Below are 52276 nucleotides of genomic sequence, written 5' to 3' on the forward strand. Positions count from 1 at the left end.
TATCCAATCCTCCCGGGTTGATTATGAAGCATACTTACCACATTTTTTACGACATTACAAGGTTGACGTGACACTAGCCTCTTCCTCTTAAAGCATATTTTCATTTTCCCGGAACCATAGAACCCTCGACCCCTTGGCCCCTTTTTCTTCCTACACATTATACACCCGCAGGATCGCTTCCAGCAAAGACCCGCCAATGGCTCTGGCTTTATCTGAAATTGTATAGCAATAGCTCTTGTCCTTCCGGGGATCGATATCACCAATTTTTAACCCCTTGCTGACCCGGCTTCCGGATCGAAGCAGCCCCCGGAGTACGCCGTCAATTCCGGCGTAAACCTTTTCGCTTTCCACCGTTCCGATAACATCGCCCGACTTTACCATATTGGTAATGGAATGCCTCGTTTTGAATATCCCCTCCAACGGCGCCCGCAAAACACGCTGATCCGTATGACCACCGATATTTCCGGGAATTCCTGTGTTCAATGCAGCGCTTCCGTCAGTGATGATACTTCCCAGATAATGCCCCCTGTTTGTTTCTATCACCATATGAACGTCTGAGGGTGCGGTGAATCCGGGGCCCAGCCCAATGACCAATGGGGCCTCGGTTTTTGCCGTTCCCATATTGGTTTTGGCCAGAATGGCATCGATAACGACCTGGGGGCGCATCGTTTTAAGGGCTGTCCAGTGTGGATCGACCAAAACGGCAATCGCTTTTTTATGCCAGGCCGCCCGGATTCCATCCGCATCCCCGGCTTTTCTGGCTTCAACCCCTTCGACTGTTGCGGCGCCCTTATAAACCGCTTCAGAAAAAGATACCGACCGCCTGACCGCTAACGGGTGGGGCATCTCCAGCATGAAGATGGTCTTAATGTTAGCCATATAAAGGCGCCAGGCAACCGCACTTGCCATTTCCCCCGCCCCCTTGATTCCGACAACGAGCCGGTTCAATTCGGTTTTCATTTTTTTCCCTCAAGTTCACCATGATGTTGCATAAGCCTTTAATCGTTCAAGACAAGGCTGTTCTTTCCATTGGGGAATCAAGTCAAATTCCTTAAAGGGAAGTTTTTCTTTATAACTTTTATTCATTCACTTGATCCCTTGAATCCCTGAATCCTTGAACCCTTTGATGTGAATCTACCAATTTGAAGCTAATCCTTTTTTTACTTTACATTGTCATATTTTATAGTCAACTCCAGAACTCATTTTCCGAACGGACACACCGGATAGCGGCATTCCTTGCAATTCATGCAAAGACCGCCATGGCCCAGTGCGGCAATATCATTTTTGGTGATGCTGTCCCCGGCCAGAACCCGCGGCAGCATCAAGTCAAATACGGTGGTGGCATGATAATACACGCATGCCGGCAAACCCATGATCGGGACTGTGTCAAGATAGGCATACAGAAACATGGCGCCCGGCAGAATCGGCGATCCGTAGAACATTATCTTTGCACCGGCCTGCTGGATGCCGATGCGCGTGACATCGTCCGGATCAACGGATAGTCCCCCCGTCGTTACAATCATGTCACATCCCAGGGCAATTAATTTCCGGATGGCATCGGCAATTTGTCCGGGATCATCCGGCACCAGAATTTTCTTAAGAATGGTTGAACCGAGACCGCTGATTTTAGAACCGACATATTTGTCGAATTCATCTTTTATCAATCCATCATAAAGTTCACTGCCGGTAACGACCGCCCCGACTTTTTTCTTCCCATAGGGTAATACTTCTATCAGCGATTTAAATCGTTCAGCAATCGTTTCCAGACGCTCAATCTTTTTTTTCCGGATAATCAACTGGATGATCCGGGTCGCAGCCACGGTTTGTTCGGCTTTACAGGGAAAGTTGTTTTTCAGGGTTGAAATGACAATACTGCCGATGCTGTTTATTTTCAGCAACCCGCCGGTGTGGATTTTAAGAACGCCATCGGTTTTGGCAATAAGATTTGTCTTGCCCTCGCACGGATCGGTCCACTTGAGCGCTTTGCCGGCAACAGCCCGGGCAATTCTCAATGCAGCCGTATCTTCGTGAACATAAGTATTCGACAGGTTCAGCACATAGAGGTGCTGCTTTCCCAGTTTCAATAACTCCGGAATATCTTTTTTCTGGACGATGTGTCCTTTTTTAAAACCCACGCCTTTAAATTTACCGGGTATGATCCAGGTAATATCATGGGGCAGGACCATCCCGACCGCATCTTCAACTTTGATTTTTTTCATTCTATCCATTCTGTTCCTTAATCAATCTCTTATTTGCGCCATAAACGGACGGGCTTTTTGCGACAGCCATTTCATCCGCAGCTCTACCGTTGCCAGTTTAAATCCATAAACCAGCCGGGTATACGGATCGGTCTCGGCAGCGTGATTTTGCTTTATTGTTAACCGAACGTTTTTAAGCAGTTCAATCTGGGCGTCGATCAGTTTTTTCCCTCCCAGGAGGGAGAGCTGGTAAAAAAAGAAAAGCTTTGCCATAAATTCGATCCGAAAATCCCTGACATGCCGGGTGGGTTCATGCAGCCATTTCAGAAAAGCGTCTTTTCCCTCCGGACTTATCGTAAAGATACGCTTGGCGGGACGTGCGTCCTGATGTTCCAGAGTGGATTGAACCAGTCCCTGCTGCTGGAGTCTTTTTAACAGCGCGTAAAGCTGGCTGGTGCCTACAAACCAGGTCGCTCCAAGGGCTTTTTCGGTGAACTGCATGATTTCATAGCCGTGCCTGGGGCCGGACATCAAGGCCCCCAGCAAGACATATTCGCTGGAAGGTTTGGTCTTCACTGCGTCAATCCCCTTTATATTCCATTTTAGAATATTTTAAAGTAAAATATAAAGTCAATAAAAATGTACGAACGGCGCCGTTGTTTTTTCTTGCATTCAGCGACTTTGAAATGTACGTTATTTGATCGAAATGCTCAATGTCCGTTGAAAATTGTCTGTTGTCCGTAATCAACAAGATTAAATGTATAAAAGAATGTCATTCCTGCGAAAGCAGGAATCCAGAAAGCAATGCCGGGTTAAGCCCGTAATGACAAAACCCATAATAGTTATGTCGCTCTGAGTAATTTATTTAGACATCTGACAATCCCAACAAAAGAAGACGGCAATCGCATCGTTTGAAGGAAACCTACTAATGAAATCGACCATTCAGACCTATGACCCCCAGTGCAAATCCCGTTGCGGCGTGATCTGTCATATTGAAGACGGAAAACTTGTGAAAGTCCGCAAGGATCCCGACCATCCCAACTTTACCAATCTATGCCCCAAGGGGCTTGCCAGCCCGGAGCTGGTCTATCATCCGGAGCGGTTGAAGTATCCCCTGAAGCGAACCCGACCCAAAACAGACCCGGACCCCGGCTGGAAGCGCATCACCTGGGAAGAAGCGCTGGGTACCATCGCGCAAAAACTCCTCCGAATCCGGAAAGAGTACGGCGCAGAAGCCGTTGTTTTCGGCAAAGGCTCTTCCGGCGGAGGACCTGCCAATGATTTCAAGGGGTGGATCTCCCGCCTGGGCCTGGCATTCGGCAGCCCCAATTATGACCACGGCACCATCCATATCTGCAGCTGGCATAAATCACAGGGCTCCCGATACACCTACGGCGTAAGCATGCCCAAGCCCGATTTTGAAAACACCAACTGCCTCCTCCTCTGGGGGCATAATCCGGCCGTATCCTGGAAAAAACATCTGGAGGATGTCAACGCGGCCCGCAAGCGCGGCGCAACTGTCATCATTATCGATCCCCGCCGCAATGAAACCTGGAAAAAAGGCGACCTGTGGCTGCCGGTCCGTCCGGGAACCGATACGGCCCTGGCACTGGCCATGCTGAATGTGGTCATCCATGAGAAGCTCTATGACCGCGAGTTTGTCCGCAGCTGGACCAATTCGCCGTTTCTAGTACGAACGGATAACGGCCGGTTTATCCGGCAAAACGAAATCGGACCTGCTTCACAAAACAACCCTTACCTGGTATGGGACGAGTCCGCGGACGATCTGCTGGGCTATGACCCCCAGAAAAGGAATTACCTGAAAGAAGGGAGACCGGCCCTGTCGGGCGAACACCGCCTGAAGCTTACGGATGGTAAAACCGTCACCTGCCGTCCGGCCTTTGCGTACCTGATTGAACGGGTCAATCAGTTTCCCCCGGAAAAATCAGCCGAAATAACATGGGTGGATGTGGACAGCATAAGAGAAGCCGCCCGTGCTTTTTATACCCAAAAACCGTCCTGCTATTACGCCTACAACGGCGTTGAGCAGCACACCGGCGCCATGCAGAACAACCGGGCCATCTGCACTTTCTTTGCAATCAGCGGCAACTTCGACAGACCCGGCGGCAATGTCATTTTCCCGAAACCCCAAACAAATCACATCGACGGCAAAAAAGAATTCAAGCTCGATAAACTGCCCCTGGGCAAGGAAAACCGTCCCCTCGGTCCCACGAATGTTCAGGCCAGAGACCTATACCGGGCCATCCTGGAGGAAAAACCTTACCCTGTCAAAGCACTGGTTTCTTTTAGCGGCAATTCCCTTACTGCCAACGGCGACAGCAAAAGGGGCAAGGCCGCTTTTGAAAAACTTGAGTTCTTTGTTTTGGCCGAACTCTTTGAAACCCCGGCCGCCAAAATGGCGGATATTCTGCTGCCGGCTACCACTGCTTGGGAATCATTCTTTGTGAAACCAACCTTTGAAGGAACCGCAAAGCCCTGCTGCCATCTTCAACTGATGCCCCAGGTTATAAAACCCCTGTATGAATCAAAGCCGGATATCACTATCATTTTCGAGTTGGCCAAAAAACTGGGGCTCTCGGACAAGTTCTGGAATGGAGACATTGAAGCGGCTTTTAATCATCAGCTTGCGCCAAGCGGCCTTACGGTGGAGGACTTGAGAAAAAATCCGGTCGGCATCTCTCTGCCGCAGCCGGTCAGGTATGAAAAATACAAAGAAATCGATGGGGTCGGCGTCAAAGGTTTTTCAACTCCTACCGGCAGAATCGAGGTGTATTCTGAAATATTCCTTGAAAATGGTTTTGATCCCCTGCCCGTATATGAAGAACCGCTCATGAGCCCTTTCAGCCGTCCGGAACTGACAGAGAAGTTTCCCTTTATCCTCACCAACGCCAAACTGCTGTCCTATTGCCACGGCCAGCATCGCGGGGTCCCTGCCCTGCGAAAAATGGCGCCCCATCCCTATGTGGAAATCCATTCCGACACTGCCGAGAAGCTGGGCATTAAAGCAGGCGACTGGGTCAAAATGTCAACCCCCCACGGGTCCATCCGCGTAAAGGCAAAATTACAGGAAGGCATCCACCCCCAGGTGGTCTCCACCCAGCACGGCTGGTGGCAGAGCTGTAAGCAACTGAACCTGCCCGGCTATGATCCCTTCAGCGATGCAGGCGCAAACGTGAACCTGATCGTAACCAACGATTTGGCCGACCCCATCACCGGGGCGGTCCCCCATAAATCCTATATCTGTAACATTGAGAAACTTCAGGAGCCTGCGTGAATACTGTTTTCCTCTTTCGCCCCTGACTGCGCAGGAAACAACTCTGGTAGGTGGCAATAATTTTCGTATGACGTTCTTAACTGTTTTTACTTCAATAAAAGAAACATGAGGAGGGATAATGGCGGTGATCAGTGCTTTTGATAATAAGAAATATATTGCCGAGCAAACAGATGAGATTCTTAAACGCGTTAATAAATTTAACGATAAGCTCTATCTCGAATTCGGGGGGAAACTTCTTTATGATTATCATGCTTCAAGGGTTCTGCCGGGATATGATCCGAATGTCAAGATGGCGCTTCTGCAGAAATTGAAAGACAATGCCGATGTTCTGCTTTGCATTTATGCCGGGGATATTGAAAGAAAAAAAATCAGGGCGGATTTTGGCATAACCTATGACGCCGATGCCCTTAAATTAATAGATGACCTGGTAGAATGGGAAATAAACGTCCTGGGAGTAGTCATTACCCGTTTTGATAACCAACCCAGCGCTAAATTATTTAAGAACAAATTAGAAAGAAGAAACATAAAAGTCTATACCCATCAATACACAAAAGGTTATCCTACGGATGTGGATTTAATCGTAAGCGACCAGGGCTATGGGGTTAATGAATATATTACGACGGAAAAACCGCTGGTTATTGTTACCGGGCCCGGGCCGGGTAGTGGAAAGCTGGCGACATGCCTTTCCCAGGTTTATCATGATTACAAAAAGGGGTTAAAATCCGGGTATGCAAAATTTGAAACCTTTCCTATCTGGAATCTGCCCCTCAAACACCCGGTCAATGTAGCTTACGAGGCGGCAACCGCTGATATTAAAGATTTCAACCTAATTGATCCATTCCATCTGGAAGCCTACAACAAAAAAGCCGTTAACTATAATCGCGATGTGGAGGTATTTCCTATCCTAAAAAGAATCTTAAAAAAAATAAGCGGCGGTGAGTCATTTTATCAATCGCCAACAGATATGGGTGTAAATCGAGTCGGATTTGCGATAACCGATGATGCACTGACAAGGGAGGCTGCCAAGCAGGAAGTGATTAGGCGATACTTTCGCTATCAATGTGAATATGCAATGGGATTAACGGATAAAGAAACAGCCCAGCGGGTAGAGCTTTTCATAAAAGATTTTAATCTTTCCCCCGAGTACAGAAGGGTTGTTGAACCTTCCCGAATGGCCGCTTTTGAAGCACAGAAAATACATAAGGGAAATGAGGGTGTTTATTGCGGTGCGGCCATAGAGCTGAAAGACGGAACGATAATAACGGGCAGCAATTCCCCGCATCTTCATGCAACATCCAGCCTTATTCTGCATGCCATTAAGCATCTCTCTGAAATTCCTAATAAAATTAAACTATTGCCGCCAAATATCATCGAATCGGTTAAAAATCTCAAAACAAAAGTTCTAGATGAAAAAACCCTGAGTCTGGATTTGTTAGAAGCACTTATTGCTCTCAGTATCAGCGCCACGACAAACCATACGGTTCAGCTGGCAATGGAAAAACTAACTGATTTAAAGGGGTGTGAAGTTCATATGACGCATATCCCCACGCCCGGTGACGAAGCAGGTTTGCGACGTCTGGGAGTAAATTTGACAAGTGATCCTAATTTTTCGACAAAAAACCTTTTTATTGCATCCACATCTTATGATCGCCTGTAATTCGTAATAAGGATCGCCTACAAATCATGGGTTGTTTTTTTATGAATGATGCTAAAATATTGGTTCCACCGCGTCCGGATGAGGAACCCATTGCAGCGGTGGCCGGGATTGAATCATTATCGCAAAAACGTCTGACGCCCTGTGGTTCGGGGAACATGATATGGCATGTGTGGGGCGAGGGAAAGCCGCTGGTGTTGCTGCACGGGGGATTCGGTTCCTGGCTGCATTGGATCCGCAATATTCCGGTATGGGCGAATCGGTTTACCGTTTTCGCAGCTACCCTGCCCGGATTCGGCGATTCAGATGATCTGCCGGAACCTCAAACCGTGGAAAATATCGCAGCGAGCGTATCTGCCGGAATTGATCAGATTCTGCCGCCCGGTGAACCGTTTCACATGCTCGGGTTTTCGTTCGGCGGCATCGTGGGCGGGCTTGTGGCAGCCTTGCAGGGCGACCGGCTGTTGTCGCACACGTTTTCAGGTTCGGGCGGGATGGGTCTTACGCGCAATCCCATGGAACCCCTCAAAAACTGGCGCAGGGCTAAAACGGAAGAGGAACGCCTGCAAGCCCACAGGCGGAATCTTGAAATATTAATGATTGCTGATCCTCAAAAGGTGGATGACCTGGCCGTTTACATTCAAAACTGGAACACGCCGCGCTGCCGTGTGCGAACCTACAAATACTGGCATCAGGATATTTTGCGAGAATCGCTCCACATGGCGAAGGGGCGGTTGATGGGACTTTACGGCAGCCGCGATGCGATTGTCAGCGGCCATATGCATGAGCGGATCAATTATCTCAGGGCTATTCAACCGGATCTGGTCTTTCGAGAGATTGAAGGCGCCGGGCACTGGGCCTGTTATGAGGCCCCAGAAACCTTTAACAAAACCTATTTTGAAATGCTGCACGCAATCAATATCAAGAAATGACCTTCAACCCATGGCGATAAAACCTTTCATCAATTTCAGGTTGATTTTTTTTGTCTTGGCAATAGCCTTGGGGCTTGGGTTGCTGCTATTCTCTCCGGCATCACTTTCAACTGAAGAATCAAAAACTGCAGCCCTTGTGATCATTATCATAAGTTCCTGGGCAACCGGAATTTTCCATGAACATTTGACCTCGCTGTTTTTCTTCTTTTTTGCCATGCTGTTCTCAATAGCGCCGGCGCAAGTAATTTTTTCAGGATTTGGAACAACTGTTTTTTGGTTGGTTTTCGGCGGCCTTGTAATAGGAATCGGGATTACGGACACAGGTTTAGGCAATAGAATCGCCGGCAAAGTTGTTGCCTATCTGGATGGGAGTTATTTCAGGTTGATAAGCGGCTTGGTTGTCATGGGCATCTTGTTTGCCTTTTTGATGCCGTCGCCCATAGGAAGGGTGCTGCTTTTAATACCCATTGCACTTAAAATATCAAGCTACTTCGGCTTTAAAAAAGGATCAAATGGTCAAACCGGCGTTATTCTATCGGTCATAGTGGGCACCGTTGTTCCGGCATTTGCCATTTTGCCGTCGAATGGGGTAAACATGATCCTTGCCGGTCTGTCTGAAACACAATTTCACATATCGATTTTATATGGAGATTACCTTTTTCTGAATTTTCCGATTTTCGGTATATTGAAAGCATTGGTTATTGTCTTTCTGATTCTGATGCTTTATCCGGACAAACCGAAAAAAAACAGAACAGAAGAGCTGATAGCCGCCGGACCCATATCGTCGAAAGAAACCGTATTGTTCGTCATCATCATATTACTTTTAGCACTGTGGATGACGGATTTTATTCATAAGGTCTCACCGGCGTGGATTTCACTGGGAGGCGCCATACTGCTGCTGATTCCCGGAATCCAAATCGTCGGCACGCATGAATTCAATAAAAAAATAAATTTTGGATCACTGTTTTACCTGGCAGGTGTTTTGGGCGTCGGCGGATTGGTCAGCCATTCGGGTTTAGGCAACGTGCTGGCCAATAAGCTGATTGCGTCATTGCCCTTTGGCGTGGACAAACCGTTTTTAAATTATGTTTTGCTCAGCCTTGTGTCTTCGTTCACGGGGATGATCGCCACGCTCCCCGGCGTTCCGGCAGTGATGACGCCCATTGCGGACAGTTTATCACAGGTTACGGGACTGCCTTTAAAAACTGTTTTAATGACGCAGGTACTGGGATTTTCAACCATATTTTTCCCGTATCAAATACCGTCAGTTGTAGTCGGGCTTCAAATAGCAGGTGAAAAATTGTCGGTGTCGGCAAAGCTCTTTTTGGCCCTGGCGGTAATAACTTACGTTTTCCTCTTGCCCATCAATTATTTTTGGTGGAAACTCGTTGGCGGGATATAATGGGGACCGGTTATATATTTCAAAAATACTTTTGCGGAACACACACATATCCTTCCATCAGACGCCGGGCGGTACGCCCCACGACAGCCTCGACATATTCGTATGCATTCCCGTTTCTATTAACCTTGACGCCGATCTCCATGACCCCGCCGGGATGGCCGATCCGGATGGTTTCGGCTTGATCGTCGCCGCCGAACATCTCATTGACGATCGTGCCTTTGATTTTTGCCGCCCCGGCCGTGCAGATAGCACCGGTGCCGGCATAGGCTTTGTGAAGCTCCCCCATGGATATGATCCGCCCCACCAGATCGATCTCATTTTTCCGGACCATTTTGCCGGTAATGGTTTGATAATCCCAAGGCTTGCTTACAAACGCAATTTTGGGGACTGCCTGCACTTTTTCCGTAGCTTCCTGGGGAGACGACGCCATGCCGATCATCACTGCTGTCATACTGCGAATGGACTCCAGTGTTTTCCGGATGTCGGCCGAAGCATCGATCTCATGAATCTCTATCCCTTTCAGCCCCAGATCGGCAGCCCGCACAAACACGATGGGATTGGCGGCATCCACGATGGAAACCACCATCTTTCCGAGCCCGGACACATCAACCGTATCGACCACATTTCCGGTGGGCAGCAGCCGGCCGGTTACTGACCCGCCCGGGTCCACAAAGTGAAGCGCAATTTTTGCACCGGTTCCGGGAACACCGTCGATGGTGTAATCGCCGCTTTCATCGAACCGGCCGTCTCTGACCGGAACCTCCGCCACGATACGTTTCTTGGTATTGACCTGATAGATGCGGACTTGGGTTAACGGCTCCTGGGCTTTTACCAGGTCCTCGTCAACGGCGAACGGACCCACCGCTGCTGAAATATTGCCGCAATTCCCCCGGAAATCAATCAGGGGGCTGTCAATGCCGACCTGCCCGAAATTGTAATTAACATCATAATCCGGATCATCAGCAGGACTGATGATGGCCACTTTGCTGGTGCTGGAAACCGCACCACCCATCCCGTCGATCTGGCGCCGGTTGAGGTCAGGGCTGCCATAAGCCGCAAGGATGACGCGATCCCGGACTGCCGGATCTTTTGGCAGATGGTTTTCATGAAAAAACACCGCCTTGCTGGTGCCGCCCCGCATGAAAACAGCCGGTATTCGTTTTTGCATCGAGGGTCTCCCTATCGCCGAACTTGAATACATGTTTTTCATAATTACGGTGACGTTCTAAAATCCCTCCCGACCTCCCTTTTAATAAAGGGGGCAAGGGGGATTTTCAAATTTGATATACCCTGGATTTAAAGGCTCCCTTTTTCCAGATAAGAACGGATGACCGCCATTTCCTTCTCGGACAGATAACCCTTTTTTAACCCCACGTCGAAACACTGATCCATTGTCACCACGGCATAGAGCTTGACATTTTCTTCCGCCAGTTTTTTTTCTCCGCCTTCCAGCCGGTCCAGCACCACCAGACAATGTTCGACCTTGCCGCCGGCATTTCGGATGCCTTGAAGAAAGTTGATTTTACTCAAGCCGTCGGTGATTAAGTCCTCATACAGCAGGACAGATTGGCCGGGTTCGATCCTGCCTTCCACCTGGGATGTCAACCCGTGTCCTTTGGGCTTTTTACGCACATAGACAAAGGGCAGATTCATTTTCTCGGCAAGCCAGGCTGCAAAAGGGATCCCGGCGGTTTCACCGCCGGCGATACTATCCACCGCTACTTTTTTTTCAGCCAACATCCACTGAGCGTATGCAGTAATGCTGTTTCGCAGCAGCGGATAAGAAATCAACAGCCGGCAGTCGATATAAAAGGGGCTGAGCTTGCCGGATGTCATTTTGATGGGGTTGTCCACCGAGACCTTGATTGAACCGGTTTCCCACATTGATTCCGCAATCATTTTCGGCAAATCTTTGTACATGTTGATAGACTCCTTTACCTTGTTCGTTTTTGGTCATTAGAATTTGCTTGTTATTAAAATCTCTCGATGAGTTTGAAGAAAGGGTTCCAGGATTCAAGGGGTCAAGGATTCAAGTGGCAAAGCGCTCCTCATTTGCCGCCTGCCTACCCGTTACTATTTACTCGTCACTCGTTACTATTTCCTCGCCCCGATCCCCGACCCATAGTCCTTTCCCTTTCAAAGCTTCATCGTTTATTTTATTTCACTTGAACCTCGGAATCCTTGAACCCTTGAATCCTCAGCAGTTCACTACTTCAACTGAAGGTCGTCCAAATATGATCACTTGATAATTCTACGAAACTGATTACCTTTTTGCTTCTTTCAGCATTTCAAGAATCCGCTCCTGGCCGGCGGGCAGATCTGTTATCTTTAAGCCGACTGCGTCACGAATGGCATTTAAAATCGCTGCCGCCACCGGCGTCACCGTAACTTCACTGAACCCCTTGGCGGAAAAGGGTCCGCTCGGTTCTTCTGCTTCAACAATACGGGCCGACAAAACGCCCGCATCCATGGAAGTCGGTATTTTATAATCGATAAAATTCGGATTGGTGATCACCCCGGACGCAATCTTAATTTCCTCCAGCAGGGCGTAACCGATACCCATACTGGTCCCGCCATGAATCTGGCCTTCGACGCTTTGGGGATGAATAGCTTTGCCGACATCCACAATATTGACCAGTTTGTCAACTGTAATTTTTCCGGTTTCTGTGTCCACTTCGACTACGGCAACCCCGCCGGCAAAAGAATAGGTGCCGCAGGGGCTTCCCAATCCGCACTCAGGATCCAGCGAAGCGGTGCGGGGAATAAAGTCCCCCACCCCCGATATGCCCTGCATGTAATTTTCCTTTAAAATATGGGCAACGCTTATCTTGTTCTCAGGATTACCGTCGACAACCACCATGCCGTTTTTGAGTACCATCTTTTCCACCGGCACATTCAAATGGATAGAAGCTTTTTCGAACAAAGTCGCCTTTACATTCCGGGCCGCCAGTTGAACCGCTTTGCCGGATATATACGTCACCCGGGAACCGGAAGTGGATTCGCAGTCCGGCGTCATGTCCGAATCGGTTGTCATTACCCTGATTTTTTCCAGGGGTACGCCGAGTTCCTCTGCCGCGATCTGGGCAAAGATGGTATCAGACCCCTGACCGATATCCACCGAACCGCAAATGACGGTGGCGCTGCCGTCAATGAGCAGGTTCACATAAGCCGTTCCCTGGGACCCTCCCCGGGTGCTGCCGATACCGTGATAAGCCAGCCCCACCCCGACGCCGCGCATTTTTCCGGGTGTTCCGGCAGACGTTTGCGACTTTATTGAATCAACAACCGCCCGGACAGTCTTTAAAACCTCCGGCATCCCCACACTGTCTTCCAGAATCTGGCCGGTTGCAGTTGAAGATCCGACCCTTAAAATATTTTTTTCCCTTAATTCGATGGGGTCCATGTTCAGCTGCCGGGCCAGTTCATCCATCTGGCGTTCATGGGCCAGTGCCCCCTGGGGTCCGCCGTATCCCCGCATAGCGCCACAGTTGGGATTGTTGGTATAAACCACGTACCCATCAATTTTAACATGGGGGATGTCATAAGGACCGGCCGCCTGAATGACGGAGCGGGCCAGCACGCCTTTTCCCACAACCATGTAGGGGCCGGTGTCGCTTGTCATGGTGACTTCAATGGCCTTGATCCGTCCGTCCCGGTTCGCCCCGGTTTTATAATGGATGATATAGGGATGCCGCTTGGTGGTGGTCAGGATCGATTCATCCCGGGCATAGACCACTTTCGCCGGCCGCCCGGTTTTAAAGGCCAGCAGGGCCGCATAACAGGGACACAGGCTCCATATCTTGCCGCCGAAGGCCCCGCCGGTAACCATCTGAATAATGCGAACCCTGTTCTGACTCAATCCCAGCATGGCGGCGATGGCCCGGCAATCAAAATGGGTATGCTGGGTGCTGGCCCAGACTGTGATATTGCCGTCCCCTTTCATTTCGGCAACGGCCGATTCAGGTTCAAGGTAGGCATGCTCAACCCGCTGGGTCCGGTATTCACCCTCCACAATGATATCGGATTCCGCAAAACCTTTTACGATATTTCCTTTACGGATTTTAATGTAGTCCGCCAGATTGCCCCCGGCATGAATGGCGGGCGCTCCCTCTTTTTGGGCGGCCATGGGATCGAAAACCGCTTCAAGTGGTTCGTATTCAACCTGGATTAAATCAAGAATTTCTTCAGCCGCCGCTTCCGTCTGGGCGCCCACCAGAGCCACCCCTTCGCCATAGAAATTGACTTCCGCACCCGCCAGAATCGGCTGATCGGCAATCATGGGGCCCATGGCATTCTTTCCGGGAATGTCCCGGTGCGTTAAAACCGTCACCCCGATCGCTGAGGCTGCACGGGAAGTGTCTATTTTCAATATCTTTGCCCGGGGATAAGGACTGCGTAAAACCTTGCCGTAAATCATATCATGAAAATGCAGATCGTTGGCATAGACCGCTTTTCCGGTTGTTTTACTTTTCGCATCGATCCGCGGAACGCTGTGACCGACAACGGCAAGGTTGTTCATAAGAAAACACCTCTGTTATAAAAATATCGTTAATTTGGAGCCCTTCAGCCCGCCCCGGACCGCCACACTGTGCGCCGCGAAAAAAAACGCCGACAACAGAGCGAACAGTATTTCCCGCATAAATCACGATCCATCCGGCAAGGCCAGGCCGCATCTTTGCAGTTTCCTGACGAGATAGCGCCAAATCATATCATACCGCTTCGGGTTGCGGCACTGTCTATACATCTTCAGGGCGGTCTCTTCTGAAATAGCCCTGATCTCCCCGAACTGCGCGGCCCTCTGCTGAATGCCCAGGGCGCCTTCAAAAAACAGAGCGTTCAGGCAGGCCTCTTCGATCCTGGGGCCGACGGTCACGATGCCGTGATTTCTCAAAACAACCGCGTTGTGGTCGCCCAGGGTCCGGGCAAGGCTGTGGGCCTGTTCCGGGGTTGTGACCAGCTCGGGACTCTCAAAGACCGGAACCCCCCTGGCAAAGATAACCCCATCCTGATTCAAGGGTTTGAAAGCCGCCCGGCTGGCGCTGAAAGCTGTTGTAAGGGCCGGATGAACATGCACCACACTGCCGACGTCGTCACGGATGTTATAGATGCCGGTATGAATCGGATTTTCGCCATGGGCCGGATGATCACCCGCGATGATATTCCCGGCAAAGTCAATCACGATCAGGTCATCGGGCGTCACCTCTTCCAAACCGAGCCCCTGGGGTTTGATATAGATGATTTCTTTTTCAGAAACCCTGAAGCTGGCATGGCCCAGATTATAATCGGCCATCCCCTCCATGAAAAGAACCCGGCAGGCCTGGGCCAGCTTCAGCCTGTTTTCAGCCGTATCTTTGTCCGTCATACAATATTTCCTTTTTTATTTGAGCTTTTTCAGATCGATCAGATAATGCGGGCTCTTTTCAGCCGCATGCTCGATAAACAATTCGCCCAGTTTAAACTTACGGGGGATCAGGCCCTGCTCATGGGCATAGGCCACCATGCTTTCCAGGCTTTTTTGATTCTCCTTAAGACCGTACACCCAGGGGTCCGGCCCCAGGATCTGCTTCTGCTCTTCCCAGTGGTGCATGAACCAGGCCAGTGACACTTTGCGCGGGTCTTCCATGCGGTGAAAGCAGATGTCCTTGGACTGATGAAATGCAACCTGCAGGTTTTTGGCAATCCAGGGATATGTTTCCACCAGATCCTGCTTCATCACAACGGTATGCATAATCGGAAAAAAACCGGTGTCCTTGAAAAAGCGCTTTTCCTCTGCCACCGGATCATCAAAAAGGCGCCTGACAGCCTTGTCTCCTCGGGAAAACGACGGCAGGATATCCGGGTAAATGGCTGCCGCCAGCTCGCCCCGGACGAGCATGCTGTCGATATCACCCCCCGGGGCAACCCGTTCTACCTTCAAGCCGGCTTTAGTTTTGGTTTGAACCGGCTCCTCATCCTGGGTAACCCATGTTATTTTTTTCAGTGAAACATTGTAATAGTGCTGCAGCATTCCCCTGAGCCAGAGGCCGGCGGTGTTCTGGGATGATCGCAGCCCCACCTTTTTCCCTTCCAGGTCCTTGGGTTTCCTGATTCCAGCCTTTGCGTTCACAAAAATATAGGAATGTCGAAAGCGGCGATGGGGAAAAACCGGGATCGCCACAAGAGGCTCCCCCTTTGCCTTTGAAACCAGATACTGGCACATGGAAAATTCACACACATCAAATTCCCTGTTCCGGATCATGCGCCAATGGCGCTCGGGAGAGGGCATGGTCAGAGATATTAATTCAATTCCCTCCGGCTGAACCCTGCCGTCCACCAGCGGGCGCGTCAGGTCATAGTCGCCGCATGCCAGCGTCAATCGCAGCTTTGCCATTGTTTTTTTTCCTCCTTTTTATTTCGCCGGAAAAAGATCCGGAAATTTCTCTTTGACCGTCCGGATCTGTTCATCGCTCGGTTTGACCACCGGTGCAAAGGTTTTCAATTTTTCCCAGGGCCGGCAGGCGTCGATAACCATGCGTGAATTCAACACACGGGAATCGTCGGGATAGCTCATGGGATCCAGACGGGTGCTCCAGCAGCGTTTCAGAATCTCCACATCCTCGCGGGGATCGGTGCGCGTGCAGATCGCCCACAGAACCTGATTGGTGTTGGAGGGATCAATATCATCATCCACGACAATGCTCAGACGGTTGGCATATGCGCCGGACTGGCATTGCGACGCCATCAGGACCACCTGCTTGGAATGACCCGGATACAGCTGTTTGATGGATGTCGTCAGCATAAACCGTCCGCCGCCGGCTTCATGGGCCCAGACCCCCTGAATCCCGGGGATTCCGGCTTTCTCAAGCTCGTCCAGAACCGCCGCACTTCTTAAAAAACTACGGTAATAGCAGTCATCATTGGGCGGAATCCGGGGCATGGCCCCCAGCATGATGGGGTCGTTGCGATGGTAAACCGCCAGGGTCGTGATCCTGGGCTGGGGTTTGCTGCCGCCGGCATAATACCCGGTCCGCTCGCCGAAAGGCCCTTCTTTTTCCACCAGGTCATCCGGGCGGATTTCTCCTTCAATCGTTATTTCCGCTGTTGCCGGCAGCGGCAGGCCTGTTCTGGGGCCTTTCACGATCTCCACCGCTTCGCCCCTGATCCCGCCGGTGACATCATATTCACTGGTGCCGTAGGGGATCTCCATCCCCCCCACCAGGTACAGCAGAATGTCCTGGCCGAATGTAATGGCCACCGGGCAGGGCTCGCCTCTGTCAAAGTATTTCTGCATGATAATGGCGCCCTGCTTCCCCTTTGAGATCATCACGGATAGGGTCTTGGGATCATGCACCTGCACCCGGTAGACACCCAGGTTGACCCATTCCGAATCCTGATCCTTCATGATGACCAGACAGCCGGTCCCCATGAACCGGCCCCCGTCAAGCTCGTGCCATATCGGGGAGGGAAATTTCAGCAGATCGATAGCGTCCCCTTCCTGGACATTCTCGAAAATCGGCCCGCCATTAACCGTCTTTGGCGGAACCAACTTAGCGCTGCGCAAATATCTCAGCCAGGCCCGGATTAAATCCTGGGCGTTCGACTCCGGCGGCATCCCCAGAGTATGGGCCACCCGCTTAATGGACGTCAATGAATTGGCCAGGATCCTGAACCCCGGCGGATACCCTTTTATCTTGTCAAAGAGAAGTGCCGGCAGCCCCATCTCCTCCTGGTAAATATCGGCGATCGTTCCGATCTCCAGATTCCAGTCCGCGCCCTCCACATGCTTGAGCTCGCCCATGGCATCAATTTCATCGATCCACTGTCGGCAGTCATGAATACTCATATTGCTCTCCGGTTATTTTTGTATTTTTCTCCAAAATGGAATCAGAATCTTCATGACCACCCGGTTTTTCCTTGTCTGTTGTCCGTTGTCCGTTGAAGTTCTGTCCCTGGACTACGAACCACGGACAACTGGCCTTCAGCCCTTCATTCTGACTCCAGGCTCTGGTCTCTGATCCCTGGCCCCTGACACCTTTTACTTAAAGATACTTAAACCCCTCTCCGTTCTTCACCCCCCCCTCCGGCGTAATTGAAACCCAGGAGTACGGCGACGGCTCAATGGTCTTGAGCTCTTTTTCATATTCTTCCTGGGTAACGTTTTTACCCACCTCGATCCAGCGGTCCAGTCCCAGAAAGTTCAGCAGCCGCTTATTGGTAATCCCCAAATAAATGACCCGGTCCGGTCCTTCATTCACGTGGGAATGCCAGTTCATGGTGGGCATGTAAAGGGCGTCGCCCTGCTCCCAGTCATAACGCTCGCCCTGAACAATGGAATAGCCTTTGCCCTCCAGAATAAATACCAGCGCCTCGTTGTGGTGCTTGTGCATCCGGGAGCTTTTTCCGGGGACCAATTCCGACAGATGGATATTAATGGTTCGCATGGGAAGATCGATATCCCGGCTGCGGTGCTTGCGTTCCTTGCAGTCGTACATGTCCTTTAAGGGGCTTTTCTGAACAATATTCTTCACCAGAATCGGCCGGACAACTTCTTCATGGCGATGAATCTTGCCGGTTTCTCTCGGGTTGACATCTTTTGGGTCGGTTTTCTTTGCTGTCATTTCTATCCTCCATTTAAAAATTGCTGATGTAAAACACCAAAATTCAGGGCGGTTGCCGTATTTTAATCATGTTTTACTTTAAGACCCTTCAGGACTTTCTCCGGCGTGATGGGCAGGTCTTTAATGCGAACCCCGACGGCATCATAAATGGCGTTGGCAATGGCCGGCGCCACCGGCACCAGGGAAATTTCGCCAAGGCCCTTGGCCCCGTAAGGTCCCTCCCGATGGGGTTCTTCCACCAGTATGGCCTGGATCTCGGGGATGTCCAGACTTCCCAATATCTTGTAGTCTGAAAAAGAGGGATTCAGGAGTCGACCCTTTGCGCCAAAGCGCATTTCTTCGATCATACAGCCCCCCATGGCCTGTATAAAACCACCCTGGATCTGCCCCAAGCAGTTTGACGGGTTGAGCGCCCGGCCGACATCATGGGCCGCGAAAACCTTCTTCACGCTGACCTTGCCGGTATCCGTATCAACGACAACCTGAACCCCGTGAGCGGCATACTGCCAGCAGAGCGACGGCTCGACTTCGAGTTTAACATGTTCGGGGACTTTGCCCGGCCAGTAATGGCAATAATTCCCTCTCCCCATGATATTGGCGCCGCCGGCATAGGTCATCTGGATAAAATCTTTCAAGGACATCCGGCTTTGGGGATGGGTCGTGTCGGAAATTGTGCCGTTTTCCAGGATCAGATGGCTGCGGTCTGTTTTAAAAATACGTTCGGCCAGGGAGAATAGCTGGTTTCTGATGTCCCGGGCAGCTTCTTTAACGGCATTACCCATAAAAAAGGTCGTCCGGCTGGAAGTGCTGGCCGGAAACATCGGGGTGGTGTAAGTGTCCGGCGGCATGACCCGCATGTTCCGGATGTCGATACTCAACTCTTCGGCCACAATCTGACAAAGGACGGTGTTGATGCCCTGCCCCATTTCAGTGGAGCTTACCAGGATATCGGCGCCGCCGTCCGGACTTAATTTTACAAACGCGTCCGCACCTGATGGCGTCCGTGAAATTTTATACCCGCAGGCAATGCCGGATCCGGTCTTCAGGTTTCCACGAACCGTCGCCTCGGTTTTGCTTTTTTTCATATGCGTCCGTACCTGATGGAGGCATTCTCCCAGGCCCACGGCATGGTGGGCCGTCTTTTCAGTTCCGGACACATAGCCTTCATCCACGATGTTCTTCAGCCGGATTTCAACCGGATCCATTCCCAGCTTCCGGGCAATGATGTCCATTTGAGAATCATGCGCCCAGCAGACCTGGGGAATCCCATATCCCCTGAAGGCGCCCCCCGGCGGTTTATTGGTATAGATGAGCTGTCCCTCCACCTTTACGTGGGGGATTTTGTAGGGACCGATGACCGCGTAGCGGCCTTTTCCCAGAACCGTGGCCCCCCGGTCGCAGTAGGCGCCGTTTTCATAAATTAAAATTGCATGGCGGGCGATTATCGTTCCGTCCTTTTTCACACCGGTCTTTAAGGTAATCCGGGCGGCATGCCGGGTCGTGGTGGAGGTAAACTCTTCCTGCCGGGTCAATAAAAACTTGACCGGCCGGTAATTGGCCTTCCATGCCAGGGGCAGGCCGGCGATCAGGCCGGTCATTCTGATTTTGGTGCCGAACCCGCCGCCCACATACGGCGGAACGACAATTCGGACCTTGCTGGGCGGGATATTCAATGCTTCGGCCACATTGCTGCGGGCGCCGTAGGGCGCCTGATCGGACGTCCAGATAGTGACGCCGCCGTTATGGTGAAACTGCGAAATGGCGGCACGCGGCTCCATGGCGGTGTGCTGGATGATCTGGGTCGTAAAGGTGTCTTCAAAAATATGGTCGGCTTCCCTAAAACCCTTTTCAATATCCCCGGCTTCGATAACCGTCCGGTCGCAGATATTAGACCCGGCCAGGGGATTCATATTGGCGGAGCGTTTGTAGTCCATGAGGTTTTCATGGATGACGGGCGCATCGGCCTTGAGCGCATCGTCAAGGGACAAAACCGGCGGGAGTTCTTCGAGTTCTACAACGAGCAGGTCGATGGCCGCTTCCGCCGCTTCCTCAGAGGTCGCCACAACGCCGGCAATGGCTTCGCCGGCAAAACGAATGCGGTCCACAGCCAGAAAGGGCTGATCTTTCATGGGGTTGCCGCAGAGGGGATTGGAAAAACGTTCGGCAAACGCTTTGCCGGTTACCACAGCCCTGACCTCCGGAACTTTTTCGGCCAGGGACGTATCCACAGCGAGTATTCTGGCATGGGCCACGGTGCTGCGTTTCACCTTGCCGTAGAGCATACCGGGAAAGCGCAAATCATTGACAAACTGGGCCTGGCCCGTGACCTTATCGATTGCGTCTATCTTAATCAGCGGTTTGCCGATGGATTTGTATTCGACCATTTATATACCCCCGAAGATTTTTAATTTGTGTGACAACTTTCATCTCTTCGCATTTTTACCCCCCAAGAGACTGTCTGGTAACTCCCTCTCCCATCTTGGGAGAGGGTCGGGGTGAGGGTGTAACTAACTGAATTCCCCCCCTCACCTAACCTCTCCCCACAAGGGGGAGAGGAATTAAAGATTGTCGGACAGCCTCCAAGCCCTTCTTTATCAAAGGGGGATTTTTAAAAAAATCAACTGGCAGGCCATGTTTCAAGTTATGACTCCCGATGCTTAAGGCTGAATTTCTCAAAAAAGCTCTTTGAACTTTTCCGTCAATTTCCCTTTCAACTCCTCGCTGACGCCCACCACCGGCGGGAAATCCCCCCGCAGGACGCGGTGATAAGGCCGGCAGGCATCCACCAGTATCCGGTTATTGTAGTTGCCGAATTCCGGCAGGACCAGGGGGTCTCTTCCGGAAGACCAGGCCTTCCTGATGATGTCGATGTCTTCAACTGCATCCACCCGGGTGGTCATGGCCCAGAGGACCTGATCGATGTCGGACGGATCAATATCTTCATCCACCACCACCACCCATTTCCCGTTGTAGGCGGCCGCCTGAATGGCGGATGAGGCCACGTGCAGAACCTGACGGGCGTGCCCGTGATAGCGCTGCTTTATGGAAATCACCAGAAACCGGACGCCCATGCCGGCCTCATGCTGCCAGACGCCCCTGACCTCCGGGATGTCGCACCTGTTCAGGTTCTCCCAGATCGCGGCGCTTCCGGTAAAGGATTTAAGCAGGACGGTTTCGTCAATGGGTTTATGCTGGGGCGCGCAGCATAGTATGGGGTCGTTGCGATACATAATGGATTTAACCCGGACATAGGGCCGCCTTTTAGCCTGGCTGCAGTAATAACCGGTCCATTCACCAAAGGGGCCTTCCTCTTTTTTATCCCCGGGGAATGTATCCCCCTCGATCACAATTTCAGCCGACGCCGGTATGGGAAACCCGGTGTACGGGCCCCGGACCACCTCAACCGCTTTTCCGCGTACACCGCCGGCAAAATCCAGTTCAGAGATATTCTCCGGCACCGGCGACGCCCCCAGCATGTAAAACAGCGGGTCCTGCCCCACCATGATGGCCACCTTCATGGGTTTGTCCTGGGAAAAGTACTTGTCACGATGGATGCGGCCATGCTTTCCGCCGGTAATCTGCAGGCCGACGGTTTTTTCATCATATACCGTTGAACGATACGTCCCCAGGTTGTACCATTCCCTGTCAGGGTCCCGGGTAATCACCGCACAGGCTGTCCCGATATAACGGGCCTTGTCCCGTTCATGGTGCCGCGGGCTGGGAAACTGCAAGACATTGACATCTTCCCCCGTCTGTATATTTTCAAGGACCGGCCCGTCCTTAACGAATTTAGGAGGGATGGGCTGGAGACTGTTGATTTTTTCCTGATAGGCCCGGACCATGTCAATCCGGTTTTGGTTCAACGGCAGGCCCAGGGTCAACGCCACCCGGTTGGGGGTGCTGAAATGGCCGTACAGCGTCCGAAAGCCTTTGGGATAATCCGGAATTTCGTCAAACAGGAGCGCCGGCGTGCGGGTCTTGTACTTTTCATGCATGAGCTGGGTCAGCGGCCCCATTTCCCGGTCCCAGTGGGCCCCGCTGATCCGTTTCAGTTCGCCGATACTCTCCACCTGCTCCAGCCACTCTCTCAGGTCCACGTACATGGTATGCCCTTTCGTAATTATTTTAAATCATTTACGATTTAAGGGTTTACATTTTGGATGACATAACCAAAATGTCCGTTGTTGGTTGTTTGTTGTCCGTTGAAGTTCCCGCCACGGACTACGGACCACGGACAACATACCTTCTATCTCTTGTTCGACGTAACCCGGAAGGCTAAGCAGAATCAGTCTTTCTTTTCGACCCCTGGCCCCTGATCACTGACCCCTTCCTTCATCGCCTTCAGCAGCTTTTCCGGCGTAATGGGCAGATCCTTGATCCGTACCCCAACGGCGTCATAAATGGCATTGGCAATGGCCGGCGCAATGGGCACGGTGGTCATCTCGCCCAGGCCCTTGGCGCCCCAGGGACCCTCGCTGCAGGGCACTTCAACGATGATCGGAATTATCTCCGGAATATCCATGGCCGTCGGCAGCTTATAGTCCAGAAAGTTCGGATTGCGGACTTCGCCCTTTGCGCCGATGAGCATTTCTTCCATCAGAGTGGGCCCCAGTCCCTGGATGATCCCGCCTTCGATCTGCCCTTCACAGGCGTTGGGATTGATGGCCTTGCCCACGTCGTGGGCGCCGACAATCTTTGTCACGCGCACCTGTCCGGTTTCAATATCCACCTCGACCTCGACATAATGGGCGCCGTACATCCAGAAAATACTGGGGGACGACCAGGGCCCGGCGCAGACGCCTTCGTCGTCGGGATGATACGACCCCCGGCCGATGATATCGATCCCGGCCCGGCATTGGTTTTTAAGCACATCAGCATATGACATCCGATTTGTTTTGTTCTTGAGCACAAACACACACCCCGTTTCAATGCCTAGCGCCGTTGGCTGCTCTCCCAGTACCTGGGCGGCAATTTGAAATATCTGGTCCCGGACGTCTCTGGCCGCGTTTTTAACGGCATTACCCATATGAAAGGTGCTTCTGCTGGAGGTGGTGGACGCGTCATAGGGGGTGATGTCTGTGTCCGGAGTGGAGACGGTAATCGCCGCCACCGGAACCCCTATCTCCTCGGCCACCATCTGGGCCAGGATGGTTTTGGCTCCCTGGCCGATTTCAACGGTGCTGGTGAGCAGCTCAACGCTGCCGTCCTGGCTGACCTTGACAATGGCGGATGACCCGGACGGAGTTTTGGTGTTCTTGTATCCGCAGGCAAACCCTTTGCCGTGAAACTTTTTTCCGGGTTCTTCCCAGCGGACGTCCGCTGTGGCTTTTTCAATGCATTCGGTCAGGCCGACGCTGTTAAGGATCTGCTGGCCGGTGGGGGATATATCGCCCTCGCGGACGGCGTTCTTCAGGCGGATTTCCACCGGGTTAATACCCAGTTCCGCGGCGATGATGTCCATCTGGGATTCATGGGCCCAGGCTGCCTGGGTATGGCCGTATCCCCGAAATGCGCCGGCAATGGGCCTGTTGGTATAGACGCAATAGCCGGTCACTTTGACGTGGGGAATGTTATAAGGTCCGGCCGCAGCAGTGCTGGCCTGCTGGCAGACCGTCGGCCCTTTTTCGGAATAGGCGCCGGTATCGTAAATGAGATCCACTTCCCGCGCCAGAATCCGGCCGTCTTTTTTAACGCCGGTTTTCATTTTAATGACGCTGGGATGCCGCACCAGCGACGACGTAAACACCTCTTCCCGGGTCAACACCATCTTGACCGGACGTCCTTTGGTTTTCAGGGCTAGGGCAATGCAGAGGGTCTCGACCTTCAACCCGCCCTTTGCGCCAAACCCGCCTCCCATATAAGGGGGAGAGATCACCCGGATTTTTTTCAACGGAAGGCCCAGCGCTTCGGCCAGATCTTTGCGCAGCCGGTGCGGTCCGTCATTGGTCACCCATATGGTGATGCTGCCGGAGGCATCGACCCGGGCAATGGCCATATGGGGTTCGATGGCGCCGTGCTGGACCATCTGGGTGGTGAAGGTGTCTCTAAAGATGGCATCGCTTTCGGCAAACCCCTGTCCAATGTCGCCTTTGATAAAACTTACATGGTGGCAGATATTGGTCCCTGCTATCGGTTGAATCACGGGTAGATGATGATAGTCCCCTAAACGTTCATGCACCAGGGGCGATTTTGGCGCCATGGCTTTTTCAGGATCCACCACAACCGGCAGCTCCCGGTATTCAACCCGTATCAGGTCAAGCGCCTTTTCAGCGATTTCCACTCTTATCGCCGCCACCACTGCCACCGGTTCGCCGGCGTAGCGCACCTTTTCCACTGCCAGAAAGGGATAATCCTTCAGGGCCTCGCCCCCCAGGGCCTGGATGTCTTTACCCGTCACAATGGCTTTTACGCCCGGCAGGAGCAGGGCTTCACGGATATCGACAGCGACGATTTCGGCGTGGGCAAACGGGCTCCGCAGGGCCTTGCCGTAAAGCCCCCTGCTGAAATCCATATCGTCACCGAAAACAGCGCTGCCGGTAACCTTTTCAACCGCATCGATTCGGGGAATCGACTGCCCGACGGATAATTGCTTCATTTAGCTGAACCTTTAGCTGCGGCGCTTGAAACCGCCTGGATGATTTTTACATACCCGGTGCAGCGGCATAAATTTCCGGAAATCGCCTCCTTGATTTCCCCCTCGCTGGGGTGGGGATTCTGATCCAGAAGCGCTTTGGCGGAAAGGATCATCCCCGGGGTGCAATAACCGCATTGAACGGCGCCTTCGTTGACAAACGCCTCCTGCAGGGAATGCAGCGAGCCGTTATCCGCCAGCCCTTCAATGGTCAGGATTTCGCTCTTTTTTACGTCTATTGCCAGCATCAGGCAGGACGTAACCGGTTTGCCGTCGAGCAAAACCGTACAGGCGCCGCACTGGCCGGTGTCACACCCTTTTTTGGTTCCGGTCAGACCGATCTTATCCCTTAACACATCCAGCAGGGTTTCGTTGGGCTTGACTGAAACCGCGTGGATTTCTCCGTTCACCTTTAACTCGATTGAAATCATAGCCACTCCTCTATCGTCCCTTTTTTGAAGCCCGGTTATCTACAAAGGACAAGTTAACTCCAACGCGGTCGCCATGGTGATCCGATTCGGAGCGTGTGACTGTCTGAGCGCATTAGCGTGCGTTGGATGGAACCGCATTGAGATCGTTTCTGAATCCAACATCATTCGATTCGTGCTGGAAAGCCCGCTGCAGGCTCGATCCGGTTCCGCACTACGCACGCTTATGCATGAGTTTCACACGCGCAGAAGCGGATTATCATGGCGGCCAAGTGCCATGCTTAAGCCTTCATAATACCTAATTTTTTGAAACTTCTTCCAAAGACCGCCGAACCAGAACCATAACCATCTCCTTGCGATACCAGGCCGAAGCCCGCAGATCCGAGATGGGGCGGGCTTCTTCCGACGCGGTCCGGGCGGCCTCGGCGATGGCGCCGGCATCGACCTTTTTCCCCGCCAGGACCTTTTCAGCCATCAGCGCCCGCATGGGCGTCGGCGCCACCGCTCCCAGGGCGATTTTAACCTTTTTCCATTCCCCGGCCTTGCCGTCGATCCGGCCGGCCACCGCAACCCCGACGATGGCAAGATCCACTGCATTGCGGCGGCTGATGCTTTTATACAGGCTGAAACTTTTGGGCGCCGGAGGGGGAACCACGACTTCCGTCAGGATTTCCCGGTCAATGACGGTTGACCCCGGCCCCTGGAAAAATTCCTCCAGGGGCAGGACCCGCTCCCCCCTCAGGCCCCTCAGCTTGACCCTGGCCCCCAGTGCCAGCAGCGGGGGCGCCAGTTCGGCTGCCGGCGACGCCGTGGACAGATTGCCGCCGATGGTGGCCAGGTTGCGGACCTGGATGGATGCAAGCGCTTTTGCCGCCTGATGGAGGCCGGCAAATTTTTCCTTGATGATGTCCGCGGTCTCGATCTCCCTCACGGTTGTCAGGGCGCCGATCCTGAGCCCTTCGGCCTCGTTGAAGTGGATGTGCCGGACGCCGGGGATATGCTTGATGTTGATCATATATGTCGGACTGCGGGCGCCTTCTTTCATCCACACCAACAGGTCCGTTCCGCCGGCAAGGACCTTTGCCTCGTCGCCGTACTTGTCCAGTAACGAAACCGCTTCAGATAAATTGGAAGGTTCGAAGTATTCAAACTCCTTCAATTTTCTAAGCATGTGTCCCCCTAACGTTTGGGTTCTTCCGTATAATATTTCTTCCAGGCCTCGCCCGTGCGAAGTTCTTCGGGAATGTCTTTCGACTTCAGCGTCATGTCCGCAATCAGGTGCCCGTCTTTTGACGACCACGAATGGCAGGGTTTACCCAGGGCGATGGCGATTCGGGATTTCAGCGGATCCGTTGCGTTGATCTCCATCACCATGGAAGACAGGGATGTCTCTTCCGAAAAGTGGTTTCCGTGACGGCAAATCGAATTCGGTCCGGGCCCGTTGGCATGGTCCTGGGAAAACTCGATCATTTTTTCCAGGGTGACCTTCCCCTTGTTGGCATGGAGCAGCTCCAGACAGCGCAAATACCGGCAGATGCTGGAAAGATCGTCATCCCGGGCAAGCGCCTTGAGAATGACAAAGCGGTTGGACCGGGCCGCCACCGCATCCCGGACGATTTCGGTTGCCATTTCAGCGTAGGACCCTTCAATAATGACGGCTTCCTTGGCATCGGCGAATTCGATGTTTCCCGGCGTGCTCATGGGGCTTGCCAGAAGTCCCGGCAATATGGTCTGGGCGGCCTCGACGGCGTTGTTGCCGGCCTCCAGACCGTCCCGCATCATCGCCCCCCTGTCCAGCGCCTTTAACTGCGTGGCGTCCTTTTCCGTTCCCCTCTGGGTCAACTCTTTGGTCCGGGAAATGTTGCAGCCGGCGGCAACGCCTTTGTCGTTCATTCCCATTTTCAGGGCGGTCTGGCCGGCGGCAGTGACGCCGATGGTTTTGTTGGCCCCTTTGGGTTCGGTGGCGATGGCGATATTGATCTCCTTGTTCAGGTAGGCCAGGGGCCCGACATACTTTTCAGAACCGACCTTGTCGCTTTGCTTGAAAAAAACCGTGCTGCCGTTGGCGCCGGTTTTGCCGACGGCCATCATCACCGTGCACCCTTCCGGGAACACCACGTCATGAAACACATTGTAGGCCAGCAGCTCCGGATAGGGCAGTTTCACCCCCCGGGCCATTCCTTCGATTTCCTCCAGGCGGGATGCCCGCCATATCTTTTCGTGCCCCAGGGCATTCCGGAGTATCGCCTTTTTCTGCCGGCCCTGTTTTTTTAATTCCTTCCAGAAAGCAGCCAGGTTGTGTCTAATTTCAGCGCTGAGGAGCTCCCCCTGTTTCCTTCCTATTTCCCCATGACTGCCGTCGCAGTATAACATTTTTTCGATCATCGATTCCTCCATTCCTATTTCAAATCACGATTTTTGTGAAGGGTAACATTACCCCTTAACCCGGTGATTGGCTGATGGTTCAGGTGAAGGATATGCTCCTCCGTTATTTTCCTTGACCGTTGAAGTTCTATCCACGGACTACGGACCACAGACAACTTACCTTCTGTCTTTACCTGCCCTTTCCTGCTGCCTACCGCTTACTGCCTACTTTTTTTCCTGTCTCCTGCTCCATCACACTATTGCTTTGATATGCTTCCCCTTGGGCTTGCCCACGATTTCACCGTCTTTCATCACGATGTTGCCCCGCACCACTGCGTATACCGGCATCCCCTTTACCTTCCAGCCGTCAAACGGCGTGACGGTGTTGCGGCTGTGGAGCTTTTTGCTGTCGATAACCCCTTCCTTGTCCATATCGATAATCGTGAAGTCCCCGTCCGATCCCACGGCAATGGTCCCTTTCTGGGGATACAGGTTAAACAGCCTGGCTGGATTTTCAGTAACCAGTTTCACGTATTGGTTCAGGGAAAGCATGCCGGCATTGACCTGGGTCAACATGAGGGGCACCTTGGTTTCAACCCCCACAAAACCGGGGGTGACTTTCCAGATATTATCGTTGAACTTTTCCTCCTTGCTGTGGGGCGAATGATCCGTATCGATCACCTCCACGGTTCCGTCCAGAATGGCATCCCACAAGGCCTCGCCATGTTCCCGGGAGCGGATCGGCGGATTCATTTTCAAAACGCCGCCCACCTTTTTCATATAGTTTTCATCCAGCATCAGATAATGCGGGCCGGTTTCCGCCGAAACATCGATCCCCCGGTCCTGGGCCTCCCGGATCATCTCCACCCCTTCCATTGAGCTGAGATGGTAGATATGCAGTTTGCACCCCGCCACCCGGGCGAACAGAATGGCCCGCTGGATGGCTTCGGCCTCGGCAACGGCCGGCCGCGCCTCAACATGGGCCAGGGGATCGGTCCGGCCGGCGGCTTTCAGTTTGGCGGTCATGTAATCCATGATGGGGTTGTTTTCGGCATGAACCCCGATGCGCAGTCCCGTCTCCCGGACCAGTTCAAACGCCCGGAGCATGCCCCCGTCGTCCGGCGCCGGAACCCCGCCGACAGTAGAGCCCATAAAAATTTTAAAAACATTTGCGCCGCCCTTGGCCAGCGCAGGAATCATCTCCACCGTCTCCCCCACAACGGCGACCACCAAACCGTAATCCACATACGCTTTGGGTTTTATCATTTTGAGTTTTTCCTTGAGTGCTTCGGGTGTCGAACAAAACGGCAAATTGTTGGGCATGTCGAGAACCGTCGTGACGCCGCCGCAGGCAGCAGCCGTCGAACCGGTTCCGAAATCTTCCTTGTATTCATACCCCGGTTCCCTGAAATGAACGTGGGCGTCGATGATTCCCGGCAGAACATATTTACCGGTTGCATCAATGGTCTTCTTGGCATCGGAAAAACTTCCGCTGCGGCCAATCGCCGCAGTCTTGCCGTCCTTTACCGCAATGTCGTCGCCTTCATAGGTTCCCTGTGATGATACGATTTTGCCGTTCTTGATAACCAGATCGAATCGCATTTAAAATTCCTCCTTGTTCTGGGGAGACCTTTGCAAAACGCCCCCTTTTGCCCAATCTCCGCGTCAGGCTCAAATTTTAATCCTCGAAATACTCCGTGTAATCCTGTGGTTAAAATGATCGCCTTCCTTGATCTTGAACAAAATTGTGCATTTATCAAAGGTCTCCAAGTTTAGATTGAAAGTTTTTCTTAATTGCCCCTAATTATAAATAACTTATTGATTCACCTCTCTGCGCCCTTTGCGCCTCTGTGGTGAATCATTTTAAATGTTTACGGCTGCAGTCCGGGCCGCTCTGCCGCGCAGCTTGCAGCCGCAGGATTCCCGGATCACCAGCTTCGATTCCAGCACAACTTTATGGATATAATCCCCTTCCTTGTTTTCGATATAGTCGATCAGGATCTGGACGCCCAATCCCCCCATGGTATATTCGCGCTGACTGACCGTTGTCAGGCGGATCCGCTGATTCGACGCAAACTCCGTATCGTCAAACCCCACCAGGGCAAGGTCATCCGGTATTTTCAAACCCAGTTCTTCGGTCGCGTCGAAAACGCCCATGGCGATATAATCGCTACCGCTGAAAATGGCTTCGGGCTTTTCGGCCATCAGCAGCAGCTTTTTGGCGCCTTCATAACCGGTTGCCCGGGCAAAATTGCCCTGGAATATGTAATCGGGCCGGATGTCGATGGCATGATCCTTCAAGGCCCGCTGATATCCCTTTAACCGCTCCAGGCCGGTGAATACATTGGAGGGCCCGTCGATAATCGCAATTTTCTTGTAACCGAGGTCAATGAGATGCTTGGTAATATCATAGGCGCCCTTGAAATTATCCAGAACCACGTAACTGTAGTTTTCGCTCTTGAGTTTTCGGTTGACCAGCACCAGAGGAAACCGTTTTTCAATCAGTTTTTCCACTGCGGGCTCGTGCAGGCGGGAAGAGGCAAAGATGAATCCGTCCACACCCACATCGAGCATGAGATCGACATAGGAATCCATCCTTTCGGGTTTGTGATCGGTGCTGCAGAATATGACATTATATCCGACCTGATGCGCTTTATCTTCAATCCCCCTGGCCAGGTCGCCGTAGAAGGGATTGCGAATATCGGTCACCACCAGCCCGATGATCTTGGATTTTTTCAGGGCCAGGTTGCGCGCCCGGGCATCCGGTTTAAACCCCAGTTTTTTGACAAGGCCCAATATGCGCTTTTTAGTCTTGTCCTGAACCCTGGGATCGTTATTCAGCGCACGGGAAACGGTGGTGTGCGACACCTTTGCCATGCGCGCGATGTCCCGGATGGTCATGCTGTTTTTGGGCATTCGGCAGCCTCGATGGAGATTTGGACCGGTTGAAAAGATGATTTATGTTACCGGTAACATAAACCTTACTTCAGACTGGATGTCAATTCTTTTTTTGGGAAAAATGAAAATATCGAAATTTACATGGCAGCTGATGCTTGTCTCTTCTCTGAAAGACACATTGCAGGGAAAAATCAAAGCGTGGCGGCATTCGACCGTAGCGCACCCCAAAAATGATCCATCCGTAAAACCAATTTCTGGAAAATCCTGGTTCCTATGCGGTCGGTTTGTGCCTGTCCAGCGGACTGCACACCGCCCTGCCCCCCTTGTTCAAGACATGCGTATAGATCATGGTCGTACTTACATCTTTGTGACCCAGCAGTTCCTGAATGGTGCGAATGTCATATCCGTCCTGCAACAGATGGGTGGCAAAGCTGTGGCGGAACGTATGGCTACTGACGGGCTTGTGGATGCGGGCAAGTTGCACTGCGGTTTTGATGGCCGTGTGAAGGGAATTTAAATGCACATGATGACGCCTTAGCCCTATTACAATCTTGATCCTATAAAAGTTTACGATATAGTTGAAAAAATTGAAGCTTGGATCAACTACGTTGAAGGCGGTCATAACAAAAGCTTTGAGTCAGACGACTAATACCGTGCGGTTTTGGAAAGCAGTTGGTTATTCTTCATTCCTTCGGTTTAACAATATTTTTGCTTGATAGTCGGCGCTGCTCAAACTTGGCGTTAGCTTTCGAAAATTTGCTTTCGATAATTTGCTTGACAAAACAGGCATTCCTGCATATATTGTAATACAAAAATGACAGGAGATGCATTATGAATACAGCAATATCAGTACGGCTACCCAAGAATCTTGCCAGCCAACTCGATAGCATAGCCAAAGAGACCGAAAGGCCTCGCTCTTTCATCATTCAGAAAGCCCTGGAGTTTTATATCGAAGATTTCGCAGATCTCCAGATCGCCCTGGACCGACTCCACGACAAGGGGGATGAGATTATTTCAGCTAAAGAGATGAGGAAGTCCCTTGGCCTATAATATCGTCTACAAGAAGTCGGTCCACCGCGACCTCAAAAAGCTATCGAAGCCCGAGGCGAAACGCATCCTTTACCTAATTGAGAAGGAACTGATTAAGCAGCCTGAATCCAATCCTATGCTCAAGGGTCAGTTTGCCGGTCTTCGCAAGTACCGCGTCGGTGACTATAGGGTGATTTATGCCCTGCTGGGTCTTGATATCCTTATCCTTAGAATCGGCAATCGTAGGGATGTTTACAAAGGCGAAATCTAACCTTTAAGGATTGACACGACCTGTAGGGTCGTTTTCAATCTATTGTTCAAGAAGCCCGGACAGGGCGCACTATTTATTAGGGGTAATGCTTCGGGATGTATTGGGGGTGATTTGCCGGAGTATGGTGCCGCCGGTCAAAATCGGAGCTGTCCGGTAATATCGAAGCGTCTATTTTTCAGAATCAGCTAAAAACTGCTCGTTCTTTGACAAGTAGAGCCGGACATTCCACCGTTTTGGCCACCACAGATCGCAGCTATCCTGTGCCTCCGGGTTGTCGGACAGCGGAGTAATGAAAATAGAGCAGTCTTAAATCCTCCTTTTAGCCGGGCCTTGCCGGAACCATCATAAAGGGCAGCACCGAATAGAGGTATGTGAGCTTTCCGCCGCAATGAGGGCATGTCGGCGGCGGGTCGAGAGCAAGGGTTGGTTGGCAGCAGGTGATTTCAAACCCGTAAGCCAGCTCTATGAGCGAACGGATCCTATCGAGCGGGACAGACGCGGCCGGGTTTAAAAACCCGTAGTAGCGCACCTTCATAAAGCCGGTTGGCAAAGCGTGCTGTAAAAAGCGTCGTAGAAATTCCATGACATCAAGGGTCATGATGCGTCGGCGGTTGCTGTGCGATTTTTTATATGTAAAGGAGACCTTACGGTCTTTGACTTTGACGATGCGGCTGTTTGAGATGGCGACCTTAAACACATAGGGGGCCAGATACCGGACGCTGTGCGAGCTGCTGCCCACGGGCTGGCAGTTGACATTCCAGTCGATTTTCCAGACTTCGGCGGGAATGGAGCTTGGAAAATCTGTCTTTTTGATTTCATCACGGAACTTGGCTTTCCATTTCCCTCTGCCCCTCTGGGGTCGGACCACGATAAGTAGTTGATATTTTATAAAAAGAGTTCTAAAAAATGGCTGTTTTTTAACTTAAACATACGTTTTTGGGTACAAAATTGCTGTTCTAAGGATTTTTAACAAAATACTGTTTAGCTTAAACGGTCCTTTTTGGGGTTAAAAAGCATCGTTTTAGACGGTTTTAGGGCCTATTTTAGGATTCTTTCGCTGGTATTATAGTAAGTTACCGTGGTCCGACCCCGTACTGCGTGGTCCGACCCCGTACTGCGACCCCGTACTGCGGAAAAAACAAGGAAGCGACAGTTTGTTTTTTTATGTATCGGCTTCTCCCTGCCTGTCATCCTTGGCTTTACCATCGTCGATATTCTTGAAGGTGATGCATTAGAAGTATTAATCAATATCCTGATGGCTGCGGTCTTTGTTTCCGGATTCATTTGCATAAAAAAATGGGAGGCAGATATACTGGTATATCGGTTGGGAATGGTCCTGCTGAGCGTTATGTTTCTCTATAATGTATCAATTGGCTCGGGGCATGGAACGGCGATTTACTGGCTTTTTTCTTTTCCCCTGGTGTATGTGTTTTTTTAGGGAAAAAGGAAGGCGGCGTAACCTCTGCCATCTTTTTCATCCTTTTATGCATTTTGCTGATCAATCCATTCGGGTTCGACGTTTACGCTTACAGGATTGAAATCAGTTTACGCTTCCTCACCTCCTTGCTGCTGGTTGCGCTGATGGCCTACGGATTGGAAGCCTCCCGTGAAAAATACGGACGCCTTTTAATTGAAAAACATGCAAGGTTGCATGAGGAGAAACAAAATCTCGAGCGTGCATTGAAAGAGGTTAAAACGCTGAGCGGATTAATACCTATCTGCAGCAGTTGTAAAAAAGTGCGCGACGATAAAGGTTTTTGGCAGCAAGTTGAAATCTATGTGCGTGATCGTTCTTCAGCAGATTTCACTCATGGCATCTGTCCTGACTGCTACGAAAAGTTATATCCAGACTTTAAATAATCAGCATAAAATAAATGAAAGTTCTCAACATTCACGAGTGCGAAATTGATGCCACCCCCGGGCAGGTCGGCGCGCTCATTGATTCACTTGCTTCAGCAGGTGACGCCTTATGGCCCAATCATTTGTGGCCCCGGATGAAATTTGACCGTCCACTGGATCTCGGCGCAACCGGCGGGCATGGCCCGATAAGGTACTTTGTCGAGAATTACACACCAGGCCAATCCATAAAATTTCGCTTCACCGGTCCGAAAGGCTTTGATGGTTTTCATGGCTACGAAATCGTGAGCGGCCTTAAACAAAAGGTTGTCCTGGGGCATACGTTGAAAATGAATACTTATGGGCCGGCGATGGTGTCATGGCCTTTGGTTTATCGGCCCATGCATGACGCTTTGATTGAGGACTCCCTTACGACCGCCCAGGTATCCCTCGGACTGACCCCGAAAATCCAGGCATGGTCGCTTTGGGTTAAGATTCTTCGTTGGATTGTTTCAGGCGGAAAGGCGCGTTCTCAGGTTACACCCCACCACAGACGCATGCAAAAACGCACCGCTAATCGAGCGTCTGACCAAGAAGATTAAAAGATTATATGAACCAACCATCATCGAAAGTTAATGAACTTGATCCTAAAAGAATAGTCAGACGCACTTTTTTCACTCCGAACGTATTTCATTGCGCCGCATAAATTATATAAGGAGGAAAATATGAAGCTGAAAAACAATGTCCAGTGGGTTGGAAAAATTGATTGGGAATTAAGAAAATTTCATGGCAATGAATATTCAACTCATCGAGGCTCGACGTATAATTCGTATCTGATAAAAGAAGAGAAAAAGGTGCTTATCGATACGGTATGGCTGCCGTTTGCAAAAGAGTTTGTTCAAAAATTGCGGGAGTCGATCGAGTTAAGCGACATAGACTGCATCGTCGCCAACCATGCGGAAATAGATCATAGCGGCGCACTGCCGGAAATAATGGAACATATCCCTGAGACCCCGATATATTGCACCTCGACCGGCATCAAGTCCATCAAAGGCCATTATCATAAGGATTGGAATTTCATTTCCGTAAAAACCGGCGATAGTCTTGATATGGGGAATGAAAAGAAGCTGATTTTTGTCGAGATGAAGATGCTCCATTGGCCGGACAGCATGGCCTGCTATCTGACAAAGGACAACATCCTGTTCAGCAATGATGCTTTCGGCCAGCATTATGCCAGCGAGTACTTATTCAACGATATGGTGGACCAGGATGAGCTGTTTAGTGAATGTATAAAATATTACGCGAATATTTTAACACCTTTCAGCGCCCTGGTTCGGAAAAAAATCGATGAGGTTCTAGAACTTAAAATTCCCATTGATATGATTGCCACGAGTCATGGCGTGATCTGGCGAAAAGATCCCACCCAAATAATCAAGAAGTATATCGAGTGGTCGGAAGCATACCAGGAAGACCAAATTACCATTATATATGACACCATGTGGGGTGGAACGCGCAAGATGGCGGAATCCATCAGCCAAGGAATAAAAAAAGCCGACGGTACGGTCAATATAAAACTGTTCAATGCTGCCCGAACGGATAAAAACGACATCATTACCGAAGTTTTTAAATCCAGATTGATTTTAGTCGGCTCCCCTACCATAAACAAAGGGATATTAACTTCTGTCGCCGGTTTGATGGAAGAACTCAAAGGGCTGGGATTTAAGAATAAAAAGGCGGCGGCCTTCGGTTCATATGGATGGAGCGGAGAATCCATAAAAAATATTACAAAGTTACTGGAAGATTCCGGTTTTGAAATCATCGACCAGGGAATTAAAGCGCTATGGAACCCAAATGAGGATGCCGTCAAGGAATGTATTGAATTTGGCAGTCGAATTGCATCGGCCTGATATGGCACCTGCCGCTTTAATCGAACTGCACAAACAGGAAAAATAACCCTGCCGGAGGAATAATGAAACCCGTCAGTCCAGACAAAACCATCGTCAGTTGGGTTCGGAAAGGGGTTTAACGTATGAGCAAAACCGCATTGATCACAGGCGCAACATCCGGCATCGGATATGAATTAAGCAAGGTTTTTGCAAAAAACCATTACAATCTTGTCATCGTTTCCAGAAACAGGGAGAAACTCGACGCTGTCGCCGGAGAATTAAGCCGTTTATATGACATTCAGGTTAAGGTCATTGCAAAAGACCTGTGTAAGTACCCCGCACCCCAAGCGCTCTATAATGAAACCACTGACGGCGGCATCCAAATCGACGTGCTGGTAAACAACGCGGGTGTTGGCATCAACGGCCGTTTGGTTGATTTAAGCGCAGCAAAACACATGGATTTGATCCAGCTCAACATTGCTTCCCTGACCATTCTCTGCAAGCTGTTCGGCGCAGACATGGTTAAAATGGGTTCCGGCGGCATTCTCAATGTTGCATCAACAGCGGCATTTCAGGCCGGCCCGTTCATGAGCGCGTACTATGCTTCAAAGGCGTATGTGCTTATGTTTTCAGAAGGATTGAGCGCGGAATTAAAGGGGACCGATGTGACCGTAACTGCCCTGTGCCCCGGCCCGACCCGGACGGATTTTTTTGACAGCGCCGGCATGAAAGGCTCAAAACTGGAGAAAATCCCTTTCATGATGACCCCGGCTAAAGTGGCTGAGATCGGTTTTTCCGGCTTGCAAAAAGGTAAAACGATTGTCATACCCGGGCTGGTCAACAAGATCCTGGCCTTTTCGTCGAGGTTGTTTCCCCGTGGCATGATCACGGCAATAACCTCATATTTGAACTATGAAAAAAACTGATTCATTTTCTATGCGGAAACAAACATATCCATTATTTTCGTTGAAGGATCATTTTTTCTCATTATTTTCAACCTTCCAGGCCTTTTTTGAGGTTTCGCTTCCGAATATAAAAAACCTGCCGACCACCGCCTTCCTGAATTGTAAAACTTTTGTCATCGCCCATTTTTTTCTTTGTAATTTCAAAAACTTTTCCTTATAAATACTCATTTTCCATTTTCGTTCTTATGTCATTGCTAAACTGATGCAGACAGGAAACCTCCTACACCTGCAAACGACTGTAATGCTGCGTTTCGATTACAACAAGGAGAGCAAATTTGAACTTCCCAACCCTTCAAATGAATAACCTGGTCTGCCGCATCCCCATTATCCAGGGCGGCATGGGCGTCGGCATTTCCATGGCCGGTCTGGCTTCTGCCGTGGCAAATGAGGGCGGCGTCGGCGTGATCGCCACCGCCATGATCGGTATCAATGAATCGGATGTCGCCAGCAATCCGGTTGAAGCCAATATCAGGGCCTTAAAGCGAGAAATTCGCAAAGCCCGTTCCCTGACCCGCGGGATCATCGGCGTGAATATCATGGTCGCCCTGACCAATTATGCAGATCTTGTCAAAGCCGCCATAGAAGAGTCGGTCGACATCATTTTTTCAGGAGCCGGCCTTCCCCTGGATCTGCCCTCCTATATTACAAATGGCGCCAGAACCAAACTCGTTCCGATTGTATCATCCGCCCGCGCGGCCCTATTGATCTGTAAAAAATGGCTGGCCAAATATAACTATCTGCCGGATGCCTTTGTGGTCGAAGGTCCCAAAGCCGGCGGTCACCTGGGGTTTAGGGTGGAACAGTTGGACGACTCTGACTTTACCCTGGAAAAACTGGTGAAAGAAGTGATCGCTGCAACAAAATCGCTGGCTGCCGAAAAGGGGGCTTTTATTCCCGTTATCGCGGCCGGCGGCATCTATACCGGCCGTGATATTCGCGACATTTTAGAGCTGGGGGCATCCGGCGTTCAGATGGGAACCCGGTTTGCAGTTACCGTTGAATGTGATGCCGCCCCCGGCTTTAAGCAGGCCCTGCTTCTCGCTAAAAAAGAAGACTTGATCGTCATCAATAGCCCGGTGGGCATGCCCGGTCGGGCTGTCCGCAATCACTTTCTAGATGAAGTTGGGAACGGCAAAAAACATCCCTTCAACTGCCCCTATAAGTGTCTCAAAACCTGCCGCCAGGCTGAAAGCCCCTATTGCATCGCCCTGGCCCTTGCAGCCGCCAAAAAAGGAAAGCTGAAAAACGGTTTTGCCTTTGCCGGCAGCAATGCCTACCGGGTCAATGAAATTATTCCGGTAAAGACCCTGATCGCATCCCTGCAGCAGGAATTTTCCCTGACCTATTCTTGACTTTTGCGCCCTCCCGGCATTATCTTTCCAAAACCCGAATATCGACCGGACGGGTATAATGCCGTCCGGGCCGCTTCTACACTATAAGAACAAATACAATGAGATACGCCAAATCAGATGACCTGCCTGACATTGTGGCCATATATAACTCGGCCGTTGCAACGCGCCTGTCTACGGCTGACACGCAAAAGGTAACCATTGGCGCCAAAGCGGATTGGTTTCAAAAACATACCCCCGACAAACGGCCCATATTCGTACATGAAGAAGATGGCGAGGTCGTCGCATGGGTCAGTTTTGAATCGTTTTACGGCCGCCCTGCTTACGACCATACTGCTGAAATCAGTATTTATGTCTCTCCCCGGTGCCAAGGCCGCGGAATGGGTCGGCTACTTCTGCAAAATTCCATTGAAACAGCCCAAAGACTTGACATAAAAACCCTGATCGGGTTTATTTTCTCCCACAATGAACCGAGTCTAAGACTGTTCAAATCATTTGGATTCAGACAATGGGGCATGCTCCCGGATATTGCAGAGATGGACGGAACGGAATACAGCCTTTCGATACTGGGGAAACGGGTCAAGCCCTGAGTCCTTTAACCGTTAAAAGTCGGAAGGGGTTAAAAAAAACAGACCACTTTAGAAAAACCCATCCGCCCCCGGGATCTTATTCATAGATAATCAGGGGCGGATCAACAACGGGAATGTAACATGGATATCACCCTTACAACACCGGCGTTGCTGTTTCCCGCAACCTGCCTGCTGTTATTGGCCTTTACCAACCGGTTTCTGGCTTTAAGCGCCCGCATTCGTACGCTGAGCGCCCAGTATAAAATCAACCCCGAAGACATCATTGTGAGCCAGATTGTCAGTTTGCGTAAACGGGTGGTATTAATCCGGAATATGCAGGCATTCGCCGCGGCCAGCCTGTTTTTATGCGTCCTGTGCATGTTTGCCATTTTCGGCGGCTTGAATATGCTGGGGAAAATCATCTTCGGCATCAGTATGCTGCTGATGCTGGTTTCCATCGGCATTTCCATTAAGGAAATTGCCGTATCGGTTGAGGCATTAAATATGGAGCTGAGCGGCATGGAAAAGCAGAGAAAGCCTTGAATATGTGAAAGAAGGCTCTTCAGACTTTAAGTGAAGTTTGAAGTGGGTCTCGGGAAGCGACTGCTTCCTGGTTTAGGGTTGAAATAGTGTCGGGCATCAAAGGCGAACCATGCAAAAAAAAGCGCTATTATGGGATAACGACGGCGTACTGGTGGATACGGAAATCTTGTACTTTCAGGCGACAAGACAGGCGTTCCAAACAGTAGGCGTCGAATTGACCGAGGAGCGGTACCACAGGTTCTTCCTCAAGGAATCGTCGGGTACGCTTCACCTGGCAAATGAAAACGGACTGCCGTCGGAAATCGCGGAGAAGCTTCGGGCCGAACGCGATCGGATCTACAGCCGGAAGCTGCAAACCGAAAACCTCACCCGCGCGGGCGTTGAGCAGGTTCTCACCCGCCTGCAGAAAAAGGTCATAATGGGGGTGGTGACGAGTTCCCATGCCGATAATTTTAAAATCATCCATGACCGCACCGGGTTCGGCCGATTCTTTGATTTTGTCATCACCGGGGATGACGTTACTGAAACCAAACCCAGTCCGGAACCTTACCTGGCGGCACTCCAAAGGACAGGCTGCACCCCCCGGGAATGCGTCGCCATCGAAGACTCCGAGCGCGGTCTGCTGTCGGCCAAAGCCGCCGGGATTGCGTGCTGGGTCATTCCGACGGAACTGACCCGGTACGGAGATTTCAGTATGGCCGATAAGGTATTAACCTGCGTGGCGGATGTGGTCCGATTCATGCCTTGAAAATTTAGCGCCGATATGACATATACGCCCTGATCATTTCAGCCTAAACCCGGAAGGAGATTTTTTCAATGACACTGTATTCGGACCGGACCCTCATGATCGGTACGGAAAACGCTTTTAAAATAGGCCCTCATATTGCTAAAGTCGAATCCCAGGAAAATCCCGTTGCCAAACTGAACCTGGGAGAACCTGATTTCAACGCACCCCCATGGGTCAAGGATGAAGTCATCCGCCAGATCGAAAAAGACAACACCCATTACTGTGACCCCAAGGGGATTCTTTCCTTTCGAAAAGCCGTGGCCGACCAGGTAAATGCCACCCGTGGACTGGATGTCAGCCCGGATCAGGTTTGCGTTTTTCCCGGCGGCAAGCCCTCCATCGGCTTTTCACAGCAGATTTACTGCAATCCGGGCGACGAAGTCATCTATCCCAGCCCCGGCTTTCCGATATACGAATCGTTTATTCGCTACTTCGGATCTGTTCCGGTTCCACTGCACCTCAAGGAAGAGCAGAATTTCACCTTCACGCCCCGGGAGCTCGAACGCCTGATTACACCGAAAACAAAGCTCATTTTCCTGAATTTTCCGTCCAATCCCACCGGCGGGGTAGCCACCGAGGAACAACTGCATGCCATCGCCGATGTCATTATGTCCAGGTGCGGCCCGGACGTACGCGTATATTCCGATGAAATATACGAAAACATCGTTTTCGATGATCAGCAGCACCATTCCATCGCATCGGTCAGCGGAATGGAAAAGCGAACGATTATCAGCAGCGGCCTGTCTAAATCCTTTGCATGGACCGGGGGCCGGATCGGTTATGTGGTGACGCCGACGGCTGCGGAAGCCGATACGTTTAAAAATATGAACATCAACTATTTTTCGTGCATCCCCCCCTATAACCAGGAGGGCGCCCGGGAGGCGCTGCAAAACCCACAGTCCGGCCCCTGGATCGCCCAAATGGCGCAGACATTTCAACAGCGCCGTGATGTCATCCTGGAAGCCTTGAACAGCATCGACGGTGTCTCCTGCCAGAAGGCCGGCGGCGCCTTCTATCTCTTTCCCAACATCAGCGGGCTGTGTAAGCGGCTGGGCGTCTTTAGCGCCTTTAACAGTCTGCCGGCTGCAATTAAACGGACGACCTCACCCGCCACCCTGTTCCAGATGTTCGCTCTCTACCATCACAAGGTAGCGGTAATGGACCGGCGCTCCTTTGGCGCCATCGGCACCGAAAACATGCATTTTCTGAGGCTCTCAATTGCGGCAAATCTTGAAACCCTGAAAGAGGGCGTCCGGCGAATTTCCGCCGCCGGTGATGATACTGAAGGGTTTCGACGTTACATCGCTGCCGCTGAAAATCTTTTCTGAAACCGGATCAAAAGGAAGCATCATGTCAAAGGCAAAAAAAGGCGATAACGTAAAAGTTCATTATACCGGAACACTGGCAGACGGCACCTGCTTTGACTCTTCCCTGGAACGTGCCCCCCTGGCGTTTACCATCGGTAAGGGTATGCTGCTGCCTGCATTTGAATCGGGGGTAATCGGACTCCGGACGGGTGAATCCATAAACATACATATTCCGGCGAAGGATGGCTATGGATTGCGGGATGAACAGCTCATCGGCAGCATCCCCCTGGATCGGCTGCCCCAGGATCTGAATCCGCAAGTCGGCATGAAACTCCAGATGAAGACGCCGGAAGGAGAAATAATGATTATGGCCATAACCGAATTGCGCAAAAGCAGCATCACCGTCGATGGAAATCATCATCTGGCCGGTCAGGATCTGAATTTTGAGATCAAGCTTGTTGAAATTCTGCCGCATTGATTAACCCCTATTTTTGATCGAATCCGTTACCGGTCGCAAGGCCCTTCCCGCTTAAAAAAACAGGAAGGGCCTTTTTTTATTCACCTTCGCTTTGATGCCCCGCAGCTTGTCGAAGATCCCGGTTTATCGGGGCTGCGGGGAGCTTCATTTTCAGCGACCATCAATCGAAACACATTTTATTCTCAATCTTTTTCAAACCGCTATCGAAGTTCAACAGCGTTTGATTCAGAACCTCCATAAACGCCCGTAGTTATTCTTTGCGCTCATATTTAACCAATTTAATTATTATAATCCGATAAATACTTTTATATATTTTTTTGCTTGTTATGTCTGTTTTAGGCAAATATAGACATATATAAAAATTTAAGCTCATTAATCTTTTTTCTTGACATTTAGGCTCAATGTAATTATATAAACGCTTAATCGCTCAATATGAATTTATACGCTCATGATGAACAGAAAGGTTGACAACTTAATGACGCCCACCCCAAAAACCAAAATGGTTTACACTGTAAGCGAATTTTCCAAAGAGCTGGGCGTTCCACAGTCCTCGGTGCGGCGGTGGCTGAAAAGCGGAGAGTTGCGGGGAACCAAGATGGGAAAAAAATGGCTCATACCTGCTTCTGAAATTGAGAGGCTGGTAAACCCGCCCAAAGGAAGACGTTTGAAGCCATCCGGCGTAAAATAGGGCAACACATGCTGAAAGGAGGAATCCGATGGCCAGGTGTAGAGAATGCAATTTTTATGAAGAAGATGACGAACTCGTTTCATGCAATCATCCCTATCATCAGCCAAGCCTTTTTGGCTTCGACATTCCCGACGAAATCGATTGCGACGGATTTGAGCGGTTTTATCTTCAGGAGGAGTCCATTATTGATTTCGCCAAAAGCGACGATATTGATCTGTTTTTGTATTCGCGGGGCTATCGATAGGGTTTTAGCGCCTCCCGGGTTTTAATTTTTTTCGAAAAAAATCATCACGCCGATGCCGGTCGAGGATGTAGTGTTTTGTATTTTTTAAACCCTGCGCCTTCCGATCTAAAACAAATCTTTTTCCCATCCGGAAATCCTTTGACATTTCATCTCTTTTGACATACAGGTATAATTATTCATCGTCTTACAGTCCACTTCTGCTCCTCTGGTTCCAACTACTGCCCTATTCCCGCTGCCGTTTGACGAAATGCAGTTTACGACCATCTTTCAAACTGCCCGATAGCACCCATAGATGCTTTTTCCTGCGAACAAGCGTGGAACGACGGAAATATTTTTTAGCCGTTCATGTCATGGAGATTGACCAAACCGCTTCTCGGCTGCAGGATCAAACTGTTCCGTTTTCCACGCTTGTTTTAATTTTACGGCAGTAGAAAGAATTCAGCTTCCCCATTATCCACACGAATTTTTATAGTTTCTGCGCCCCCCTGCCCCTTCATCCAAGGCTCAAACATTCAATAAGCCGTTATAGCACCCGAACCGCACCCATCGTTCCCGCACAGGCATGCATGCTATAAATGAATAATAATTCATTTATAATGAATGACTCTATATTCTTGTCAAGAAATTTATCTGAGCTTCAAACATTTCTAAAATATATTTAACTAATTGTATTTAATTAATAATATTTTATATGCATTTACCCAACTCGCGCTGTTTTCTCTTGACGATTGTCGCCATCTTTGTTATTTGAATGAATGCTCATTCATTAATTAACTTTACACTCGGCGGGAGGTTATTATGCGAAGGATCAAGAAGGCGGCCGTCATCGGCTCCGGCGTTATGGGCGGCGGTATTGCCGCGCTGCTGGCCAGCACCGGAATAAATACGTTACTCCTGGACATCGTTCCACCAGATTTAAAGGACGATCAGAAAAAAGATAAAACCGCCAGGAATAAAATTGTCAAAGCCGGGCTGGATACCGTCCTCAGATCAAGTCCGGCCCTGATCATGCACCCCCAGAACGCCGCTCGGATCACCATCGGAAACCTGGAAGATGATTTTGAAAAGCTATCCGGCTGCGACTGGATTGTAGAAGTGATTGTTGAAAACCTGAAGATCAAGCAGGAGCTGTTCAAACGGGTCGAACCCATTAGAAAAAAAGACTGCATTGTCTCCTCCAATACCTCGGGCATTCCATTGAAAAAAATGTCGGAGGGTTTGAGTAAAACCTTTAAACAGCACTTTCTCGGCACCCATTTTTTTAACCCGGTTCGCTATATGAAGCTTCTGGAAATTATCCCGGGAGAAGAAACCCTGCCGGAAATTTTGGACTTCATGGTCGACTTTGGCGAACGACTCCTGGGCAAAGGGATCGTCTGGGCCAAGGACACCCCCAATTTTATCGGCAACCGCATCGGCGTCTTCGGCATGGTCCGGGCCATGCAGCTCATGGTGGAAGACGGACTGGCCATTCCGGAGGTTGATGCCATTTTCGGCCCGGCCATGGGACGGCCCAAAACCGCCATGTTCAGGACCGCCGACCTGGTGGGTCTGGACACCCTCGGGCACGTGTCCAAAAACACCTATGACCTGGTGGTCGATGATGCCCAACGCAACAGCTTTGTCATACCGGAATTTGTTGAAAAAATGATTGCCAAAAAACTTCTCGGCAATAAAACCAAAAGCGGCTTCTATAAAACCGACCTGACCCCGGAATGGAAAAAGGTGTACAAGGTCATTAATCCGGCTACCCTGGAATACGCGGAATATGCCAAGCCCGACTTCCCCTGCCTTGCAAACGCGGCCAAGGCCAAAAATCTCTCCGACAAAGTAAAGGCGATTGTTTACGGCGATGATAAAGGCGCCCGGTTTGCCTGGAAAGTGGTGGCCCATGGACTGATTTATGCCGCCGACCGCATCCCGGAAATCGCCGACACCATTGTCGAAATTGATAATGCCATGAAGTGGGGCTACAATTTTGAGATGGGCCCATTTGAATCATGGGACAGCATCGGCCTGACCGAATCCGTCGACAAGATGAAAAAAGACGGTTTCAAGGTGCCGCAAAAAGTGCTGGACATGATCGCGGCAGGCCATACGTCCTTTTATAAATTTGAAAACGGCAAAACGCTCTTTTACGACTTTGCTGCGGCTTCATACAAAGAGATGGTGGTCAGTGAAAATATCATCTCGCTCAAATCCCTCAAAGGCGCCGGGCGGACAATTGAAACCTGCAAGTCCGCCTCCCTGGTGGATCTCGGAGACGGCGTATTCTGCTGCGAGTTCCACACCAAGATGAACGCCCTCAATGGAGAGATTCTCGAGTTTCTAAATAAATCCCTTGATTATGTCGATGCCAACGGTGCCGGTCTCGTTATCGGCAACCAGGCCGGCGGCATGCCCAGCGCGTTTTCAGCCGGCGCCGATCTGATGATGATGGGCAATCTGGCCAAAGAAAAAAATTACGACCTGATTGAAACAGCGTCAAAAACGCTGCAGGACTCTTTGCAGCGGGCCCGCTATGAAGCCTTTCCGGTAATTGCCGCTCCCCACGGGCTGGCCCTTGGCGGCGGCTGTGAGGTCTGCCTGGCGGCCGATAAAATCGTTGCCCATGCCGAGCTGTACATGGGCTTGGTCGAAATCGGCGTGGGACTCCTGCCGGCCGGCGGCGGCTGTTTGAATCTGTGGAAAAACTACCTTTCTTCCATCCCGGCTTCGGTCAACGACATCGACCTTGCCAAATTCTTCCTGCCGGTCTTCATGAATATCGCCATGGCCAAGGTGTCGACATCGGCGGCCGATGCCAGGGCCAACGGGTTTCTGAAACCCACCGACCGGATTGTCTTTAACCGCGACTACCTCATCGGCGAAGCCAAGAAGGAAGTCTTGAAGATGGTGGCGGACGGATACGCACCGCCAATCAAACGCAATGTCAAGGTGCTCGGACAGGCGGCCCAGGGGATGGTCAATTCGGAAATACTGAATATGCAAAGCGGCAAATTTATTTCAGAATATGACGCGTTTCTGGCCAAACGAATCGCGTTTGTCATCAGCGGCGGGGATGTTAGGGATAACAGCGAAGTTTCCGAAGACGTTATCCTTAAACTTGAACGAGAGGCCTTCATGGACTTCTGGAAAGAAGAAAAAACCCTGGCACGGGTTGAACATTTGCTAAAGACGGGAAAACCCCTCAGAAATTAGCGTTTGTTTTTTTAAGCCGATGACCTTTTCATCACCTTTTTTAGGAGGAAACATGAAAGATGCATACATTGTAACATCCATCAGGACCCCCGGCTGCAAACGCAGCAAAGGGGCCTTTAAAGACACCCGCCCGGAAGACCTGCTGTCCTTTATCCTCGGCGCGGCAGTTGAAAAAACCGCTAACCTTGAAAAAAAGGATGTTCAGGACATCATGGTGGGGTGCGCTTTTCCGGAAGCCGAACAGGGCCTCAACATCGGAAGGATTGCCTCGCAGATGGCGGGCTTTCCCATTGAAGTGTCCGGCGCCACCGTCAACCGGTTCTGCTCATCGGGTCTGGAGGCCATTGCATTGGCTTCGCTGCGGGTGATGGCCGGCTGGTCGGATGTTGTCATCGGCGGCGGGATCGAATCCATGACCTATGTTTCCATGCCGGGAAACATGCCCCGGCCCCATCCCGTATATTCCCGCACAAGCGCGGATCTGTATGTATCCATGGGCATCACGGCCGAAAACGTTGCCAATCGCTATGGCATCTCGCGAAAGGAACAGGATGAATTCGCCTTTCACTCCCAGCGCAAAGCAGCCGAAGCCAAGGCCGGCGGCCTGTATACCGAACTCGTGCCGACCCCGGCGACCCGCTTTGTGCCCCAGGCCGGCGGAACCTCTAAACGCGAAACCTTTATCCAGGACTTTGACGACGGCATCCGCAAAGGAACCACCCAGGAAGCGCTGGCCGGCCTGATGCCGGTTTTTGCCGCCGGCGGAACCGTCACTGCCGGAAACTCCTCCCAGACAACCGACGGTGCGGCCGCCACTGTCATTGTGAGCGAGTCAAAGGTCAAAGAACTCGGATTAAAGCCCATCGCCAAATTGAAGTCATACACCACGGTGGGCTGCAAATCGGATGAAATGGGTGTCGGTCCCCGCTATGCCATTCCCAAGCTCATGGAATTGGCCGGAATGGATTTAAAGGATGTGGGTCTCTTTGAAATCAACGAAGCCTTTGCCTCCCAGGCCCTTTACTGCATCCGGGAACTCGGTATCGACATGAACAAAGTCAACATCCACGGCGGGGCCATCGCCCTGGGGCACCCTCTGGGCTGCACCGGCGCCAAGCTTTGTGCCACCCTGCTGGCCGGAATGCAGCAGAAAGGCGTCAAGTACGGCGTGGAATCCATGTGCATCGGCGGCGGCATGGGCGCTGCGGCCCTGTTTGAACTCTGCGAATAGAAAGTCTACGTTTTTCCTGAAGCTGCGATTCCCATCCTTCGGACGGGAATCGCAGTGGATCCAATAGCTGGGAAAGGCGTCCTCCCCAAATACCATCTCTGCATAGCCTGTAAGGATATCCTTAAATCCTTATCGCATCAATGAAGGAAGAAATAGCGTCAAGGGTGGAATATAAGCCACCGCCAGCGTTACTAGAATAAGTACCAGTAGAAACGGCATCAGGGGTTTTATCAGATCTGAAACGGGAACTCCGCTTATTCCTGCGCCGATATAAAGTGTAAGGGCTACCGGTGGTGTGACATGCCCAATCGCAACCGAACAGACAACTACAAGTCCAAAATGAACCGGATCAATTCCGAAAGATGTTGAAACCGGGGCCAGGATCGGGGTCAGGATGATGGTCGCTGCGGCAGGCGTGAGAAAGGTTCCGACAACCAGGCAGATCAATATCACGTTCAACAAAAACAGAGACTTATAAGGTAAATTGTTCAGGAAAAACTCCGATATGGTGTGGGGGATGCGCTCTGCCGTCAGTTTCCATCCGAAGGTTTTGCAAACGGCGATTAACAACATGATGCTGCCGACAGTTGTGCAAACCTGTAGAATCAAGTCTGGAATATCCTTCATCTGCAGCCCTTTGTAAAAAACAACCGCAATAATAATACCATAGACCACGGCGATAGACGCAGCTTCAGTTGCGGTAAAAATACCCGTAAACATTCCACCAATAATCAGGATCGGCATTACCAATGCCGGAAGCGCTGAAACAAAGGCCTTGGAAAGCTTCGGGAAGGAAAATTTTTCATCGCTTCTATATCCCCGCTTCATACAAATCCAGTGTGACAGCGCCATTAATGACAGCCCCACCAGAATCCCCGGTATAATACCACCGGCGAACAGTTCAACAATGGACGTACCTGAAATCCACCCATAGAGAATCATGTCGATGCTCGGCGGAATGATAATCCCGATGATGGAAGAAGTCACGGTCACAACGGTTGAAAATTTGGCATCATAACCGGCTTTGAGCATCGTCGGGATCAGAACAGAGCCAATGGCGGCGGTATCTGCCGTGGCAACGCCGGATATTCCGCCAAAGAACATGCTGGCAACGATATTGGCATGAGCGAGTCCGCCGGTGATGCCCCCCACAAGCCTTTGGGAAAACTCAACCAGTTTTTCGCCGCAACCGCCGCGATTCATGATTTCACCCATCATGATAAACAAGGGGACCGCAAGAAGTGGGAAAGAGTCAAGGCTGGTTGCCGTTCTTTGCGCAAGAAGCATCAAAGAAATGTCTCCATTCCATAACAGAACGGTCAGACAACTAAGTGCAAGTGAGAATACGACCGGCACCCTGATTAGAACAAAAAAAATAAAAGACCCAAAAAGAAGCAGTGTCATGCGTTTTTCCTTTTGTAGGCAATAAATTCCTTTATCCTGAGTATTGTTTCGCGAACATATGAAATCAGCATGAGGGCGGTTGCAAAGGGGACAGCAAAATAGACATAGCTCATGCGTATTTCCATCGCCGGCGACCTTTGAGAATGGACGATAGTCGTTAACTGAGTTCCATAGACCACAAAAACTACCAAAATCGTACAAACAAGAAGGTGAGTGAAAACCGAGACAACCGGCTTCAAGGTGTCAGGTATGCGGTTAAACAAAAAATCGATATCATGGAGTTTTTTTCGTTCAAGGGCGATAAAAGCTCCGCAAAGGGACGTCCATATAAAACTGAATCTGGCAAGCTCTTCGGGCCAGCTGAAACTAAAATGAAAAATATAACGAGTGAATACTTGCAGAAAAACACAGGACGTCATGACGATTAAAAAGGTCCCGGCAAGTAACCAGGCAAAGTAGAACAGGAATTGTTGGAGTTTCCCATCAGTTTTTGTCATCATGATACGATCCTTTGGCAAGTTACGGCAGAAGGATGATAAGTAACGGTTTTATCAACCCTTCTGCCGCATGAAAGATCTTACATTCCTTGAATCTGCTTGATAAGGTCCATGCCGCCTACGCTTTTGGCGTTGCCCTCATAAACGTCTTTGATTTTTTCGCGCCATTTGTCCATATTCGGTGGGAAATATATTTTTACACCATTATTTTTTGCGAGATCGTCAAAGAGGTTCTTTTCAGTTTCTACAAAAAGTTTTCTCTCATAGGCCTGAGCAATAGCCGCTGCATCCATGATATCTTTCTGTACCGCGCTGGACAGTTTGTTCCATGACAGTTTGGACATCATAAAGTTATGCCAGCTGAAAACATAATTGATCCGGGTGTAATGGGGAGAACTGTCAAAAAATTTCATGGATCGATAGCTGGCCCCGGTACCCTCGGCTCCATCCACGACGCCCTGCTTTAAACTCAAGTACACGTCTCCCCAGGGTATGGGAGTCGCAATGGCGCCCAAAGTGTTCCATGTATCCACCAGAATTTTATTCTCCATGGTTCGGATCTTTTTGCCTTTCAACTCATCAAGATTCTGAATCGGTACGCTTGCATACAGATCCCGTGATCCGCCGTAAACAAAACCCAGTTTGATCAGCCCGGCTTTTTCCATGTCTTTCTCGAGCTTCTTGCCAATGTCGCTGTCCATAACCCGGAAGAGATGATCGGTGTCATTGAACAGAAAAGGAAGGCTGAACACCTTGAAACCCGGGACAAATCCGGCGGTCAATGCCGAAGTGATCGTTGAGATGTCAACAGACCCGATTTGAAGCCCCTCGACCAGATCACGCTCATTGCCCAGCTGATTTGCAGGAAAAATGTTAACCGTAACTCCCGGCTGTCTTTTTTCGACTTCCTCTTTAAACTTGAGGGCCATTTTATGATAGGGATGTCCGGTCTCAAGTACATGACCAAATTTTAAGGTTATCTTATCAGCTGAAGCATCGGTCGCTACCATGCTGTACAAAAAAAACAGAACAGCGACAATGACAATTCCTCTTGCGGATGGTCTGAGCTTGTTCATTTTTCTCCTCCTTTTTGTTGGGTTAAATAAACATCCTGTATGATTTCGATTTTTCGCAGAAATTCAATCGATTCGATTAAGCTATTCCCTCCTTTTGAACTGCCGGAGACTTCGATGACCAATGCCCCGTTGAAACCATGTTGCGCCAATCGTTTAAAAAATTCTTTCCAGTTTATTTCTCCCTTACCGATCGGCAAATGCTGATCATTAAAAGAATTAAAATGGTTATCACTTGCATGAATGGATACAATCCGATTTATATCCAAATGATCCAGAACATCCAGAGGATCCATTCCGGACGCAACGCAGTGCGTGACATCCAGACAGATTCCAACCCGCTGATCAAGATAGCCCTGTACGATGGCCATGACTTCGATCAGACCCGCACCTATTCTGCTGTTGGAACGAACCGGCAGATTTTCAAGTGCGAGAGCTACTCTTTTTTCGGCGGCATAGGCCGAAACCTTGTTGATATCAAGAATGATATTCCCGGAATTAGCGGCGGCCGAATGGTTATGTGATAAGGTATCGTAGTAGATATGCTGCACAATGAACTCAGCTCCCAAACATGCGGCGAGATCAATTGTCTTAAGTGATGTCGTTGTCGCTTGACTTTGAAGGGATTCGAAACCGATATTGTCGGTAATATTGATAACAGGAACATGAATCGAACGGATTTGAATGCCAAGATGGCTAATAATCTGAAGAATCTTTTCAGGCGAATAGTTCCAGCAGCTTGGGTCAGAGTGATGCGGGTCGACACAGAGCTCAACCTGGGCAATTCCTAAATCCGCCATTTTCTGCAAGGCATCCGTAAGGGACAGCTCTCTGAAAGGCAATGTCGAACATGCGATTTTCTTCAAGTGTTACAACCTCATGAAAATTAGAATACAATCAAATGTGACTTGCCGGATAGACATCCGTTTTTGAACTCCGGTGTGATAATCTTTTTTTCCTCAAAATATCTTTTGGCACCCGTATGCAGCGGGATCGTAACGCCCCGCAGAGAATTCTTGAAACAGTACTCGGCGCCGGCAGGGTGCTCTTCGGCTATTTCATCCGTATGTTCCAAAATAGATTTTACAACCGAATAAACGGCGTCTTCACCGACTTCTTTATGTGTAATCAGGATGCAGGGGACGCCAAGGGTCGGGATACTTACGTTCTGTTGCGGATAGGTATTCGGTGATATCGCAGAATAAGTCCAGTAGGGACACTGCTCAATGATATCATGCAACTTTTCAGTTTCGATGGGAAGAAATGAGATAGCGGTTTTTTTAGAAAATGCCGAAAGGGCGCTGCTCGCACCGCCGGACAAATAAAAAACCGCATCGATCTTGTCTTCATTCAAAGCTTCAATCGCATTGGAAATGGATAAAATTTGGGGCATTATATCGGTTTCGGCTATATCGTAACTCTCCAGAACAATCCGCGAAACCCACTGGCTATCCCCGCCGGTTGCCCCTAAAGCTATTTTTTTACCTTTAAGATCTCCTATCGTTTCAATTTTATTTTTCTTCAAGGCAAAAATCTGTATGTCTAATTGATGCGCACCGCATACAGCCCGAATATTTGAGTAACTTTCCGCAAATTCACGACTCCCCCGATATGCATTAATTGCGACGTCGGATTGTGTTATGCCGAGTGCGATTCGTTTTTGTCCTGTAAGGATGACGTTCTCTATCCCGCCACCGGTGAGTTCAGCTTTGGCTTTAAGCCAGCTATATCGGTTGATTACCTTGGACAAAGCACTGCCCACAGAGAAAAACGTTCCAGCGACACTTCCGGTCCCCAGGGCGTCACAATAGATAATGAGGTCGGCCATTCTCTGTGATTGAACATCTTGAATGTGTTCTTCCATGATCCGGCGGGCTTTTTCATTGTTTTTGTTCTTGATCGCCTCGAAAATCTGCTGATGATAATTGCGCGCCTTTTCGATCCCTCCGGGCATGCGTTGGGTTAAATTTTCATGAAAAAGAAGCAGCTCATTTAAAATATTCAACAGTTCCTGCAATACCAAATTTTTGCCGGCCTTCGCGATACAGCTATGGAACTCAACATCCTTTCTTAAAAAAGCTTCTGTATTGTTTTCTTTAAGCGCAGTGTCCATTGCCTGCAGCAGAGATTCAAGCTCCTTGAAGTCCTGCGCGTCCCCTCTTTCAACGGCATTGGCTACTGTAATGGATTCAATATATTTTCTGGCCTCAAACAGATCAGATAAAGTCGTCCCTTTGGTGATCAGCCGTGGCGATAGAATTTTAAGGTAATTTGAAATCTGAGGTGTGGCGACAATGGTCCCGAGACCATGTTTTATACGAATTATTCCCTTAGCAGAGAGCTGTTGAAGACCCTCTCTTAATGAAGCTTTGCTGACCCCCAGCTCTTGGGTAAGTTCTTCGTGGGAAGGAAGTTTATCACCTTCTTTAAGATTCATTTCCAGGGTGCTGTCAAGTTTTTTGTGTAAAATTTTTATCAGCCAGTTTTTTGAAGAATGGCAGATTCTTGCGCACTTTTCC

The 52276-nt window shown here is 50.4% G+C and carries 44 protein-coding genes and 1 pseudogene; 20 read left to right on the plus strand and 25 right to left on the minus strand.

Going from position 1 to position 52276, the window contains the following annotated elements:
* Positions 1-150: 150 nt before the first annotated feature.
* The 3 genes from yqeB to P1P89_06320 form a co-directional block, all read right to left on the minus strand.
* Positions 151-960 (minus strand): selenium-dependent molybdenum cofactor biosynthesis protein YqeB, encoded by an 810-nt coding sequence (gene yqeB / locus P1P89_06310; protein ID MDF1591111.1) that lies wholly within the window; start codon positions 958-960, stop codon positions 151-153.
* 239 nt (positions 961-1199) lie between these two features.
* Positions 1200-2219: a molybdopterin-binding protein gene (locus tag P1P89_06315; GenBank protein MDF1591112.1), complete on the minus strand. Its 1020-nt coding sequence runs from the start codon at positions 2217-2219 to the stop codon at positions 1200-1202.
* A 21-nt stretch (positions 2220-2240) separates the two neighbouring features.
* Positions 2241-2774: a PadR family transcriptional regulator gene (locus P1P89_06320; GenBank protein ID MDF1591113.1), complete on the minus strand. Its 534-nt coding sequence runs from the start codon at positions 2772-2774 to the stop codon at positions 2241-2243.
* Positions 2775-3126: 352 nt separating this feature from the next.
* Here P1P89_06320 and P1P89_06325 point away from each other — a divergent pair, with 352 nt between their 5' ends.
* The 4 genes from P1P89_06325 (at position 3127) to P1P89_06340 (ending at position 9481) form a co-directional block, all read left to right on the plus strand.
* Positions 3127-5493 (plus strand): molybdopterin-dependent oxidoreductase, encoded by a 2367-nt coding sequence (locus P1P89_06325; GenBank protein MDF1591114.1) that lies wholly within the window; start codon positions 3127-3129, stop codon positions 5491-5493.
* Between the two features lie 118 nt (positions 5494-5611).
* Positions 5612-7150 carry a DUF1846 domain-containing protein gene (locus tag P1P89_06330; GenBank protein MDF1591115.1) on the plus strand — a complete coding sequence of 513 codons (1539 nt, stop codon included), beginning with the start codon at positions 5612-5614 and terminating at the stop codon, positions 7148-7150.
* A 41-nt stretch (positions 7151-7191) separates the two neighbouring features.
* Positions 7192-8079: an alpha/beta hydrolase gene (locus tag P1P89_06335; GenBank protein ID MDF1591116.1), complete on the plus strand. Its 888-nt coding sequence runs from the start codon at positions 7192-7194 to the stop codon at positions 8077-8079.
* Positions 8080-8089: 10 nt separating this feature from the next.
* Entirely contained in the window at positions 8090-9481 is a 1392-nt protein-coding gene (locus tag P1P89_06340) for an SLC13 family permease (protein MDF1591117.1), read from the plus strand.
* 19 nt (positions 9482-9500) lie between these two features.
* Here P1P89_06340 and P1P89_06345 read toward each other — a convergent pair whose 3' ends face one another.
* The 16 genes and pseudogenes from P1P89_06345 to P1P89_06420 form a co-directional block, all read right to left on the minus strand.
* Positions 9501-10649: a PrpF domain-containing protein gene (locus P1P89_06345; protein MDF1591118.1), complete on the minus strand. Its 1149-nt coding sequence runs from the start codon at positions 10647-10649 to the stop codon at positions 9501-9503.
* Between the two features lie 128 nt (positions 10650-10777).
* Positions 10778-11401: an orotate phosphoribosyltransferase gene (pyrE, locus tag P1P89_06350; protein ID MDF1591119.1), complete on the minus strand. Its 624-nt coding sequence runs from the start codon at positions 11399-11401 to the stop codon at positions 10778-10780.
* 343 nt (positions 11402-11744) lie between these two features.
* Entirely contained in the window at positions 11745-14000 is a 2256-nt protein-coding gene (locus P1P89_06355) for a xanthine dehydrogenase family protein molybdopterin-binding subunit (GenBank protein MDF1591120.1), read from the minus strand.
* A 123-nt stretch (positions 14001-14123) separates the two neighbouring features.
* Complete coding sequence (locus P1P89_06360; GenBank protein ID MDF1591121.1) at positions 14124-14843, minus strand: class II aldolase/adducin family protein; 720 nt, start codon at positions 14841-14843, stop codon at positions 14124-14126.
* A gap of 15 nt (positions 14844-14858) precedes the next feature.
* Complete coding sequence (locus P1P89_06365; protein ID MDF1591122.1) at positions 14859-15851, minus strand: ABC transporter substrate-binding protein; 993 nt, start codon at positions 15849-15851, stop codon at positions 14859-14861.
* 18 nt (positions 15852-15869) lie between these two features.
* Positions 15870-17303 (minus strand): UbiD family decarboxylase, encoded by a 1434-nt coding sequence (locus tag P1P89_06370; protein ID MDF1591123.1) that lies wholly within the window; start codon positions 17301-17303, stop codon positions 15870-15872.
* A gap of 196 nt (positions 17304-17499) precedes the next feature.
* On the minus strand, positions 17500-18078 hold the full coding sequence (locus P1P89_06375; GenBank protein ID MDF1591124.1) for a cupin domain-containing protein: 579 nt from the start codon (positions 18076-18078) through the stop codon (positions 17500-17502).
* 62 nt (positions 18079-18140) lie between these two features.
* Entirely contained in the window at positions 18141-20462 is a 2322-nt protein-coding gene (locus tag P1P89_06380; protein MDF1591125.1) for a xanthine dehydrogenase family protein molybdopterin-binding subunit, read from the minus strand.
* A 288-nt stretch (positions 20463-20750) separates the two neighbouring features.
* A complete protein-coding gene (locus P1P89_06385) occupies positions 20751-22181 on the minus strand; it encodes a UbiD family decarboxylase (GenBank protein ID MDF1591126.1) in 1431 nt (476 codons plus the stop codon).
* Between the two features lie 182 nt (positions 22182-22363).
* Positions 22364-24673, minus strand: a complete 2310-nt coding sequence (locus P1P89_06390; GenBank protein MDF1591127.1) for a xanthine dehydrogenase family protein molybdopterin-binding subunit — start codon at positions 24671-24673, stop codon at positions 22364-22366.
* Positions 24670-25140, minus strand: a complete 471-nt coding sequence (locus P1P89_06395) for a (2Fe-2S)-binding protein (GenBank protein ID MDF1591128.1) — start codon at positions 25138-25140, stop codon at positions 24670-24672. Before P1P89_06395 ends, P1P89_06390 begins: the two co-directional genes overlap by 4 nt.
* A gap of 295 nt (positions 25141-25435) precedes the next feature.
* Positions 25436-26308, minus strand: coding sequence for a xanthine dehydrogenase family protein subunit M (locus P1P89_06400; GenBank protein MDF1591129.1), 873 nt, complete (start codon positions 26306-26308; stop codon positions 25436-25438).
* Positions 26309-26316: 8 nt separating this feature from the next.
* Positions 26317-27522, minus strand: coding sequence for a C45 family autoproteolytic acyltransferase/hydrolase (locus P1P89_06405; protein ID MDF1591130.1), 1206 nt, complete (start codon positions 27520-27522; stop codon positions 26317-26319).
* A 231-nt stretch (positions 27523-27753) separates the two neighbouring features.
* Positions 27754-29103, minus strand: coding sequence for an allantoinase AllB (allB, locus tag P1P89_06410; protein MDF1591131.1), 1350 nt, complete (start codon positions 29101-29103; stop codon positions 27754-27756).
* A gap of 261 nt (positions 29104-29364) precedes the next feature.
* Positions 29365-30417, minus strand: coding sequence for a LacI family DNA-binding transcriptional regulator (locus P1P89_06415; GenBank protein ID MDF1591132.1), 1053 nt, complete (start codon positions 30415-30417; stop codon positions 29365-29367).
* A gap of 253 nt (positions 30418-30670) precedes the next feature.
* Positions 30671-30934 (minus strand): annotated as a pseudogene (locus P1P89_06420) (tyrosine-type recombinase/integrase).
* A 296-nt stretch (positions 30935-31230) separates the two neighbouring features.
* On the opposite strand from P1P89_06420, the gene P1P89_06425 reads away from it, so the two are divergent.
* The gene (locus P1P89_06425) at positions 31231-31449 is read left to right on the plus strand and encodes a ribbon-helix-helix domain-containing protein (protein MDF1591133.1); all 219 of its coding nucleotides are present in this window, start codon (positions 31231-31233) and stop codon (positions 31447-31449) included.
* Positions 31439-31699 carry a type II toxin-antitoxin system RelE/ParE family toxin gene (locus P1P89_06430; protein MDF1591134.1) on the plus strand — a complete coding sequence of 87 codons (261 nt, stop codon included), beginning with the start codon at positions 31439-31441 and terminating at the stop codon, positions 31697-31699. The genes P1P89_06425 and P1P89_06430 overlap by 11 nt, the downstream gene beginning before the upstream one ends.
* Positions 31700-32018: 319 nt before the next feature.
* On the opposite strand, the gene P1P89_06435 is transcribed toward P1P89_06430, so the two are convergent.
* A complete protein-coding gene (locus P1P89_06435) occupies positions 32019-32567 on the minus strand; it encodes a transposase (GenBank protein ID MDF1591135.1) in 549 nt (182 codons plus the stop codon).
* Between the two features lie 713 nt (positions 32568-33280).
* Here P1P89_06435 and P1P89_06440 point away from each other — a divergent pair.
* From P1P89_06440 to P1P89_06505, 14 genes are all read left to right on the plus strand, one after another.
* Entirely contained in the window at positions 33281-33559 is a 279-nt protein-coding gene (locus P1P89_06440) for a hypothetical protein (GenBank protein ID MDF1591136.1), read from the plus strand.
* Between the two features lie 14 nt (positions 33560-33573).
* The gene (locus tag P1P89_06445; protein MDF1591137.1) at positions 33574-34137 is read left to right on the plus strand and encodes an SRPBCC family protein; all 564 of its coding nucleotides are present in this window, start codon (positions 33574-33576) and stop codon (positions 34135-34137) included.
* Between the two features lie 123 nt (positions 34138-34260).
* Positions 34261-35442 carry an anaerobic nitric oxide reductase flavorubredoxin gene (locus tag P1P89_06450; GenBank protein MDF1591138.1) on the plus strand — a complete coding sequence of 394 codons (1182 nt, stop codon included), beginning with the start codon at positions 34261-34263 and terminating at the stop codon, positions 35440-35442.
* Positions 35443-35564: 122 nt separating this feature from the next.
* Positions 35565-36347, plus strand: coding sequence for an SDR family oxidoreductase (locus P1P89_06455; protein ID MDF1591139.1), 783 nt, complete (start codon positions 35565-35567; stop codon positions 36345-36347).
* A gap of 314 nt (positions 36348-36661) precedes the next feature.
* The gene (locus P1P89_06460) at positions 36662-37738 is read left to right on the plus strand and encodes a nitronate monooxygenase (GenBank protein ID MDF1591140.1); all 1077 of its coding nucleotides are present in this window, start codon (positions 36662-36664) and stop codon (positions 37736-37738) included.
* A 98-nt stretch (positions 37739-37836) separates the two neighbouring features.
* On the plus strand, positions 37837-38325 hold the full coding sequence (locus P1P89_06465) for a GNAT family N-acetyltransferase (GenBank protein ID MDF1591141.1): 489 nt from the start codon (positions 37837-37839) through the stop codon (positions 38323-38325).
* 120 nt (positions 38326-38445) lie between these two features.
* The gene (locus P1P89_06470) at positions 38446-38847 is read left to right on the plus strand and encodes a DUF2721 domain-containing protein (protein MDF1591142.1); all 402 of its coding nucleotides are present in this window, start codon (positions 38446-38448) and stop codon (positions 38845-38847) included.
* A gap of 109 nt (positions 38848-38956) precedes the next feature.
* Positions 38957-39595, plus strand: coding sequence for an HAD family phosphatase (locus P1P89_06475; GenBank protein MDF1591143.1), 639 nt, complete (start codon positions 38957-38959; stop codon positions 39593-39595).
* 68 nt (positions 39596-39663) lie between these two features.
* Positions 39664-40962 carry an aminotransferase class I/II-fold pyridoxal phosphate-dependent enzyme gene (locus P1P89_06480; protein ID MDF1591144.1) on the plus strand — a complete coding sequence of 433 codons (1299 nt, stop codon included), beginning with the start codon at positions 39664-39666 and terminating at the stop codon, positions 40960-40962.
* A 22-nt stretch (positions 40963-40984) separates the two neighbouring features.
* Complete coding sequence (locus P1P89_06485) at positions 40985-41419, plus strand: peptidylprolyl isomerase (GenBank protein ID MDF1591145.1); 435 nt, start codon at positions 40985-40987, stop codon at positions 41417-41419.
* 475 nt (positions 41420-41894) lie between these two features.
* Positions 41895-42107, plus strand: a complete 213-nt coding sequence (locus P1P89_06490) for a helix-turn-helix domain-containing protein (protein ID MDF1591146.1) — start codon at positions 41895-41897, stop codon at positions 42105-42107.
* 28 nt (positions 42108-42135) lie between these two features.
* Positions 42136-42351, plus strand: a complete 216-nt coding sequence (locus tag P1P89_06495; GenBank protein MDF1591147.1) for a hypothetical protein — start codon at positions 42136-42138, stop codon at positions 42349-42351.
* 795 nt (positions 42352-43146) lie between these two features.
* The gene (locus tag P1P89_06500; GenBank protein ID MDF1591148.1) at positions 43147-45552 is read left to right on the plus strand and encodes a 3-hydroxyacyl-CoA dehydrogenase NAD-binding domain-containing protein; all 2406 of its coding nucleotides are present in this window, start codon (positions 43147-43149) and stop codon (positions 45550-45552) included.
* A 52-nt stretch (positions 45553-45604) separates the two neighbouring features.
* Positions 45605-46783, plus strand: a complete 1179-nt coding sequence (locus tag P1P89_06505) for a thiolase family protein (GenBank protein ID MDF1591149.1) — start codon at positions 45605-45607, stop codon at positions 46781-46783.
* A gap of 129 nt (positions 46784-46912) precedes the next feature.
* On the opposite strand, the gene P1P89_06510 is transcribed toward P1P89_06505, so the two are convergent.
* The 5 genes from P1P89_06510 to P1P89_06530 form a co-directional block, all read right to left on the minus strand.
* Positions 46913-48187 (minus strand): TRAP transporter large permease, encoded by a 1275-nt coding sequence (locus P1P89_06510; GenBank protein ID MDF1591150.1) that lies wholly within the window; start codon positions 48185-48187, stop codon positions 46913-46915.
* Positions 48184-48687, minus strand: a complete 504-nt coding sequence (locus P1P89_06515) for a TRAP transporter small permease (protein ID MDF1591151.1) — start codon at positions 48685-48687, stop codon at positions 48184-48186. The genes P1P89_06510 and P1P89_06515 overlap by 4 nt, the downstream gene beginning before the upstream one ends.
* Before the next feature lie 77 nt (positions 48688-48764).
* A complete protein-coding gene (locus P1P89_06520) occupies positions 48765-49760 on the minus strand; it encodes a TRAP transporter substrate-binding protein (GenBank protein MDF1591152.1) in 996 nt (331 codons plus the stop codon).
* Entirely contained in the window at positions 49757-50623 is an 867-nt protein-coding gene (locus P1P89_06525) for a sugar phosphate isomerase/epimerase (protein MDF1591153.1), read from the minus strand. Before P1P89_06525 ends, P1P89_06520 begins: the two co-directional genes overlap by 4 nt.
* A gap of 20 nt (positions 50624-50643) precedes the next feature.
* The coding region (locus P1P89_06530) for a TAXI family TRAP transporter solute-binding subunit (GenBank protein MDF1591154.1) at positions 50644-52276 on the minus strand (1633 nt) is incomplete at its 5' end.

The sequence above is a fragment of the Desulfobacterales bacterium genome (assembly GCA_029211065.1).
GTDB lineage: Bacteria > Desulfobacterota > Desulfobacteria > Desulfobacterales > JARGFK01 > JARGFK01.

What these genes read in the sequence shown, in the direction of transcription:
- P1P89_06335 (MDF1591116.1), top strand. Translation starts at nt 7,192, where the DNA reads ATGAATGATGCTAAAATATTGGTTCCACCGCGTCCGGATGAGGAACCC.
- P1P89_06400 (MDF1591129.1), bottom strand. Translation starts at nt 26,308, where the DNA reads ATGCTTAGAAAATTGAAGGAGTTTGAATACTTCGAACCTTCCAATTTA.
- P1P89_06470 (MDF1591142.1), top strand. Translation starts at nt 38,446, where the DNA reads ATGGATATCACCCTTACAACACCGGCGTTGCTGTTTCCCGCAACCTGC.
- P1P89_06475 (MDF1591143.1), top strand. Translation starts at nt 38,957, where the DNA reads ATGCAAAAAAAAGCGCTATTATGGGATAACGACGGCGTACTGGTGGAT.
- P1P89_06450 (MDF1591138.1), top strand. Translation starts at nt 34,261, where the DNA reads ATGAAGCTGAAAAACAATGTCCAGTGGGTTGGAAAAATTGATTGGGAA.
- P1P89_06405 (MDF1591130.1), bottom strand. Translation starts at nt 27,522, where the DNA reads ATGATCGAAAAAATGTTATACTGCGACGGCAGTCATGGGGAAATAGGA.
- P1P89_06480 (MDF1591144.1), top strand. Translation starts at nt 39,664, where the DNA reads ATGACACTGTATTCGGACCGGACCCTCATGATCGGTACGGAAAACGCT.
- P1P89_06510 (MDF1591150.1), bottom strand. Translation starts at nt 48,187, where the DNA reads ATGACACTGCTTCTTTTTGGGTCTTTTATTTTTTTTGTTCTAATCAGG.
- P1P89_06390 (MDF1591127.1), bottom strand. Translation starts at nt 24,673, where the DNA reads ATGAAGCAATTATCCGTCGGGCAGTCGATTCCCCGAATCGATGCGGTT.
- P1P89_06455 (MDF1591139.1), top strand. Translation starts at nt 35,565, where the DNA reads ATGAGCAAAACCGCATTGATCACAGGCGCAACATCCGGCATCGGATAT.
- P1P89_06445 (MDF1591137.1), top strand. Translation starts at nt 33,574, where the DNA reads ATGAAAGTTCTCAACATTCACGAGTGCGAAATTGATGCCACCCCCGGG.
- P1P89_06515 (MDF1591151.1), bottom strand. Translation starts at nt 48,687, where the DNA reads ATGATGACAAAAACTGATGGGAAACTCCAACAATTCCTGTTCTACTTT.
- P1P89_06360 (MDF1591121.1), bottom strand. Translation starts at nt 14,843, where the DNA reads ATGACGGACAAAGATACGGCTGAAAACAGGCTGAAGCTGGCCCAGGCC.
- P1P89_06345 (MDF1591118.1), bottom strand. Translation starts at nt 10,649, where the DNA reads ATGCAAAAACGAATACCGGCTGTTTTCATGCGGGGCGGCACCAGCAAG.
- P1P89_06315 (MDF1591112.1), bottom strand. Translation starts at nt 2,219, where the DNA reads ATGAAAAAAATCAAAGTTGAAGATGCGGTCGGGATGGTCCTGCCCCAT.
- P1P89_06380 (MDF1591125.1), bottom strand. Translation starts at nt 20,462, where the DNA reads ATGGTCGAATACAAATCCATCGGCAAACCGCTGATTAAGATAGACGCA.
- P1P89_06415 (MDF1591132.1), bottom strand. Translation starts at nt 30,417, where the DNA reads ATGCCCAAAAACAGCATGACCATCCGGGACATCGCGCGCATGGCAAAG.
- P1P89_06330 (MDF1591115.1), top strand. Translation starts at nt 5,612, where the DNA reads ATGGCGGTGATCAGTGCTTTTGATAATAAGAAATATATTGCCGAGCAA.
- P1P89_06505 (MDF1591149.1), top strand. Translation starts at nt 45,605, where the DNA reads ATGAAAGATGCATACATTGTAACATCCATCAGGACCCCCGGCTGCAAA.
- P1P89_06370 (MDF1591123.1), bottom strand. Translation starts at nt 17,303, where the DNA reads ATGAGTATTCATGACTGCCGACAGTGGATCGATGAAATTGATGCCATG.
- P1P89_06385 (MDF1591126.1), bottom strand. Translation starts at nt 22,181, where the DNA reads ATGTACGTGGACCTGAGAGAGTGGCTGGAGCAGGTGGAGAGTATCGGC.
- P1P89_06465 (MDF1591141.1), top strand. Translation starts at nt 37,837, where the DNA reads ATGAGATACGCCAAATCAGATGACCTGCCTGACATTGTGGCCATATAT.
- yqeB (MDF1591111.1), bottom strand. Translation starts at nt 960, where the DNA reads ATGAAAACCGAATTGAACCGGCTCGTTGTCGGAATCAAGGGGGCGGGG.
- P1P89_06425 (MDF1591133.1), top strand. Translation starts at nt 31,231, where the DNA reads ATGAATACAGCAATATCAGTACGGCTACCCAAGAATCTTGCCAGCCAA.
- P1P89_06495 (MDF1591147.1), top strand. Translation starts at nt 42,136, where the DNA reads ATGGCCAGGTGTAGAGAATGCAATTTTTATGAAGAAGATGACGAACTC.
- P1P89_06490 (MDF1591146.1), top strand. Translation starts at nt 41,895, where the DNA reads ATGACGCCCACCCCAAAAACCAAAATGGTTTACACTGTAAGCGAATTT.
- P1P89_06375 (MDF1591124.1), bottom strand. Translation starts at nt 18,078, where the DNA reads ATGACAGCAAAGAAAACCGACCCAAAAGATGTCAACCCGAGAGAAACC.
- P1P89_06440 (MDF1591136.1), top strand. Translation starts at nt 33,281, where the DNA reads ATGGCCTACGGATTGGAAGCCTCCCGTGAAAAATACGGACGCCTTTTA.
- P1P89_06355 (MDF1591120.1), bottom strand. Translation starts at nt 14,000, where the DNA reads ATGAACAACCTTGCCGTTGTCGGTCACAGCGTTCCGCGGATCGATGCG.
- P1P89_06365 (MDF1591122.1), bottom strand. Translation starts at nt 15,851, where the DNA reads ATGGCAAAGCTGCGATTGACGCTGGCATGCGGCGACTATGACCTGACG.
- P1P89_06325 (MDF1591114.1), top strand. Translation starts at nt 3,127, where the DNA reads ATGAAATCGACCATTCAGACCTATGACCCCCAGTGCAAATCCCGTTGC.
- P1P89_06395 (MDF1591128.1), bottom strand. Translation starts at nt 25,140, where the DNA reads ATGATTTCAATCGAGTTAAAGGTGAACGGAGAAATCCACGCGGTTTCA.
- P1P89_06520 (MDF1591152.1), bottom strand. Translation starts at nt 49,760, where the DNA reads ATGAACAAGCTCAGACCATCCGCAAGAGGAATTGTCATTGTCGCTGTT.
- P1P89_06340 (MDF1591117.1), top strand. Translation starts at nt 8,090, where the DNA reads ATGGCGATAAAACCTTTCATCAATTTCAGGTTGATTTTTTTTGTCTTG.
- pyrE (MDF1591119.1), bottom strand. Translation starts at nt 11,401, where the DNA reads ATGTACAAAGATTTGCCGAAAATGATTGCGGAATCAATGTGGGAAACC.
- allB (MDF1591131.1), bottom strand. Translation starts at nt 29,103, where the DNA reads ATGCGATTCGATCTGGTTATCAAGAACGGCAAAATCGTATCATCACAG.
- P1P89_06485 (MDF1591145.1), top strand. Translation starts at nt 40,985, where the DNA reads ATGTCAAAGGCAAAAAAAGGCGATAACGTAAAAGTTCATTATACCGGA.